Annotated in this window: 36 protein-coding genes and 1 pseudogene (2 of these 37 only partly in view); 35 read left to right on the top strand and 2 right to left on the bottom strand. The window is 49.2% G+C overall.

The features are described from left to right. From thiE to OCY70_RS36410, 8 genes are all read left to right on the top strand, one after another. On the top strand, positions 1-328 hold the 3' portion of the coding sequence (gene thiE, locus OCY70_RS30740; protein ID WP_213429420.1) for a thiamine phosphate synthase. It extends 323 nt beyond the left edge of the window; the window shows 328 of its 651 coding nt (coding positions 324-651); its start codon lies beyond the left edge, outside the window; its stop codon occupies positions 326-328. A gap of 109 nt (positions 329-437) precedes the next feature. Continuing rightward, positions 438-905, top strand: a complete 468-nt coding sequence (locus tag OCY70_RS30745; RefSeq protein ID WP_213429421.1) for a nucleoside 2-deoxyribosyltransferase — start codon at positions 438-440, stop codon at positions 903-905. An 18-nt stretch (positions 906-923) separates the two neighbouring features. Further along, entirely contained in the window at positions 924-2000 is a 1077-nt protein-coding gene (locus OCY70_RS30750) for a thymidylate synthase (RefSeq protein WP_261945302.1), read from the top strand. Next, complete coding sequence (locus tag OCY70_RS30755; RefSeq protein ID WP_261945301.1) at positions 1948-2709, top strand: class I SAM-dependent methyltransferase; 762 nt, start codon at positions 1948-1950, stop codon at positions 2707-2709. The genes OCY70_RS30750 and OCY70_RS30755 overlap by 53 nt, the downstream gene beginning before the upstream one ends. A 17-nt stretch (positions 2710-2726) precedes the next feature. Then, entirely contained in the window at positions 2727-3968 is a 1242-nt protein-coding gene (locus OCY70_RS30760; RefSeq protein ID WP_213429423.1) for an HAD-IIA family hydrolase, read from the top strand. Positions 3969-4036: 68 nt separating this feature from the next. Then, positions 4037-5266 (top strand): thiamine pyridinylase, encoded by a 1230-nt coding sequence (gene bcmE / locus OCY70_RS30765; protein WP_213429424.1) that lies wholly within the window; start codon positions 4037-4039, stop codon positions 5264-5266. A gap of 170 nt (positions 5267-5436) precedes the next feature. Further along, complete coding sequence (locus OCY70_RS30770; protein WP_213429425.1) at positions 5437-6204, top strand: HAD family hydrolase; 768 nt, start codon at positions 5437-5439, stop codon at positions 6202-6204. 56 nt (positions 6205-6260) lie between these two features. Then, entirely contained in the window at positions 6261-6317 is a 57-nt protein-coding gene (locus tag OCY70_RS36410; RefSeq protein WP_373871491.1) for a putative holin-like toxin, read from the top strand. A gap of 367 nt (positions 6318-6684) precedes the next feature. Here OCY70_RS36410 and OCY70_RS30775 read toward each other — a convergent pair whose 3' ends face one another. Next, entirely contained in the window at positions 6685-8313 is a 1629-nt protein-coding gene (locus OCY70_RS30775) for a nitrite/sulfite reductase (protein ID WP_213429426.1), read from the bottom strand. 322 nt (positions 8314-8635) lie between these two features. On the opposite strand from OCY70_RS30775, the gene OCY70_RS30780 reads away from it, so the two are divergent. The 5 genes from OCY70_RS30780 to galU all read left to right on the top strand — a co-directional run bounded on the left by OCY70_RS30780 (position 8636) and on the right by galU (position 16837). Then, complete coding sequence (locus OCY70_RS30780; RefSeq protein ID WP_213429427.1) at positions 8636-8839, top strand: hypothetical protein; 204 nt, start codon at positions 8636-8638, stop codon at positions 8837-8839. Positions 8840-9001: 162 nt separating this feature from the next. Continuing rightward, positions 9002-10111: a S1C family serine protease gene (locus OCY70_RS30785; protein ID WP_261945300.1), complete on the top strand. Its 1110-nt coding sequence runs from the start codon at positions 9002-9004 to the stop codon at positions 10109-10111. A 125-nt stretch (positions 10112-10236) separates the two neighbouring features. Next, complete coding sequence (locus OCY70_RS30790) at positions 10237-12246, top strand: stalk domain-containing protein (protein ID WP_213429429.1); 2010 nt, start codon at positions 10237-10239, stop codon at positions 12244-12246. A 990-nt stretch (positions 12247-13236) separates the two neighbouring features. Continuing rightward, a complete protein-coding gene (locus OCY70_RS30795; RefSeq protein WP_261945318.1) occupies positions 13237-15756 on the top strand; it encodes a U32 family peptidase in 2520 nt (839 codons plus the stop codon). 184 nt (positions 15757-15940) lie between these two features. After that, entirely contained in the window at positions 15941-16837 is an 897-nt protein-coding gene (gene galU / locus OCY70_RS30800) for a UTP--glucose-1-phosphate uridylyltransferase GalU (protein ID WP_213429430.1), read from the top strand. A 32-nt stretch (positions 16838-16869) separates the two neighbouring features. On the opposite strand, the gene OCY70_RS30805 is transcribed toward galU, so the two are convergent. Further along, positions 16870-19329: an O-antigen ligase family protein gene (locus OCY70_RS30805; protein WP_213429431.1), complete on the bottom strand. Its 2460-nt coding sequence runs from the start codon at positions 19327-19329 to the stop codon at positions 16870-16872. A gap of 138 nt (positions 19330-19467) precedes the next feature. On the opposite strand from OCY70_RS30805, the gene OCY70_RS30810 reads away from it, so the two are divergent. From OCY70_RS30810 to ligA, 22 genes and pseudogenes are all read left to right on the top strand, one after another. Then, entirely contained in the window at positions 19468-20409 is a 942-nt protein-coding gene (locus OCY70_RS30810; RefSeq protein ID WP_213429432.1) for an NAD-dependent epimerase/dehydratase family protein, read from the top strand. Continuing rightward, a complete protein-coding gene (locus tag OCY70_RS30815; protein WP_213429433.1) occupies positions 20388-21188 on the top strand; it encodes an ABC transporter permease in 801 nt (266 codons plus the stop codon). Before OCY70_RS30810 ends, OCY70_RS30815 begins: the two co-directional genes overlap by 22 nt. An 18-nt stretch (positions 21189-21206) precedes the next feature. After that, the gene (locus OCY70_RS30820) at positions 21207-22481 is read left to right on the top strand and encodes an ABC transporter ATP-binding protein (RefSeq protein ID WP_213429434.1); all 1275 of its coding nucleotides are present in this window, start codon (positions 21207-21209) and stop codon (positions 22479-22481) included. Between the two features lie 13 nt (positions 22482-22494). Beyond that, entirely contained in the window at positions 22495-23781 is a 1287-nt protein-coding gene (locus tag OCY70_RS30825; protein ID WP_213429435.1) for a class I SAM-dependent methyltransferase, read from the top strand. Between the two features lie 15 nt (positions 23782-23796). After that, entirely contained in the window at positions 23797-26085 is a 2289-nt protein-coding gene (locus tag OCY70_RS30830; protein WP_213429436.1) for an HAD-IA family hydrolase, read from the top strand. Between the two features lie 10 nt (positions 26086-26095). After that, a complete protein-coding gene (locus tag OCY70_RS30835; protein ID WP_213429437.1) occupies positions 26096-27319 on the top strand; it encodes a glycosyltransferase in 1224 nt (407 codons plus the stop codon). A 734-nt stretch (positions 27320-28053) separates the two neighbouring features. Next, a complete protein-coding gene (locus tag OCY70_RS30840) occupies positions 28054-29277 on the top strand; it encodes an IS256 family transposase (RefSeq protein WP_261945299.1) in 1224 nt (407 codons plus the stop codon). Positions 29278-29476: 199 nt separating this feature from the next. Then, positions 29477-30947: pseudogene (locus tag OCY70_RS30845) on the top strand (IS5 family transposase). A 706-nt stretch (positions 30948-31653) separates the two neighbouring features. Beyond that, entirely contained in the window at positions 31654-33447 is a 1794-nt protein-coding gene (gene ltrA / locus OCY70_RS30850) for a group II intron reverse transcriptase/maturase (RefSeq protein ID WP_213431462.1), read from the top strand. A gap of 191 nt (positions 33448-33638) precedes the next feature. Then, positions 33639-34382 (top strand): sugar phosphate nucleotidyltransferase, encoded by a 744-nt coding sequence (locus OCY70_RS30855; protein WP_213430355.1) that lies wholly within the window; start codon positions 33639-33641, stop codon positions 34380-34382. A 13-nt stretch (positions 34383-34395) separates the two neighbouring features. Next, on the top strand, positions 34396-34944 hold the full coding sequence (gene rfbC / locus OCY70_RS30860; protein WP_213430354.1) for a dTDP-4-dehydrorhamnose 3,5-epimerase: 549 nt from the start codon (positions 34396-34398) through the stop codon (positions 34942-34944). An 11-nt stretch (positions 34945-34955) separates the two neighbouring features. Beyond that, the gene (rfbB, locus tag OCY70_RS30865) at positions 34956-35972 is read left to right on the top strand and encodes a dTDP-glucose 4,6-dehydratase (protein ID WP_213430353.1); all 1017 of its coding nucleotides are present in this window, start codon (positions 34956-34958) and stop codon (positions 35970-35972) included. Between the two features lie 3 nt (positions 35973-35975). Beyond that, on the top strand, positions 35976-36815 hold the full coding sequence (gene rfbD / locus OCY70_RS30870) for a dTDP-4-dehydrorhamnose reductase (RefSeq protein WP_213430352.1): 840 nt from the start codon (positions 35976-35978) through the stop codon (positions 36813-36815). A 17-nt stretch (positions 36816-36832) separates the two neighbouring features. Continuing rightward, positions 36833-37777, top strand: coding sequence for a glycosyltransferase family 2 protein (locus OCY70_RS30875; protein ID WP_213430351.1), 945 nt, complete (start codon positions 36833-36835; stop codon positions 37775-37777). Beyond that, the gene (locus OCY70_RS30880) at positions 37774-38697 is read left to right on the top strand and encodes a glycosyltransferase family 2 protein (protein WP_261945298.1); all 924 of its coding nucleotides are present in this window, start codon (positions 37774-37776) and stop codon (positions 38695-38697) included. The genes OCY70_RS30875 and OCY70_RS30880 overlap by 4 nt, the downstream gene beginning before the upstream one ends. 56 nt (positions 38698-38753) lie before the next feature. Next, the gene (locus OCY70_RS30885; RefSeq protein ID WP_213430349.1) at positions 38754-40160 is read left to right on the top strand and encodes an undecaprenyl-phosphate glucose phosphotransferase; all 1407 of its coding nucleotides are present in this window, start codon (positions 38754-38756) and stop codon (positions 40158-40160) included. 96 nt (positions 40161-40256) lie between these two features. Beyond that, on the top strand, positions 40257-40670 hold the full coding sequence (locus tag OCY70_RS30890) for a UPF0158 family protein (protein WP_261945297.1): 414 nt from the start codon (positions 40257-40259) through the stop codon (positions 40668-40670). 72 nt (positions 40671-40742) lie between these two features. Continuing rightward, positions 40743-44087: a DEAD/DEAH box helicase gene (locus OCY70_RS30895; protein ID WP_213430347.1), complete on the top strand. Its 3345-nt coding sequence runs from the start codon at positions 40743-40745 to the stop codon at positions 44085-44087. 134 nt (positions 44088-44221) lie between these two features. Continuing rightward, complete coding sequence (locus OCY70_RS30900) at positions 44222-44353, top strand: hypothetical protein (RefSeq protein WP_261945296.1); 132 nt, start codon at positions 44222-44224, stop codon at positions 44351-44353. 272 nt (positions 44354-44625) lie between these two features. Next, positions 44626-45330, top strand: coding sequence for a heptaprenylglyceryl phosphate synthase (locus OCY70_RS30905; protein ID WP_249725516.1), 705 nt, complete (start codon positions 44626-44628; stop codon positions 45328-45330). Between the two features lie 157 nt (positions 45331-45487). Further along, on the top strand, positions 45488-47854 hold the full coding sequence (pcrA, locus tag OCY70_RS30910) for a DNA helicase PcrA (RefSeq protein WP_213430345.1): 2367 nt from the start codon (positions 45488-45490) through the stop codon (positions 47852-47854). 103 nt (positions 47855-47957) lie between these two features. Continuing rightward, positions 47958-49657 carry the 5' portion of an NAD-dependent DNA ligase LigA gene (ligA, locus tag OCY70_RS30915; protein ID WP_213430357.1) on the top strand. 313 nt of this gene lie beyond the right edge of the window, so 1700 of the gene's 2013 nt are visible here — the first part of the coding sequence; the start codon lies at positions 47958-47960; the stop codon falls past the right edge of the window.

A 49657-nucleotide genomic window follows, 5' to 3' on the forward strand; every position in this document is an offset into this window, starting at 1 on the left:
TATTGGCGGCCTCATGCTCGGCGTATCGGCGCACACGGTCGAGGAGGCGCGGCTGGCGGTAGAGCAGGGGGCGGATTATTTGGGCGTCGGCCCCATTCATCCGACCCAATCGAAGGAAGATGCCTTGGAAGCGCAGGGTCCCTCTATCATCGGAGATATCCGGGCGGCGGGCATCGATGTGCCGCTCGTCGGCATCGGCGGGATAACGCTTACGAACGCCGGAGCGGTCCTGGAAGCGGGCGCGGATGGCATTGCTGTCATCTCGGCGCTGACCGGCGCGGATGATATTCGGGGGACGGCGGCCAACTTCCGCCGATTGGGGCCGTAAGCGGACCAGGGCAAGCGAGCCGCCGGGCCGCGGCAAGCATAGCGCAGGGGTAGAGCGGGAGCGTCTTGACATTGACTCGTTTTATTTTTTGGGGAAGGTGGAAGCCAAGATGAGTGTCGTGAAGGAAGCGGGTACGAAAAAGCTGTTTTTGGCAGGGCCATTCAAGAGCTTGGTAGACGCGAAAACAGGCTGCATGCAGGAGAATGAAAAACGCAGGCTGATTCAGCTCATCTCTTTTTTTGAAACGAGAAATTATGATGTTCACAATGCCCATAAACGCGAGGGCTGGGGAAAAGATTTCATGACGCCCGATCAGTGCACGGCCATCGATTTCGAAGAAATACGCGCCTGCGATCTGTTCGTCGCCTTTCCCGGCTGCCCGGCTTCTCCGGGAACGCACATCGAGATTGGCTGGGCCTCCGCTTTTGGCAAGCCGATCATTTTGCTGCTGGAGGAGGGGAAGGAATACGCCTTCCTTATTCGGGGGTTAGGCCAGGTGGCGGACGTAACGTACCTCTATTACCGGGAGGAACAAGACTATCTATCGGAATTGGAGCGGATGTTCGTCATTTCATAGTAGAAAGGGGAGAAGCAAGTGCGATTCGACCGATTCCACGATGCTTATCTGGCTGCGCTGGACGCCGTCCGCAGCCAGCCGCAGTTCCGCAATGCGCCGCGCGGCCATCAGAGCCGCGAGCGGCTGAATTATCAATTCGCCCTTGCGAATCCCGTAGAGCGCGTTTGTTATTTGGCGAGCCGCCGCACGAATATCGTATTTAATTTTGCCGAGGCGCTGTGGTACTTGTCTGCCAGGGACGATCTGGACTTTATCGGTTACTACAATCGAAAAATGAGCGAGTACTCGATGAACGGCCAGACGCTTACCGGAACGGCATACGGGCCTAAAATATTCCGCTTCGCAACCGGCCAGGTGAATCAATGGCAGCGAATCGCGCACTTGCTGGGCCGGGATGATCCCGATTCCAAGCGGGCGTTTATTCAAATTTTCGACGCTAACGAGGTGATTGGAGCCGCCAATATCGATGTTTCCTGCACGTTGGGGCTGCAATTTTTCGTGCGGGAGCAGAAGCTGTATGCGATCGCCTATATGCGCGCGAACGATGCGTTCCGGGTGATGGTCAGCGACGTGTTCTCGTTCACGTTCATGCAGGAGCTGCTCGCGAGAGAATTGGGGTTGGAACTGGGCGACTATTACCATGTTGTCGGTTCGGTACATATCTATCAGCCGGATGACGAGGCGGTGGAGAGAGTCCTGGCTGAAGCCGCATCCGGCACGAAGGGGCCGTGGGACGAATTTCCGGTCATGCCTTCCGGCAATCCTTGGCCTTATCTGGAGACGGTTCTGGAATATGAATCGCTATTGAGAGAAGACCGCATAGCCTTGTCAGGTCCAGACATCGAGGCGCTGGATCTGCCTGCTTACTGGCAGCAGGTCCTGCTGCTGTTCAGCTTCTACCAGTCTATCGCTTATCGGAGACCGGCGGATGCTTCCGTGCTCCGTGCGTTGTGTCCGCTCTATCAGCGGCTGCTGCATTACAAATGGCCGCATCAGGCGGCGCGGCCGCTTTTCGAGCATCAACGAAATAGGAGGGAGTCCGATGCAGACTTCGTGGAAGGAAGAGGATGTGGCGAAGCAGTTCGAGGCGTATAACGACATTTTGGAGCAGACGTTGGGGTTCCGCTTCGTGTTCGATCTATTGAAGACCGTTCCCGCGGGCAAGCGGGTGCTGGATTATGGCTGCGGTCCCGGCAAAGTGGCGTATCGCCTGGCGGAAACGGCCGACGTGCAGGTGGTCGCTGTGGATGAATCGAGGCATATGCTCGATATCGCCATGCAAAAACGCTCTCACCCCCGGGTCGACTACCGTCACATCGAGCTGGATCGGTTAACGTTCCTGGAAGACAACTCGGTGGATGGAGCCATGACCTGCTATGTCTTCATCAATACGAGCAGCCGAGAGCGAATCGCGCGCATTATCGGTGAGATTCACCGGGTCCTGGCTCCGGGCGCATCCTACGTCATTTTGGATACGCATCCGGATTCGACGGGGATTGATTTCTCGACGTTCCGCAACGGGGTTCCGGGGAAAGCCTACGAGCATGGCGAAGCCCGGCAAGAATGGCTGCATCTTCCGAACGGCGAGGATATGATTCTCGATGATTTCCATTGGCCCAAGGAGATGTACCGCGAGCTTTTGGAGGATGCCGGCTTCGGGCATATCGAATGTATAGAGCCCACGTTACGCGATATTCCGCCGGATGAGTTAAGAAGAATCGAGCAGGAGAGCCGCTTCGACCAATGGAAAATGGAGCGGGATTATCCGCCCTTCCTTATTTACCGGGCAGTCAAAGAGGCGTGAATGTAAGGAGGAACGACGTGTTATTCGATGCATTTGACGTATTTTTGTTTGATTTGGACGGTGTCATCTATGTCGGGCCGAAGGCTCTGCCCGGCGCGGTCGAAGCGCTGGAACGGCTGCGCTCCGGAGGGAAGACGACCCGGTTCCTGACCAATAATCCCTGCATGACGCGGGAGCAGACGGCAGCCAGGCTGAACCGCCTTGGCATTGAAGCCGCGAAGGATGATGTTATCTCCTCGGGCTGGGCAACGGCAAGCTGCCTGCGGGAACGCCAGGCAGGCTCTGTCTATGTGCTCGGGGATGAGCATCTCGAGCGGGAATGCCGGGAGGCCGGCCTCGACATTGTGGACGTCAATGACGCCGAGGCCGTCGTGGTCGGCTGGAGCGATGATCTGACGCTGCGGGATATCCAAAGCGCGGTGACGCGCATCGCGAATGGCGCCCAGTTCGTCGCCACGAACGCCGATTGGAGCTTCCCGGGACCCGATGGCCCGATGATGGCGGTCGGGACGGTCGTGGAAGCGATCAAGATGGCTTCGGGCAAAACGCCCTATATCGTAGGCAAGCCCTATCCTTATATGTTCCAGAAGGCGCTGCATCAGGCGGAGGACTGGTCCCGGGCCGTCATGTTCGGGGATACGCCCGAGACGGATATCGTGGGCGCTCACCGGATGGGTATCTCGGCCGTTCTTATCTCGAGCGGGCCGTATACCGGGTATTCGTCTGCCCGGGATTACCGCAAGCCCGATGCGATTCTTCCTGATCTTCGCAGCCTGTGGGATGAAGGACTGCGTCTGGAGCGTTGGGTCCCGCCGGCTTTTCCTTGGCCGGATGAAATCAAGCCTGGAGTGGCGGGCATTGTCATGGACGAGCGGGGCAGGGTCCTCCTGATGAAGCGGGCCGATAACGGCTGCTGGGGAATCCCGTCGGGCCATGTGGAGCGGGGAGAAAGCGTAGAGGAGGCCATCGTGCGGGAAATCCGCGAAGAGACCGGATTGCAGGTGGAAGTCAAGCGGTTGGTCGGCCTATACTCCGATCCTGAGTCGCAAGTATTCACCTATCCGGATGGAGCGGCCACTCAGTTCGTGACGGCCTGCTTTCGCTGCGAAACGGTGGGAGGAGCGCTTGTCAGAACGGGGGACGAGACGTTGGATGTGAACTATTTCGAGGCGGACCGGCTGCCGGAACCTATGCTCGCGATGCACCCCCGGTGGATCGCGGATGCCTTGGCGGAGGAATCGCTTTGCATTTTCCGTTAGAACGAATCTATTAAGTGAGGGTGGCGCGTTCCATACGTTCCATATTAATAGAAGCGGGTGAGAAGGAAATGTCAAAGGTAAAAGGCTTCATTTATAAACCATTGATGGTTATGCTGGCGTTGCTGCTCATCGTTGTCAGTCCGGCCGGAGCCGGGGCGGCCCATTCCGATGCGTCTTCGGATATTACGCTCAAGGTGGCGGTCTATCCGTACGTGCCGGATCCTGCCCGTTTCCAAGCGGCCGTTCTTAATCAGTGGCAGCGGCAGGAGCCTGGCGTCAAGCTGGAGTTTACGGACTGGGATTCCTACTCTTCGGATCCGCCGGAAGATTTGGATGTATTCGTGCTGGATTCGATTTTTTTAAGCGATTTTGTCGATGCGGGGTATCTTCTGCCCTTCGGCAGCCAAGATATCGACCAGGCGGGGGATGTGATCCCTTTTGCTCTGCAAGGGGCGAAGCGCAATGGCAAGGTGTACGGCCTCCCGCAAATTTTATGCACGAACCTGCTTTTTTACCGGAATGGCGATTTGAAGCTAGGGCAAGTCGACAACATTTATGAGCTGTACAAAAAAATAGGAGCCAACCCCACCGAGCAGATTCCGCCTCCCAAGCATAAGGGCTTGCTAATTAATATGGCTGGCGGGACCACAAAAGCAAGCATGTATTTGGAGGCGCTTATCGATGTGACTGGCCAGTATACGGAATATGACATTCTTCCGCGGCTGGATCCGCTGAATGACAAGGTCATTCGCGGCTTGCGGCTGCTGATTGATATGGCGGGCGAGAAGCCGTCGCAGTATGTGCCGGAGGACGGCGACGCCTATGTAAGGGCATCATGGTTCGAGCAAGGAAGCGGCAGAGCCTTCGTCGGCTACAGCGAGTCGATGATGCGCATGGGCGACTATACGGAACAAGTCCGGTTCAAGCCGATTTCCTCGTCGGCCGGGCAGGACATTCCTCTGTTCTACAGCGATGTCGTGAGCGTGAACTCGAGGACGGCCCATCCGGAGCTGGCCCAAAAACTGGCGAATGTCATGGCTTCCGCGGATACGGTAGAGCAAGCTCTGCGCCCGCAGGCCGACGGCCAATATCCGCAGTATCTGTTGCCAGCCCGGCATCAGGTATATAAAGCGTTGATGCAGGATTATCCGATTTATTCCGAATTGGCCCGTATCGTGAACAACCCGTCGAATCGAGTATTCAGGCTCGGACCTGAAGTTCGTACGTGGCTAAAAGACGCCAAGCGAGTACTTCCCGAAGCGCTCGGCTTGACGGACGTGTCGAGCTTGGCGAGCTAAAGCTTCCGCATCCCCCTCCAACCGTCGTGTACGGGAGAGGGGGATTTTTGTTGTGCGTTATTCGGGAGAGGAGATGCTACTGAATAAGCCGGCAAAAGCGGCCCTTGAAAAGAGGAAAAAAGGACCCGGCGCCGAATGTAGTTGTCAATACAGAGGAGAGGTTGATGCAGATGGTTCAGTTGAGGGCCGGAGATCGCAACGCCCAGGTTCGCGGCATTCTGTTCGACAAGGACGGCACGCTGCTGCAATTTATGAGCTTGTGGGGCTGGTGGGCCGAGAAGGTGCTTCACGACCTGGAGCAAGAGTTGAAAAAAGAGGGCGGCTCCCTGCCGGAGCAGCCTGGATATATATTAGGAGTTATCATCGAAGAGAATGGTTCGATTCGGAGGCATGACCGTCAGGGAGCGCTCGCGATGGGCTCCCCGTCGCAAATGATCGGCATCGCGACGTATTTGCTGCATCGGACGGGAGTGCCGTGGAATGAAGCGTTGCCGCGCGTTACCGCCGTCTTCGAGAACGCGAACGAGCAGGTGCTCGAGCAAGCCAACATCGTGCCGATTGCCGGCACCGTCGCTTTTCTGGAGCGCTGCAAGGCGTTGGGGCTGACGTTGGCCGTCGTCACGGCCGATGACCAGGGACCGTCGGAGCAGCATCTGGAGAAGATGGGGATTCGCCATTATTTCGATGCGGTCATCGGTGACGATTGCGTGGAGCGGGGCAAGCCATTCCCGGACATGGTCGAGCTGGCCTGCCGCGAGATCGGGTTGAAGCCCGAGGAAGTCGCCGTCATTGGCGATTCGGTCGGCGACATGGAGATGGGACGCAGCGCCGGCGTGGCGTTGAACATCTTCATCGATGAAGAGCGCGCCTTCGCCGATGCGCCGGCCGCCGCCGATGCGATGATTCGCGCCTATGATGAGATCGGGCTGGAATCATAGCACAAATACCCCCTCATTCCGGGAGCGCGGAAGAGGGGGATTGTTGTGTAATGTAGATGATTACATTCGGATTGTTCGTGATTGCGCTGCTGTCCTTCTCTAACAAGAAGTAGACCTCCCTGAGCTTGTCGGCCTGGAGGTCTACTGTCTGAATCATGCGCGCGCGCATAGAAGATGTTCAAAAAGTCCGCTTTTGATCACGACGTAATTGAGGATGTCGCTCGGCATCGAATCTAGCGTTCACTCTCGAAGTCCGCTGCTCCTTCTTCGAGTTCAAGCAACCTTCTCGGTGCTGAAAACCGTTCTTTTTGAACGTGCATTAGATGGCAATCTATTGCAAGACCGTAGATGTTCCCGCATCTGCGGTCTTTTTTAGTGTATTCATGGTCTGTTCCAAATAAACATGTCGCTACAAAACCATAGATAAACATAAATAGGAAGATAGACTTCAGCGATTGCTGGCCTTCCCCGGGTTAGCCCCTACGACGTGAGCGCGTGGGAAGCAAGCACTTCGGTCAGCTTCTGCTGGAAGGCTTCCGCGCCGACGCGGAGGAAGAAGGCGTGGAACGATTCCTGTCCGTTCCGCTCCTGCTTGTAGAAGCGGAGGAGCTGCTCCAGGACGTAAGGCACGTCGTCGCCCCGGACCCGGCCCTTGAGCGTCGTATTGAAGCGGGCGCCCGGACCGAGGATGCCGCCGACCGCGATATCGAAGGCGTCGACCATGCCCTGTTCGGTCTTGATGAGCGAGCCTTGCAGGCCGATGTCGGCGACATGCTTCTGGCCGCAGGAGTTCGGGCAGCCGATGAAATGAATCCGCACCTTTTCGTTCAAATCGCCGACATGGTCGTCCAAGTATTGGGCTACGCGCCGCGCCCGTTCCTTCGTCTCGACGATGGCGAGGTTGCAGAACTCGTTGCCCGTGCAGGAGACGGTGCGGCTCATGAACGGCCGCGGATACGGAGTCAGACGCTCGAGCACCGGCAGCGCCAGCACCGTGTCCAGCGCTTGCTCCGGAATGCCGGTCAGGATGATATTCTGCGACATCGTCGTGCGCAGCGTGCCGTCGCCATACCGTTCCGCCGCGTCCGCGAGCTGCTCAAGCTCTTCCGCGTCAAGCCGGCCTACGGGAACGTTCAGGCCGATATAGTAAAGACCCGGCTGTTTCTGCGGATGGACGCCATCGAAATAAGCGGCCCGCCAGCCGGCAATCCGGTCTTCGCCCCGGGAAGGCAGCTTACCGATCAGCTCCTCCAGATGAGCCTGGAATTTCTCGATTCCCCAAGCGGCGATCAGGAACTTCAGGCGGGCATGATGCCGCTTCTCGCGGAACCCGTAATCCCGGAACAAGGTCGTGACGCCGACGGCGACCTTGAGCACCTCTTCCGGGCGGACGAACAGGTCGAGCTGCTGCGCCAGATACGGCTTCGCCGACAAACCGCCGCCGGCCCAGGCGTGGAAACCGATCACTTCCTGACCGTCGATTTGCTTAGTGGCCGGGGTGAAAGCGAGGTCGTTGATCTCCGCATGCGCGTTATTATAGATGTTGGATGAAATGGACATTTTGTATTTCCGCGGCAGGTTCGAGAAATCCCGGTTCAGCAGGAAGAAATCATTCACCTCATTAACTAATTCGGTCGTGTCCATGAGCTCATCCGGGTCAATGCCTGCGAGCGGGTTGCCGACGATCGTGCGCGGGCAGTCGCCGCAAGCTTCATAGGAGTACAAGCCGACGGCTTCCAGCCGCTTGAAAATATCCGGCAGATGCTCGACGCGCAGCCAATGGTACTGTACGGCCTGGCGCGTCGTCACATCAATCAGCCCCCTTCCGTACAGTCTGGCGATCTCCGCCAAAGCCCGGGCTTGGGCCGTCTGCAATATGCCCGAATTGATGCGGATGCGCATCATGAAATGGCCGTCCTTCGGCTTTTGCTCGTAGACGCCGGCCCATTTGAACCGGTTTTTGTCGTCCTCCGGTATGGACTCATAGCCCTGTACCGAGTAGGTCTCAATGATGTCGCGGATGACGTCCAGCCCGTCCTTTTCCATCTTAATCAATTCAAACTTGTTCAGCTTCGAAGGGTCCTTCATCCATACCGGTTCGTACGCCATTATGATATCCCCCGCTCTCTAAAAAATAATAATTCCGATGTAATTAGTATGATTTATTGGTGACATCGTACCATATTTTCTCCGAAGCGACAATAAAAACAGGAATCATTTTTTCTAATGAATCCCATTTGAATCGGTTATAAAGTGCGGGCGGGAGGCTCGGGCTATGATATGGTTCATCTGTAAATGGCGCCTGCCCCAAAAAACTTGAAAATTTCGTGACAATCTTGTTAAATTTAGAGGAGAAGTATTGCAACTCTTGCTGGGTAAATATAACATAGGGAAAGATAGGTAAAATGCGCGTGTAGAGGGAGGTCGCACCATGTTTCTGGCCGAAGGAACTGAACAGACCGAAAGTCTGTTTCAATTTTTTGACGTCTTTATGATCGTGTTTACGTTAATCTTGATTTGGGCCGTAATCCGTCAGATCAAGCAGCATCCGCGCAATAAATTCGCGATTGGGTTTGCGCTTGTCAGCTTGATTGTCTTTTTGATTGCAGACGTGAAGATGATTTCAGGTTGGTAAAACACAGGTACATAATAACGTTGACGGTTTCAATGGGGGTCCCGAGCACCGTACACAAATGAACAGCCGATAGACAGGCTCTTTGATGGAGATCATCAAAGGGCTTTTTTTCCCGTTTTGGCGGGAGGATGAGGTCTTTTGGCAAAAAAGGGAGAGAAGAGTATGAGAGCAGATCATGTCACGATGAAGAGGCTGTGCTGCGGCGTGCTGGCCCTGGCGGTCCTGTGGGGGGCGGCGCCGCCGGCGGCGCATGCTGCCGATGCGGTAACGATGAAGGCCATCAGCGTCGACGGCAAGGTATATGTTCAGGCAGAGGCGATGCAGGACAGGTTCGGCGGCGAGGGGAAGTACAATCCGAAGACGCAAACGTACAGCTACACGCCGAACGATCTTGCCGCTGTCATTCAAAAGGTCAGTCCGTCGGTCGTCTCAATTATAAGCACGAAAAAGAGGGAGGACGGAGAGGTATGGGGGCATGGGACCGGCGTCATTGTGCGCAAGGATGGCTGGATTGTCACAAATGCGCATGTTCTTGAAGGAGCCTTGGACCCGCATGTGGTTACCTCGGATGGAACGGTGTATTCGGTTAAAAAATGGTATGCCGACGAGGCGATCGATCTGGCGATACTGCAGATCAAGGCCAGCGGACTGAAGCCGCTCGCGTTCGTGAAGGAGGCGCCGCAGGTCGGTGCCCCGGTCCTTGTTATGGGAACGCCGGAATCGATGCTGCTGCGCAATTCCGTGACGGCAGGTATCGTGAGCGGCATCGAACGGGCGGGAGTCATTCTCGACTATGGCTATAAGCTGATTCAGACGGATGCGGCGATCAATCAGGGCAACAGCGGGGGGCCGCTTATTAATATGAAAGGGGAAGTCATCGGTATCAACACGTTTACATTGGCGAAGGTTGACATCGAAAACATAGGGTTCGCCATTCCGGCGGATACGGTGGAGATGGCGATTCGTCATTTCATGAACTATGGCAAGATTAAGCGCGCGGATCTCGGCCTCGAGCTGGAGGAGCACGGGGCTGCCTCTAATGGGCGGCCGGGAGCGGAACCGCTTCAGGTGATGGCGGTGCGAAGCGCGGCGGCTAAGAAGGCCGGAATTCACGAAGGTGATATCCTGTATGCCGTCAACGGGCGGCAGGTGATGACGATGACGGATGTGAATGAAGCGCTCAAGCTGCGGCTGCCCGGACAACGGGTATCGCTTACGATGCAGTCGGACGGGGAGCTCGTGGAAAGGCCGATCACGCTGGCAGAAGGGTAAGGTTCGCCGTTCCTTTCCCCGTCGGGCAGGGATGCTGATGATATGGACGACAGGAACGTATAAAGAGGGGAGACTGTAGGATGAAACGGAGCAAGACAGGGAAGATGCTAGGGAGGATCGCATGCATGGGAGTAGTTGCCGCGCTGCTGGCGGGAGGACAGGCGATGGGGGCCGCTTCGGCGGCGGGAAGCGGTACGCTGCAGGCGGCGGCGCTTTCTCCTGTGGCCGAACAGGCACAGACCCGGGCGGGAACGGTGATGGAGGAGCTGCTGCTGAAGGCGGGCAGCGGGAAGGCAATGCTGAACGGGGAAGAATGGACCATAGGCAAGCCTTATGTGAAGCAAGGGGCAACGATGGTTCCGCTGAGCGTATTTACGAAGGCCTTCGGGGCCGAGCTGAACTGGAGCACGGGAGATGTCGTCACGTTAGGGAACGGCAAGACGACGGTGCGGATGCGCCTTGGGCAGAAGCAGGCGATGTTGAACGGAAAGGCGGTGACGCTGCCCGCCGCTCCGGAAATGGTCAGCGGCACGGTCATGGCGCCGCTGGGGCCGTTGGCGAAAGCGTTTGGAGCCGCTTCTACGGTGGCGAAGGATAAGAGCGTCGTGCTGACCTGGAATCGTGCCGATGTGCTGGCGGAGGCGGCGATTGATGTGAGCGCGAAGGCGGTGCGTATCGGCGACCATGTGCACCGCTGGTCAATGGTGCTGCCGAAAGGTTGGAGCTACAGCTTCCTGACGCCGGAGGAAAATGCCGTCGTGATGGAGAGCCCGTCCGGTCAAGCCCAAGCGATGATTTTTATCAATTCGTGGCAGTCCATCGATCTGGCCCATCTGGCGGATCAGTTCGCGGGTCAAGCCACAGGCAAGCAGATGCTTGAGCATATGAAGACCGAGATGTTTGCTGAAGATACGCTCATGTCGTCCCGTATAGGAACGATTGACGGTAAGGCTTATGCGCAGGCTGTTGTCAATGACGAAGTAATGACGCTCACCCGTGTCTTCAGTGCCGGCGGCAAACGTTACACGCTGTACGTGTATGATGAAGCCGCTTCGTCGCCGCGGCAGTTGCTTCAATATGAACCGCTGCTGAATACGTTCCGCCCGAATGATGTCCCGGCTGGCGGAGCGGGGGTGAAGGATATCAGCACGGAGAAGGACGGCTTCCGTTCGATGGCGCTGTGGGGAGACGGACTCATTGTTGATATTCCGGTGACGTGGGAGCGGGATCCGAATAGGAACAAGCTCTCTGCGCCAGCCGATGAGGGACTGCTTCAACTGGAGTATTATAGCTTGCGGGCGGATGAAGGGGCTACGCTGGATTCGCTTGTTCGCCAGGAAGAGGAATTCATGAAGAAGCAGTTCCGTCCGGAGCATCGTCAGACGGTGGGCGTCCAGGATGTGACGTTGAAGAGCGGACAGCAAGCGAAGCTGTTGACGGCAAAGCATCGGTATAATGAGACGGACTGGCGCTTCTCCAAGACACTGATCGTTCTCGATGAAGGCGTTCAGTTTTTCCTGCAATATTCCGGACCAGACTGTGCCGATGCCGTTCAGCTTGGCGAACGCATTGTGGACTCGGTTCGCGTCGACGGGAGGTTCAAGGAGCAGCTTGACGACCCGGAGGCCTGGGGCGACGGAAGCGAGCTGTGGGTTCCGTGGACGAAGACCGTGGAGCGCACATCGGAAACCTGGGGACTCCAGATGAAGGTTCCGGAATGGTGGCTCGGCTACCGGGGCAGCGGAGTGTTGGAAGAGTTGGAGGCAGAGTTCGAAGAAGGGGACATCGCGACCTATAGCTTGCCGAGCAGTTATTTCAGGCTGACTGTGAATCATGTGGATACGGTAGAGGAGGCGTTGGCCTATTGGAAAGAGTCCCTCCTGTCCGAGAGTGATCCGTCGATCCGGTTCGTGAAGGAGGAGAAGAAGACCTGGCGGGGCCAACCGGCGATGCGCGTCCGGTTCATCGGCTTGACGGCCGGCGTGAACAGCACGTATACGACGGATATGCTGCTGCTTGCCAAGGACGGGTACGTATATACGCTGTACTACACGATGTACGACGTATCCCGCACGCCAGAAATGGTGGCTCACTTCGAAAAGGTCCTGGACTCGTTCCGGTTCGCCGCGCCTTAACACATCTTAACACCACGCCTTAATAGAGGAAGCGATGACGCTGTGCCGTATGGCATGGCGTCTCTTTTGTATGTGGGGACAGGGATTGTCTTGGGGTAGCGTTGTCGCGGGGTAACGGCCACGATACTGCGGAGGAGTGTTGCCTGGTACGGGAGAGCCGATGGAATCGGGATAGGTATGGGCCGAGGGGAGTGAAGGGCTGGAGCGGGTTGAGGGGGGGCGAGCTATAGGTGCTTGCTGTTGGGATGTTGGGGGATTGCTGTGATCTTAGCATCAATATCCCATCGGTTCAGGGGGCAGTGGGGAATAAGTGCTTTTGCGTTACAGGCTTCGGGGATGGACAGGTGCAGCGCTTAAGGCAGAAATGGAGTGCAGCGGCAGTTTTCCAGGCAGGGCAGAGGAGGTTGGCTGCTTTATTTTCTGGATATAGGGGGAGGATGGGGAGGATGTATAGGTGTTGAGTCCTTTGAGTCAATCTCCCAGTCGCTCAGGGAAAAAATCCTTGGGCTTTTTTGCTTGTCTATTGGTAGGGGGTGGAAAGAGAAGCGTCTTCCTATTGACTATATACGGAGGCAGGGTCGAAGACCTCGGATGATATTGAAACAGTCCGGATTCCGGGAGCTGTTATGAGGGAGACGCGCCGCTTGTCTGAATTCTGCTAATAAGGGGGTATGCAAGAGAAAAGTGGTGCCCTAGAGGGAGCAAGGGGGAGAGTGACAAGAGGGAGATGGCAGATAACAGATAGCAGATAGAGCTTGCTGAGAGCCGTTCCTGCGCATGGTGTCACCGCAGGGGAGGAAGATATCGCCGCTACTGGAGTTTTGGCCGAAAGACCGCTATACTATGTAAGGCATCTTCGATGTCTGGCCTTGTTGGGTAGCAGGCAGAATTGAAGAATTCAGGTTGGGGGTCAACGTGATGACGACAATCAAGCAACATAACGATAGACAAGCCGTAGATGTCGTGAAGGCTGCGATGCAGGAAGCGGGCATGGCGCCCCGGAATCTGCGGCGTGAAGATATTGAACTGCTGGCGCCTGCGGGCGACTGGGATTGCATGCGGGCGGCGGTGGCGAATGGGGCGGACGCTATCTTTTTCGGCGTGGAGAAGTTCAATGCGCGGGCGCGCGCGAACAATTTCCAGATGGACGAGCTGCCGGAGATTATGTCGTTTTTGCATAGCTATGGCGTGAAGGGGTTTTTGACGTTCAATATTCTTGTATTTGAAAATGAGCTGGCGGATGCGAAGGAGCTGATTGATGCTTGCATTGCGGCCGGGGTCGACGCGGTCATCGTGCAGGATCTCGGCTTGGTGAAGCTGATTCGCGAGATTTCGCCGGATTTCCCGATTCACGGCTCGACGCAGATGACGATTACGTCGCCGGAGGCGGCTTCGTTCACGAAGCCGTACGGGCTGGAGCGGGTCGTGCTTGGGCGCGAGAACAACCTCAAGCAGATCCGGAAGATCGGGGCCGAGGCGCAGCTTCCGATGGAGGTGTTCGTGCACGGCGCTTTGTGCGTGTCCTATTCGGGACAATGCCTTACCTCGGAAATGTGGGGCGGGCGCTCCGCCAACCGCGGGGAATGCGCGCAGGCGTGCCGTCTGCCGTATGACATGATGGTCGACGGCGAGCATCAGCCGATGGGCGATGTGACGTATTTGCTCTCGCCGAAGGATCTGGCGGCGCTGGATCTCGTGCCGGAGCTGATTGAAGCGGGCGTGACATCGTTCAAAATCGAGGGCCGCATGAAGCAGCCGGAATATGTGGCGAATGTGGTCGGCAAGTACCGGAAGGCGATCGATGATTATTTCGATGGCCGCTGGACGGGACCGACGAAGGAAGAGGTGCGCGAGCTGCAGCAGAGCTTCTCGCGCGGCTTCACGCACGGCTTCCTGAAGGGGACGAACAACAAGCAGCTCGTGGACGGCACGTTCCCGAAGAGCCGCGGCGTCTATCTCGGCCGCGTCGAGCAGGTGCTGCGCGACGGGGTCGTGTGCAAGCTGGAGGCGCCGCTGAAGCGCGGCGACGGGATTGGCTTTGACGCGGGCGACCCGACGAAGAAGGAGGAGGGCGGCCGCGTGTACGACCTGCGCCGCAAAGGCGTCAAGTTGGACGGCGAGGCGCAGGAGGGCTGGCAGGTCGACATCGTGCCGGGACGCCACGATGTCGACCTGCGGCGGGTGAAGGTCGGCGACCGGATTTGGAAGACGAGCGACCCGGCCTTGGACAAGCGCATGCGGGCCACGTTCGAGACGGAGAAGCCGTATCGCGTGTTCCCCGTGCATGTGCGCGTGGAAGGCCGCGCCGGCGAGCCGCTCCGCACCTGGTGGACCGACGTGCCGAAGGGCACGACGGTCCAGGTAGATTCGGAGCTGGCGCTGGAAGCGGCCCGGAAGCGCCCGATGGATCAGGCGCTTCTGGAGGAGCAGTTCGGCCGCCTTGGCGGAACGGTGTATCAGCTCGAGCGGCTGGACGCCGCCCTGGAAGGCGACGTTATCGTGCCGATGCGAGAGCTAAATTCGGTCCGCCGCCGGGCGGTGGAACTGCTCGCGGGCGAGCGGCCGAAGCCGCCGGTATACGAGCACCGCGACGTAGACGTCTACGGCGGCGCGGTGCGGGAGCACACGGCGGTGCAGCCGGGCACGGCGCGGCTGACGGCGCTGTGCCGCTCGCTCGCGCAAGTGGAGGCGGCCGTGAACACGGAGGCGGAACTCATCTACGCCGATTTCGAGTTCATCAAGCAGTTCCCGGCCGCCATCGAGGCGTGCCGCGCTGCCGGCAAGCCGATCGCGCTCGTCACGCCGCGCATCCATATGCCCGGCGAAAATGGCTACCACCGGAACATCCTAAAGCTGAAGCCGGACGCGGTGCTTGTCCGCAATACCGGCGCGCTGCAGTTCTACATGCAGGCGAAGGCAGAAGCCTCCGAGCGGGGCGAAGCCTTCCCACGGCTTATCGGCGACTTCTCGCTGAACGTCGCTAACCACAAAACGGTGGAATTGTTCGCCGCCTCGGGTCTGGATTGCATTACGCCGTCCTATGACCTGAACATTCAGCAAATGATCGATATGCTTCGGCATACGGACACCTCTTTGCTCGAAATCGTAATTCATCAGCATTTGCCGATGTTCCATACCGAACACTGCGTTTATTGTACCTTCCTTAGCGAAGGAACGGATTACACGAACTGCGGCCGCCCGTGCGAGGAGCACCGCGTCTCCCTGCGCGACCGCATCGGCATGTCCCACCCGGTCCGCGTGGACGAAGGCTGCCGCAACACGGTCTACAACGCCATTGAGCAGTCCGGAGCCGAGTACATTACCCACTTCCTGGACTTGGGCGTAGGCAGCTACCGCGTCGAATTCCTGGAAGAGACGCCGGAACAGGTTCATCAAGTTATCGACCTGTACGGCCGCGCTCTCCGTTCGGAGATCAGCGGTACCGAAGTATGGCGCACGTTGAAGGCGACGAACCAGCTCGGCGTGACGCGCGGGCAGTTGGTGAAGTAAAATAAATGCTTAGAGCAGGAACCTTTGCATTACGTGGGTTCCTGCTTTTTTGTTAAGAAGGAAGGTTTTACTCTCCACCTATAGCTGCTTATGAAGCGAGTCTACCGTTTTTGCGATATAATAGGCGTAGCCAATATAAGAAACCGGTGTTTCGAATAGAAATGAAGTAGAGAGGGGAAATTTCGTGAAGGTCAGAAAAGCGATTATTCCGGCTGCGGGACTTGGAACCCGATTCCTCCCGGCGACGAAAGCAATGCCGAAAGAAATGCTTCCTATCGTAGACAAACCAACCATTCAATATATCGTCGAAGAAGCAGTCGCATCGGGAATTGAGGATATTATTATCGTTACGGGAAAAGGCAAGCGTGCGATCGAGGATCATTTTGATAGCATTTTCGAATTGGAGTATATGCTTCGTGAACGAGACAAACTTGCCCTTCTGGAAGAAGTTCAAAAACCGTCCGAACTGGCAGATATCCATTACATAAGACAAAGGGAGCCACGCGGCTTGGGCCATGCCATTTGGTGCGCCCGCAAATTCATAGGCAATGAACCGTTCGCCGTGTTGCTGGGGGATGATATCGTCGAAGCCAATACGCCGTGTCTGAGGCAAATGCTTGACGTGTACGATGCACATGAAGCGCCCATAGTCGGTGTCCAGCCTGTTCCGTGGGAAGAGGTATCCCGCTATGGCGTCGTAGCAGGCGATCAAATAAACGAACGGCTGCTTCGTGCCAAACAACTCGTCGAAAAACCTGCTCGCCAACAAGCCCCTTCGAACTGGGCCATCATGGGACGTTATATCCTAACACCGCGTATCTTTGAACTGCTGGAGCAGCAGAAAGAGGGAGTAAACGGCGAAATACAACTTACCGACGCCATAGCCGAGCTAAGCCAGGAGAAGGAAGTGCTGGCTTATCACTTTGAAGGGGAGCGGCATGATGTCGGAGAGAAGCTGGGCTTTATTAAAACAACCCTTCACTATGCCCTACAACGGCCTGAATTGCGAGATGAGCTTATGAATTATTTAACGGATATTATAGAGGAGCCAAGCCACTATACTTGTCAGCAATCAAAGTAGAAAACGGCCCATTACGGGCCGTTTTCTATTTATTACTGTTTTAAAAATCGCATTTCAGCAACTTGTTCAATTCGCTCTTTTTCTTCTGGATCCACACTGAGCAACTTATCATACCATACCTGATCAACTTGGCCATTCTGGATAGTCGCTCCGACATACCAGCGGGCTAGCTCCCGATTAGTCGCATTTGACAGGTCCTCATTTAGATAAGGCTTCATTGCTTCCGCCCCCTGCCCAGGTTCGCCTTTCATAATGTAGGCCCGGCCAGCATTCATGGCCATCGTGCTCGTTACCCTGAACTCTCGCCCCTGAAGCTGTCCTTCCGGTAAAGTTTTGAGATGTTCCACACCTTGTTCGACATGGCGCAATGCTGAAATAATCTCATCCATGTATTCATTTTTCTTTTCTGGGGATTCGTTATAAACGATCATCCCTTGGCGCAAGGTAGCATCCATGTACTTGTCGTACCATTCCATATCCCACGGGAAGCGCTCAGCATTTTCAGAGTAGACTTTATAGAGTTCCGAATCCATTCCTTTTTGCTTATAAAGCTCTATCAATCGTAACAGCAATAATCGGTTTCCTGGTTGTTTTTCCAGCGCCTGTCGTAACGTATGCTCGGCTTCAGCAAAAAAGTCTTCGTCTCCTTGCTGTGCGTATACTTGTTGGAACAAGGCAGCTTTAAACTCAGCATATTCAGGCACGGTTCCCCTTATTTTTAGAGCCTTACTTAATGAATCCATTGTTTGATTAAAATTACTCGTTTCATTCAGGACCGCTCTCGCTTTCGCATAAGAGCTGGAAGCTTGAATAAATAATAGAGAAGTGATGAACATTATCACTCCAGCGACTCCGAGAATACTTGCCGCAGCCGCTTTGAATGTACTTGGCTTTATTTTCTTAAGTGGCTCCGTTGAAATTGATGCCGCCATCCCTCCCAAGCTAATAAAGACGATAATCCCGATATAAACATAGCTCATGTTAAAATCCATCACGCTATGTACCAAAATGCTTGTCGCTAAAATGAAATACATGAAATAGCTATTCCGCTTCGTCTCTTCCGCGTTCCGGAACGATTGTACGTACTTCCAGTAAACGATTCCGAGAAAGGCAATTAATATAATGAAGCCGAGAAATCCGGTCTCAACAAGATACTGCATGTAGTAGCTGTGAGCTTGGGCTGATTCATACGGGTTGTTTTGGTACTTTTCATACAACGCGCTCCAAGCGCCGCCGCCCGCACCGAAGACAGGATAGTCTGCCGCCAGCTTCATCGAGTCTATGTAGAACGTAATCCGCTCAAGCACGCTGTGCTGCTGGAAGTTGATTGAACTGAGACGTGAAGAGATGCTTTCCGGCAGCAAATTTTTGAGTCCGGTTCCTAGCAAAAAGAACAACAGCGCTCCAGCAATGATGGTTCCCCCTACAGGGAGGAGAGCATTGGCCCACTTCTTCATTGAGAAGTTTTCCAGTTTATTTTCCAACCATGGCGCAAGGAATCGTTGTACAATCCAACATAAGAAGGCGGATACAGCCGACGCTCCAAAAATATAAAGCCATCCCTTGAAGGAGGAACTGCCTGTTCCGTTCTGATGTACTTGAATGCCGATATCGGTTACGGTATTCAAAATAACAAATGTCGCCGCACCGCTGATTGCCAGATGGACAATCCATAGAATCTGCCGTGCCGGCTTCACAAATAATAGAACTACCACAAACACAACTGGCAATAACACCAGACCGCTACGAGAGAGGGTTAATAAAATTGATAGAATAATTGGTACCAACATAAAACCGTGTACCGCATGACTAACGGCCTTACGGCTTGTCGTTAAGTAAAACACGGCTACAAACAAGAATGCCATCAAATAAGCAGCATACGTGTTCGGGTACTGGAACACCGAGGCAAGACGCGGTCCATTCGCATCTACCCAAATTGCTTGTTGGTATAATCCGTCCGGATTGAGCCTAGAAAACCACCCGATCAATGCCGCAGCGAGTTTTCCATTTCCTAGCCAGTTCATCAACCCAAACCAGACGATGATATAGGCGGAACCTGTTAACGTAGTCTGGATGATGCGATTGATCTTCTCTTCGCCTGTTGTTAGTTTAGTAAAAGCGAAGAAAACGGCATAGGTTAACATAATAAAAATCGCATTAACCGCCAAATAACTGGAAGCTGCGAAAAATGCCGAAACTCCGTAGGTTAAAGGCAGTAGAAATACAAAGAGAGTAAGCACGTCAGACTGGTCATAATTTCTTTTTTTCAATTGAAGCAGGATTCCTATTGTCAAAAATGCTAGAATAGAAGATATGAGAATAGACCAGTAAATTGGATTTTCAAAGTATGTGTCTTGTGCGTTGAATAGTCCGAATTGGAATGGGGACCAGATTAGGAATAAAGTCATCGTACTCAATAATAGCCAGACATAAATCGAAGTGTTATTATTTCTTTTAGACGGCTTATGAGTATTGTAGCCATATTTAGACAAAGTTTACTTTCTCCTTTTCTTATAAATTCGATAATAATTTTACCATAGTCAGAATGCCACATCCAATTGTTTACGCACAACAGAAGTAATATACTCATCAATTTTCGAATAACTGTATGAACTACGGAGGATAAAAAAATGAAAATTTTTGTTACAGGCGGTGCAGGGTTTATTGGCTCGAATATTGTAGATTTATTGATTGAACACAACCATGAAGTATATATAATAGATAATCTTTCAACCGGAAAACGTGAAAATCTTCACCCTGATGCAGTTTTTTACCATATGGACTTGGATTCTATTCAAGTAGAAGAAGTTTTCAAAAGAATTAAACCTGATATTGTTATCCATCATGCAGCACAAATAGATGTACAAAATTCAATAAAGTCTCCCTCGCTTGATGCTGAAATTAATATTATCTCAACGATAAAAACATTAGATTTATGTGTAAAGTATAGGGTCAAAAAAATAATATATGCTTCTTCAGCTGCTGTATACGGCACACCACAAAATTCAATTGTTGATGAGAAACATAACATATCTCCGGTTTCTTTCTATGGGATTTCCAAACTGACACCAGAGTATTATCTTAATGTGTATTCGAGCTTATACAATTTAAAATATACCATACTACGGTACTCGAATGTATACGGAATTAGACAGGATCCTAAAGGGGAAGGTGGAGTAGTTTCGATCTTCTTGAATAAACTGATTAATCAACAGCCACTAGTAATATATGGTGATGGAGAACAAACGAGAGATTTTGTTTATGTGAAGGATGTTGCATTTGCAAATCTGGCTGCTTTATCTCAAGGTGATAATGAGACTTTCAATATCAGCACTAATACCTCAGTAACTATTAATCAACTATTTAACATGATGGCAAGGGAATTCTCAGGAGTCGAAACCCCTTTACATGAAAGAGAAAGGGCTGGTGACATAAGACACAGTTGTTTAGATAATAGTAAAGCAAAGGATGGACTCGGATGGCATCCTCTATATAGCTTAGAGCAAGGGCTAAATGAAACGATTCATTTTTATACAAGAGGAGATAAAACATGTTTGTTAGCGCAAAATTAAAGAAATACAGGGATGAGTTCAAGTTAATCTATGAGTTATCTAAAAACGACTTTAAAGTAAGGTATGCGGGCTCTTCCCTTGGGATTTTGTGGGGGTTTATTCAACCGCTTATGACAATATTAGTATACTGGTTTGTCTTTGAGGTCGGGTTTAGATCTGGGCAAAGACCAGATGGAACACCCTTTATTCTTTGGTTAACCTGTGGAATAATTCCGTGGTTTTTCTTTGCCGAGAGTTGGGTTACGTCTTCAAACAGTTTTCTAGAGTACAGCTATCTTGTTAAGAAAGTTTCATTCCGAATTGGCATATTACCATTAGTAAAGATACTCTCTGCTTTTTATATACATTTATTTTTTATATGTTTTCTAGTAATTGTTCTTTACGTATATGGTTTTTATCCGGCATTATCGTACTTACAAGTTTTTTATTATCTATTTTGTACAAGCTACTTATTATTAGGCTTAGGGTTGGTCTTTTCATCGTTAGTTGTATTTTTAAAGGACTTTATGCAAATATTAGGAATCGCTGTCCAAATAGGTTTCTGGTTAATTCCGATAGTATGGTCACCAGAAATATTACCTGATAAGTTTGCAAAGATTTTTAAACTAAATCCGCTCTATTATATTGTTGAGGGGTACCGGGATACATTTATTAATCATGTGTGGTTTTGGCATCGGTATAATCAAACATTTTATTTTTGGATCTTGTCTTCCATCATTCTAATTATTGGAATTGCTTTGTTTAGAAAACTAAAACCTCACTTTGCGGATGTGTTGTAAAATTATCAGGAGGATAATATGGAGAATTATGTGATATATTTGAAAAATATTTTTAAAAAATATAAATTATACCACAACCCAGTCGATAGATTAAAGGAATCAATGAGTATTACCGGAAAGTTATATCATAAGGAGTTTTATGCACTCAAAGATGTTTCGTTGTCAGTGAACAAAGGTGAAACGTTGGGCATTATAGGTAAAAACGGGTCAGGGAAATCTACTTTGTTGAAAATAATAACAGGTGTCCTTACTCAGACATCGGGGGAAAGGACGGTACATGGCCAAATTTCTGCATTATTAGAGCTAGGTACAGGGTTTAACCCGGAATATACAGGCATGGAGAATATTTATTTGAATGGAACAATGCGTGGGTTGTCAAGAGAAGTCATGCAAACAAAAATTGCTGATATAATTGAGTTTGCTGATATTGGGGATTTTATACATCAACCTGTCAAAACTTATTCTAGTGGTATGTTTGCAAGATTGGCGTTTTCCGTAATGATTAATTTTAAACCTGAAATATTAATTGTAGATGAAGCTCTATCCGTGGGAGATGTATTTTTTCAACAGAAATGTAATAGGTTTATGAAAGAAGAAATGAGGGATGTCACCAAGCTACTGGTAACTCACGATTTGAGCTCCATTGCAAATATGGCGGATCGGGTAATTGTCCTCTCAGAGGGTGAAGTGGTCTTTGAAGGAGAACCATTAAAAGGCATAGAGTACTATACCAAAATACTGCATACTGAAACTTTCTCAAGCAAAAAGAAAGTTGAACAGAAGGAAGAACGTTCAAAAACGGATATGTTACTTTCTGGTGAATGGGTAAGAACAGATGAAGAGTCCTTAGGTGGCGCACAAGAAATAATAATAGAAGCCGTACAATTTAAAATAGATGATGAAGAGTATAAAGGATTTGTTACTAAAGGAAACAAACTACAAGTCGAACTTTTAATTTCTTCTCGGAAATCGACAGATGAAATGATAGTAGGTTATTTAGTTAATGATAAATTTGGAAATTCGATTTTCGGTGAAAACTCGTATAGTTCTAACCTTTCTGTACCAATTGTAGAAGAGAACAAGTCGTATGTAGTTGCAATTGAGATTCCTTGGCCAGAAATTCAGGAAAACGATTATTTTATAACCTTTGGAATTGGAGAAGGTTTTCATGAAATGCAGCATGTTATTCAATGTTGGGCCCATAACGTCATACAAGTCAAAAATATTACTTTAGGGTCTGTTCACGCATTATTCAATAATAAAATTGAAAAAATAAGTATGAAAGAAGTCTAAGGAGAGGTTGTCCTTGAATCAATGGGTAATAAGTGAACCGAAATTTGAATCTGATGTGATAAATGCAAAATTGAGGGTTGCTCCTTGGGAAGGACATCGGAGATTTGCCTACGATTTCATGCGTTATTTGAATCCAGGGAGTGTAGTGGAACTCGGTACTCACTATGGATGTTCCTTCTTTACTTTCTGTCAAGCTGTGAAAGACTTCGATTTAACAACCAAATTATATGCCATCGACACCTGGGAAGGGGACGAACAGGCAGGTTTTTACGGCGAGGACGTATATGTTACGGTCACTTCTACTGTAGAAAATATCTTTCCAAATATAGATATAACCTTGTTGCGTAAAACATTCGATGAGGCGTTAAATGACTTCGAAGATAACTCTATAGAAGTAATTCATATTGATGGATTGCATACATTTGAGGCAGTGTCTCATGATTTTGAGACATGGTTACCCAAGTTGAAAGAGGATGGAGTAATCATGTTTCATGACGTATTTAGCCCTCTTGGTTACGGATCTAATCAATTCTGGAACGATATAAAAAATAATTATCCTTCGTATGAGTTCAAACATAGTTGGGGACTTGGGCTTTTATTTCCGAAAGGGGCTAAAGTGCATGAAGGGTTATTGGACGAAAATATAAATGACAAGATTTTATATTATACGTACAGATCATTATATGAATTTGAAGTGATAAAAACACAAGACCTTCAAACAATGGTATTTGAACGAGATAAAGCTATTGCAAGTAATGAAAAACTAATAAAAGAAAAAGATGAAATTATTAGACAGAATGATATCCTGATTCAGGAACGAGATAAGGCTATTGCAAGTAATGAGAAACTAATAAAAGAAAAAGATGAAATTATAAGACAGAATGATGTCATGATTCAGGAACGAGATAAGGCTGTTGCAAGTAATGAGAAACTAATAAAAGAAAAAGATGAAATTATAAGACAGAATGATATTATGATTCAGGAACGGGATATTGCATTGGCATCATCTAAAGAAATGATAGAATCAAGAGACGAAGCATTATTAACATCAAAAATGATGATTGATGATAGAGATAGCGCGTTGGAAGCAACTGAAAAAATGATTCAAGAACGTGATACAATAATTACAACATTGGAAAAACAACTAGCCACTGCAAAAAATAATATATCCATACTAGAGAAAAAGGTAAAAGAACAAAATGATGGTTTAATAGCAACAAAGAATGAACTAATTCAAAAACAAGAGTTAATCGACTACTACCAGAGCAAAAAAATTATCTTAAATTTCAGAAAAAAATAATTTGAGGAGAACTTAATGAAGGATTTACTTCAATATATTCAGGAGCAGAAAAAGAAAATCGTTCTTTTTGATATATTTGACACGATTTTATTAAGAAGTGTAGAGCCGGAGTATACGAAGAAAATATGGGCGAAACGTTTTAGTATACAACTCGGAGATCACATACCATATGATCGTTTATATATGATCCGAAATGAAATAGAGATGGAGATATGTCAAATTAATGCTGATAATGGGGATGATCAAGAGTTTCATTTTGATGATTTTATAAAGGTTCTTTACCAGAAATTATTAGACAATAATTTAATTACTAGTAATTATGAATACTCAACTTTTGCAAGAGAATGTAAAGAAACGGAATTAGAAGTTGAAAAGGCGGTTCAGTTTGTCGATAAAGAATGGATTGAGGTTGTATCTGAATTGAAAAGGAAAGGGATACGCGTCGTGTGTGTATCCGATTTTTATTTAAGTAAAAGCATGTTGAGGGATTTGTTTGATTACCATAATATTAGTTCCTATGTGGACGATATATTTGTATCAAGTGAATTTAAACGTACTAAAAGAACGGGTAGATTATTTGACGTTGTAATAAATGAATTAAAGCTAGTTAAAACAGATATTATTATGGTTGGCGATAATAAACACTCTGATTTTAATATGCCCAAACATAAGGGGATCGATGCGTATTTATTAGATAGAGAGGAACAAAGGCATTTTTATGAGAAGTTTAAACGGACTTATGAGAATGATATATCATACTTTCAAGGGATCCGTTCTATAGCGGAAAGTATGAGAAAAACCCAAAAACAGTGCTTTCACGAGATAACCTTCTCATTATACTTATATATTGAACTCCTGCATAAACAACTTATAATGCAGAAGGCTAAAAATGTATTTTTCTTAGCCAGAGAAGGAGAGTTTCTTTTAAAACTATTTAATGAATATCAAAAGAAACAAGGCTATATTGATATACAACATATCCGTCCCCATTATATAAAAGTATCCCGTAAATCAACTTTTTTGCCTTCGTTAAAAAAAATTGATGAAGAAAAGTTTGATATATTGTTTCGTCAATATCGGAATATATCAATTAGAGACTTTTTAGCTAGTATTAACTTTGATCAAGAAGAGATAGAAAGAATAACGTTGAGACTAAACATAGATTCAGATCATAAAGAAAGAGATTTGCCTACTAGTGAGGCATTTAATATGCTACTGTGCGACTCTGAGTTCAGAAATGTCTATGAAGACAAGCGCTCTAAACAAAAAGACCTATTCCTGAAGTACTTAATGCAATACGGTGTTAAGTTCGAAAATGAAGGTGTTCATCTTGTTGATGTGGGGTGGAAAGGTACAATTCAAGATAACATTTATCGGATTTTAGGCGAGAAAGTTCTAGTTGCTGGATACTATTTGGGATTGATTAGCACTGGAGACATGAAAGATAACAACAAAAAGCAAGGGATTTTGTTCTCATCCATTCCATATAAATCACCATTTTATGATGTTCATAATGAAAACAGAGCATTGTATGAAGTGATTTTAGGCGCTTCACATGGAAGTGCAAATCAATATATCGAAAAAAATGGAGTAGTGGATGTGGAAACGATTCAGACAGATAAAGAAAAGCAATTATTCGAACAAATAATATCACCACTTCAAGATGACATTTATCAATATTTCTGTAAGCTTTGCGAGTTGTTTTGCAAAAAAAGCATTAAAGTCGAAAAGTTTGCGTCGGATTTTGCAAAGATACATGCAAGGATGGTTTTTTTTCCGACGAACAAGGAAATCAACTTCTTTAATGGACTCTACCACTACGAGAATTTCGGGGTTTTTGAATATAGTACATTTAAAATCCAAAATAAATTTAATTTAGGTAGAACACTTCGCAATTCACTAGCTATGTTGAGGAACCCTCGAGCGATCCTTAATAAAGGTTTCTGGGCCCCAATAACGTTAAAAAATGAAGGATTGGGTTATCTTGTGAAATTGTATGGTTGGTACAAGTATAACCGTTCTTTTTCTAAGAAATATCAAAGCCATAAGGATGCTATGACATCAAGAAATTCATCTATTCAAGTAGAGCAACTCAATCAATTAAAGGTAACCATACAAGAACAAAAAGATGCTATCCAGAAAATGACCCGAATGATTGATGATCGTGATGAAGCGATAAAAAGTATGACAAAAATGATTGATGACCGTGATGAGGCAATAAAGAGTATGACAAAAATGATTGATGACCGTGATGAAGTTATTCGCCAACTATCGCTCCAATTAGAGTCGAATAAAAATAAATGAGATCTGAGGTATGAGAATGAAATGGGCAATGCTATTGGGTTCCCCTGATATTAGCGGGGGAACTTACGTTATTTTTGAACATGCAATCCGTGCAAAACGAAGAGGCATAGATGTAACACTTGTGACAGAAGAACCTGTAGATATGGAGAGGCTTCACTGGCATCCCGAAGCTACAGAATTAAGCTGGAGGACATATAGTGAAGCAAGTGAAGATTTGTTTGATATTTGTATCGCAACTTGGTGGAGAACAGTATATGAGCTGCATCGGGTACAAGCAAAAACGTATGCATATTTTGTGCAATCAATCGAATCCAGATTTTATAGCGAATCAGAAAAGCCACTAAGACAACTTGTAGAGTCTACGTATGCCTTACCCTTACACATTATAACAGAAGCAAAGTGGATTAAAGATTATTTAAAAGAACATTTTAATAAGGAAGCTTATCTCGTGTTGAACGGCATCAGGAAGGATATTTATTTCGAAGATGGAGAAAAACACGCTGATCGGAAAAAAGATAAGCTGCGAGTGTTAGTTGAGGGGCCAATTGATGTAGATTTTAAAAATGTTCCCAAAACCATTGAATTATGTAAACAGTCAAATGCTGATGAGATTTGGTTGTTGACATCTAGTCCCATAACTTCCTACCCTGGGGTAGATAGAGTATTCTCAAGAGTACCAATATTTAAGACGCCGGAAATATACAGATCATGTGACGTGATTATTAAATTAAGTTATGTTGAGGGGATGTTCGGCCCGCCGTTAGAGATGTTTCATTGTGGAGGGACATCTATTACATATGACGTAACCGGTCATGATGAATATATCGTTGATGGGCAGAATGGCATTGTCATAGCTTGTGATAATGATACAGAAGTAGTAAAGAGTATCAATGAATTAAAAGAAGATAGAATTTACTTAAATCAGTTGCTAACGAATGCGAAGAAAACTGCATCAGAGTGGCCGAGTTGGGAAGAATCGTCGAGTCAATTCCAAACAGCCATAATAAACATTATAAATAATGATAGGCATATCAGCAATATTGAAGTGAAAAATTATAGTAATTTTATGTTTGGGTGGTATATAATAGCAGAAAATTATAAAAATGATAAAAGCAGAAGAGTATCATCAACTATGCTCCCTAAAATAAAGTCCATTCTTAAAAGAAGAAGTCCAAGATTATTTGATTTATTGAGAAAAACTAAGTTTTATCTTATTACTAAAAAACATAAATAACTTATAGGGGTATTGTAGAAATGAACTACAAAAAGTATGCAGGATATATTTTTGTTACTTATTAACTTTATTTATCGCTCATCATTTTTTCCCTAATATCGAAAGAAACCGCTTAATTGGATTTGTTTTATACTGTTGTTCGGAACTTTATTTGGTCTGTTAGTAATAAGAATATAATCAAACTTAGTTACAATAATAGCGAGCACGCTAAAAAATACAAAATAGTGTGCATCATTTAGTACAATATTTGTTTTGATGTTACCATATAATAATTCACAATTTGTAACACTTAGTATTAATTCACTAACTGATGAAAACAGCCAGTCCAATGGAGTTGAAGCATGGATAAAAGAGTTGGCGGTTGATGGTAAAGTCATTGATTTAAAAACGTTACAATATGAAGGTCAATAGGAAGTTATCCATGGAAGTACTGTGAGCCATGATGGAAGCAAAGCAGTAGCCACATGGGAAGGATTAGTGAAAAGAGCTTTGAAATCAAGTTAGGGAATCATCCGTACTCCGGGTTAGCTGAAGTCAAGATAAATGACAATATAGAGAGGGTAGATTTATATTCACCCGAAGACAAAATAAAAACAATTACACACCATAATCAAAGAGTTGAGTCCGTATAATTGTGTAAAATAGCTTCTTCCAATAAATGAAGAGAGCCATGTTCAAACCCCTCAAGTAGAATGTAGTTGCTGGCACAACAAACTAATGAGGTGGATTTGAAAATGGCTCAATATCAGATTAACGTAGATTCGAATATTTTGCAGCAATTATTTATTAGAGATCGTAAAGATGCGGGTGTAGCCAAGCTGCTGGAATCCGTATTGAATCAAGTCTTACAAGCGCAGGTGACCGAACAGTTGGATGCAGAACGTTATGAGCGAGCAGAGGAGCGCAAGGGATATCGGAATGGGACATACCCGCTTAAGCTCACAACACGTGTAGGCACGCTTACGCTTCATATTCCACGTATCCGGGATGGCAAGTTCTCTACGAATTTATTTGCCCGATACCAACGAAGCGAGCAAGCTTTTGTATTAGCCTTAATGGAGATGGTTGTCAATGGTGTCTCTACTCGCAAGGTGTCGCAGATTACCGAGGAACTGTGTGGCGCCGAATTCTCAAAGTCTACGGTGAGCGAGTTATGTAAGAAGCTTGATCCCATCGTACAAGCTTGGAGCCATCGTCCACTTGGTGACAGCCCATTTCCATTTGTGCTAGTAGACGCCATGTACTTGAAGGTACGTGAAGACGGTCGTGTACGCTCTCGTGGACTGTTGATCGCAACAGGAGTCAATACCGACGGAACACGAGAAGTGCTTGGGCACATGCTCGGCGATTCGGAATCGGAAGAGACGTGGGGGGCCTTCTTCCAGGAACTGAAGCAGCGTGGGTTACGGGGCGTGGATTACATCGTTTCTGACCAGCATGGCGGGCTTGTGCGTGCGATCCGTCAGCATTTTCAGGGGGTTACATGGCAGCGATGCCAGACGCACTTTATTCGTAATGTGCTGGACGCAACACCGAAAAGTCTCAAGGAAGATGTGCACCGTGCCATCCGAGGCATTTTAGATGCTCCGGACTTGGAGACAGCTCGGCTATTGCTGGATAAAACGTTAGAGACATACAGTGAGAAAGCGGAGCGAGCGATGCGTATACTGGAGCAAGGTTTCGACGATGCTACGGCGGTAATGTCGATTCCAGAGAAGTACCGAAAACGTCTGCGTACGACAAACAGCCAAGAGCGTTTAAACGAGGAAGAACGGCGTCGTGAGCGTGTGATTCGTATCTTTCCAAACCGCGATTCTGCATACCGATTACTTGGTGCTTTGCTAATGGAGATAGATGAAAAGTGGAGCAATGGCCGAAAGTATCTGGATATGACGGATTATTTGGAATGGCGCAAAACACATGCTAAGACTTCTTCCAAGGTTGTACGGTTAAGCTAGAGCAACGAATTTTGCTTGAGGGAATTTACACATAATTTTGGACTTGACCGGTATTAAAAATAGAAGATCGAAATAATTAGGGCTTGCTGAACAATCATTTTTCTAAGGTTTTACAAGGATTTCTGGACTCTAACTCGAAATAAAATGCAAGGAAAATGCGAATTTCTTGCAAAAAATCGTACACGTGGAGTGAACCAACATGTATCGTAGAACCGAAAGCCAGCTTCAGTTGTTCGAAGATTTCTACTTGCCGTTTGGCGGTAAATTAAATAAGGAGAACCGTTGGGTTCAACTGGCCGCTATCATCCCGTGGTGGCGGGCAGAAGAACTCTACGCGAAGTCGTTCAAGAAATCAATGCGCGGCCAGATCCCCTTGTCTGTTCGTATGGCTTTGGGAGCGCTGTACATTCAGGAACGTATGCAGCTCGATGATCGAGAGACGGTCCAGCAGATCACCGAAAATCCGTACTACCAGTACTTCCTTGGGCTGCCGGCGTTCCAAGATAAGCCTCCGTTTCATCACTCGCTGTTGACCCATTTCCGCAAGCGATTGGGTGCGGATGTCATTGAACGAATCAACGATTGGATTTTGGAAGAGGACGCAGAGCGAAAGAAGCAGGAACAAAACAAGAGCGATCCTCAAGATCCTCCAGGCAGCGGCCATGGCTCTGATGGAACATCCGTTAATGAAGACGGCAAAAGCAAAGAGAAACCATGCAACAAAGGCACCTTGATGCTCGACGCGACCTGCGCACCGGCCGACATCTCGTATCCGACCGATTTGAAATTATTGAACGAGGCGCGGGAAAAACTCGAAGCGATCATCGATGTTCTGCACGAGCCTTTCGTCGGGAAGGCCAAGAAACCGAGAACGTATCGTCAAACCGCCCGCAAACGCTACCTCGAGATCGCCAAGAAACGGCGAACGGGTGCCAAATCCATCCGGAAAGCGGTTGGCAAACAGCTTCGTTATGTTTCGCGTAATCTTCGCATCATCGAAATGCTGGCAGCGAAAAGCAGCTTGAATCAACTGGGTTCGCAGCAGTATCGGCAAGTGCGAGCTGTATCGTCAACAGCAAGAGATGTACGACAAACGGACACACTCGGTGGAAGATCGAATCGTCAGTCTTTCCCAACCGCATGTACGGCCGATTGTCCGCGGGAAAGTGAATGCTCCCGTCGAGTTTGGAGCAAAGCTGGCGATCAGTCTGGTGGATGGTTACGCTCGGATGGAGAAGCTGTCCTGGGATAACTTCAACGAAAGCATGACACTGAAAGCTTCCGTGGAGTCGTTCGTCCAGCGATATGGGTGTTATCCGGAAGCCATTCTAGCCGACCAAATCTACCGAAACCGGGAGAACCTTCGCTATTGTAAGGAGCACGGCATCCGTCTGAGTGGTCCAAACTTAGGACGTCCGAAGAAAGAAGCGGAACCCGATCGGAACCAGGCCAGACAGGATGCTTCAATGCGTAACGCAATCGAAGGAAAATTCGGAGAAGGCAAACGCTCCTACGGACTGGGGCGTATTCGAGCACGCCTTCGAGAGACAAGCGAAACGGTCATTGCCCTGCAACTGCTTGTTATGAATCTCGAACGCAAGCTGCGCGTTCTCTTTTTGCCGATTTTCAGACTGCTGCTGAATCTGTGCCGTCAGCCTCTGTGGGCCTAAAGGCAATATGTGTGCGACTTGTTTTGCTATAACTGAATAACTTCAGGAAAAGCAAGGACTTTATAAAGAAAAGTCTAACTTTCTATCCGAGAACAGGAATGAGGAATCCATGTTTTCCAAAACTGTTCCGTTGAGACTCCTACATGCGTCTTGTTCGGCAGGGCATGAGGTATGAAGCTAGGTGAAGTCGGCAGAAGGAAGCTGGAGCCACCAATCAAGGAAGGTATGCTTACTGATATGCCGGACGGCTGAAAAATTGCCTATGGTGAGAATGTTCAAAGGGGAACTGACGAAACTCCGAATGTAAGAATCTAAATGCCTACCTCATGGAAACATGTTGACCAATGAATGTTGGGGCAAGTGGCGTAAAGTACAATTACATGTTAGGAAATACGCTATACCGAACAATGGCGGTATCAAGCTTGCAGGTTCAAAGGAGTCACCTAAGGGCAGTATGCATAGCTAGGATAGAAGGAACAAGGAAAGCAAGGGACGTTGCAACAATGGACTGCCGTCCAAGACGGTTGCTATAAGGTTACACCGAAATGCATTTACCCTTGTGAGAGTAGGGGCACGACCAATGAAACTTCCGTAATAGAAGTGGAGGAACAGCCCTGAGTCTTGTTACTTGACAACAACTTTCCAAAAGTGAACTGTATCGGTCGGGTATGAATGTGGGGACAATCTCTGCAAGGGGGTTGCCACAATACAGGCTCTGCGTTATTGGGATTACTATAATCTAACAGATACCTTTACAGACTTACACGAGCAGGCCAAGCAAGGAAAAACATTCAAACGTCTCTATGAACTAATCACATCAAGAGAAAATATCCTTCTTGCTTACCGTACAATCAAGTCAAATAAGGGATCTAAAACAGCAGGAACAGATGGCAAAACAATCGAGAATCTTAAAACAATGACAGACAGCGATCTTGTGAACCTTGTTAAAACAAAACTTAAGAATTACCAACCTAAAAAGGTTAGACGGGTCTTTATTCCAAAACCTAATGGGAGAAAGAGACCACTGGGAATTCCATGCATTCTAGATCGGCTAATACAGCAGTGCTTTAAGCAAGTACTTGAACCAATCGCCGAGGCGCACTTTTATAAACATAGTTATGGGTTCAGACCATTGCGCTCCACCCATAATGCATTGGCTAGAGTTCAATTTTTGATTAATAACGGGGGACTTCACTTTATCGTAGACATCGATATCAAAGGATTCTTCGATAACATTAATCATTCAACCTTGCTAAAGCAGATATGGAATCTTGGAATACACGATCGTAAGGTTTTACGGATTATCAGTCGAATGCTAAAAGCTGTAATAGAAGGTGAAGGTACTCCTGTAAAAGGAACCCCACAAGGAGGAATTTTATCCCCTTTACTTTCTAACATTGCACTGCACGATCTTGATACTTGGGTAGCTGGACAATGGGAGAATTTCCAAACAAAACATGCATATACGAAGAGGAATAAATATAATGCTCTTAAGAAGTCAAAGCTTAAAGAAGGATTCATCGTCAGATACGCCGATGACTTCAAAATCCTCTGTCGTGATTGGAAAACGGCCCAAAAATGGTTCCATGCCGTAAAACTTTATTTGAAAGATCGCCTTAAGTTGGACATTTCCCCTGAGAAATCAAAAATTCTGAATTTGAGGAAACAGAAATCTGAATTTCTCGGCTTTACAATTAAAGCTACAATGAAGGGGAAAAAGGCAGTTGCACATACCGGTGTGATTGAGAAGAAAAAACAACAGATTAAGATACAATATAAGAAACTTATTCAACATATTCAACAATCACCCTCAGCCGGTAATGTGCACAAATTCAATAGTTTTGTTCTCGGGATTCACAATTACTTTAGGAAAGCAACGCATGTGTTCATTGAGTTCTCACGACTTGCCTATGACCTGAAAAAGTTCACTTATAATCGTTTGAAACGGGCTGGTAAATACGAACATCCTGATAATCCACCTCCGACATATAGGAAGTTTTACTCAACCAGTTATCGCACGTTCAAGGTGGATGGAGTCTACTTATACCCGATAGTAGATGTAACTACCTCTAACAATCTGAACTTCAGTCAAGAGATAACTCCATTTACTGTCGAGGGGCGGAAGAGGATTACTAGAAAACTGGTTGGATTTGTACAATCAGAAATCATTATATTAATGAAATCAGACAATCCTCAACGCAGTGCAGAATACTTGGATAATCGGATTAGTAGGTACAGTATGGTCATGGGAAAATGCGAGATCACAGGTATATTCCTTTATGCAGACGATGTGCACTGTCATCATTATCTTCCAACTTACCTTGGTGGAGATGACAGCTACAATAACCTGAGGATCCTTCATCAAGATGTCCATACACTTATTCATGCCACAAACCAGGAAACGATTATGAAACTCATAAACATGCTTGGCCTAACAGGCAGCATGATTAAAAAGGTAAACCAATACCGCAAAATGAGTAACTTGGGCACTGTTGTTTAATTCAAGTAGCAAGATGGAACGCCGTGTGCGGTGAAAGTCGCATGCACGGTGTGGAGGTGGGGAAAAGGTGGCGAGCTATTCAAAGCCTTACCTATACCTATTCAGCAAGCCCTAATTATGAAAGCCTGAGCAAATATATTCTAAAAGATATAATAAGTCAATTTAGTGATAAATAAGGGGTTGGAATTGGGATGAAAGGTATAATTTTAGCAGGTGGGACTGGTTCCCGCCTGTTTCCTTTAACCACAGTGACTAATAAGCATTTATTGCCGGTAGGGAAATACCCAATGATTTTTCATTCCATAAGTAAGCTTAAACAAGCTGAAATTGCTGATATCCTTATAGTTACAGGTAAGGAACATATGGGAGAGGTAGTTAACCTCCTTGGTAGTGGCAGTGAAATGGGGGTTTCCTTTACTTATAAAGTTCAAGACCAAGCAGGCGGAATTGCGCAAGCACTTGGTTTGGCTGACCAATTTGTAGGTAATGATCAAATGGTAGTTATATTAGGTGATAATGTATTCGAAGACGACATTTCCATTTATGTAAAAAAATTTCTAAAACAAAAGCAAGGAGCCAAAATTCTTATTCAACAGGTACATGATCCAAATCGTTATGGTGTGGCAGAACTCCAAGGAGAACATATTGTTTCTATTGAGGAAAAGCCACAAAAACCAAAGAGCAACTATGCAGTAACTGGAATTTATATGTTTGACCATACTGTCTTTGATATTATCAAAACTTTAAAGCCGTCCGGTCGCGGAGAACTTGAAATTACAGACGTGAATAATGCGTATATAAAACGAAAAGAGTTAACATTTGATATCCTTCAAGGCTGGTGGACAGATGCAGGCACGCATGCGTCGCTTGCAAGAGCGAATGAACTTGCCAAAGACATTACGCTTGGCGAAGAGTTTGGTAAACTGAGGCTGTGAGGAGTGATATGATTTGAAAGTGGAAGCTTTGTCACTTAAGGATGTATATATTATCGAACCGGTGCTCCATGGAGATCACCGGGGTTTTTTTATGGAAAGTTATAATGAAGATAGGCTTAAGGAACAAGGGATATCTTATAATTTCATTCAGGACAACCATTCCCTATCTGCTGAAGCTGGAGTAATAAGAGGGCTTCACTACCAACTTCATCCTAAGGCTCAATCAAAGCTTGTGAGAGTAATTTCCGGAGCAATTTATGATGTCATTCTCGATATTCGCAAAAATTCCCCCACATTTGGGCAGTGGGTAGGGGTAATTTTAAGTGAATATAATCACCGCCAGCTTTTGGTACCTAAAGGGTTTGCCCATGGTTTTTGCACGTTGGTCCCTAATACTCAAGTATTTTATAAAGTGGATGAGTATTACTCTCCAGAGCATGATCGAGGTATTCTGTGGAATGATCCGGACCTGAGGATTGATTGGCCAACATCACATCCCATTCTTTCTGACAAGGATAAGGTGCACCCTGTCCTCAAAGAGGCAGAATTCAATTTTGAATAGGAGAAAGTCTCATGAAACTGCTAGTAACTGGTGGTGCGGGATTCATCGGAAGTAATTTTGTCATATACATGTTGAAACAGCACCCGGAATACAAAATTATTAATGTAGACGATTTAACCTACGCTGGTAATCTTGAAAACTTGATTGATATACAAGATAACCCCAATTATCGCTTTGTTAAAGCAGATATTGCTGATGCCCAAGCGATGGAGCAATTATTCAGTGAAGACATTGACGTAGTTGTCAACTTTGCGGCAGAATCTCATGTGGATCGAAGTATTTTAGAACCTGAAATCTTTGTGAAGACAAATGTATTAGGAACACAAGTACTTCTTGATGCAGCCAAAAAACACGGTGTCACCAAGTTCGTTCAAGTATCGACGGATGAAGTTTACGGTTCCCTTGGGGAAACGGGGTTGTTTTCTGAAGCGACTCCACTGACACCTAATAGTCCGTATTCGGCTAGTAAGGCCGGAGGAGATCTGCTGGTACGAGCTTATCATGAGACTTTTGGTCTCCCTGTGAATATCACGCGTTGTTCGAATAACTATGGGCCCTATCAATTCCCTGAGAAACTTATCCCGTTAATGATTGCCAATGCTCTGAATGATAAACAGCTCCCAATTTACGGAGATGGACTTAATGTCCGAGATTGGCTATATGTCGAGGATCATTGCAGCGCCATTGATTTGGTTATTCATAAAGGCCGCGATGGTGAAGTGTATAATGTAGGCGGGAATAATGAGCGGACGAACATTCACATTGTTAGAACAATTCTTGAGCAGCTTGGAAAGTCGGAATCGTTAATTAAATTTGTGGAAGACCGACTCGGTCATGACCGTCGATATGGAATTGACGCGACCAAGATTAAGACTGAACTTGGCTGGAAGCCTAAGCATATCTTTGAGACAGGAATTAAAGCAACTATTGAATGGTATTTGAACAACCGAACATGGTGGGAGAGAATACAGTCCGGAGCATACCAAACCTATTATGAAAAACAATACGGGGTACGGCTGGGGGAGTAAGGGATGAAAGTACTCGTAACAGGCGCTAATGGGCAGTTAGGGGCGGACGTAGTCCGCCTTTTTGCTGAAAAAGGACATCGTGTAATACGTATGGGAAGATCGGAATTAGATATTACGGACGAGAAGCGATGCCGAGACATTATTACTGAATTGCAGCCAGAGGCGATCATTCATTGTGCGGCGTATACCGCGGTCGACCATGCAGAAACGGATCAAGATAATGCCTATCTGGTGAACGCCATCGGAACAAGAAATATTGCTGCAGCAGCAGAGCATGTGAAAGCCAAAGTTTGTTATATTAGCACAGACTACGTATTTGACGGCAATAGCTCAAGCCCCTATTATGAATATGACAATACTAACCCATTAACCGTGTACGGAAAATCGAAGCGAGCGGGGGAACAATTGGTTCAGTCTCTAAGTTCCCGTTGGTTTATTGTAAGAACGTCCTGGGTGTATGGAGCTTCAGGCAGTAATTTTGTCAAAACGATGTTAAAGCTTGGTGCTGAACGCGATTCCTTACAAGTCGTCAATGACCAATGGGGCTCGCCGACATACACGTGTGATTTGTCGTTCTTTTTGGAAGAACTGATTGCGACTGAAAAGTACGGCATCTATCATGCATCGAATACGGGAATATGCACCTGGTATGAATTTGCCAAAGCTATTTTTGAAGAAGCCAAGATGGCAGTCCAGGTTGACCCATGTACGACAGAGCAATTTCCGCGCCCGGCTCCTCGGCCTCGTTATTCAGCTTTGGAGCCAATGGCCATTCGAGTGAATGGCTTTACGCCGATTCGGCACTGGCGGGAAGCGCTGCGTGATTTTTTACATCAACATTGAGATGGAAGTGAATGAGTATGGGAGAGCAGCGGGGCAAAGTTCAGATTCTTGTTTCTACTTATAACGGGGAAAAGTATTTGGCGGAGCAGCTCGATAGTCTATTGAAGCAGACTCACTCCCATTTCTTCATTACCATACGTGATGACGGTTCATCTGACCGTACAACCGCAATTATTCGCGAATATGTCTCTCACTATCCTCATAAAATAGAGGCGTTTTATGAAAAAAACGTAGGAGTCATTGTTAGTTTTTTTGACCTTCTTACCAATCATGTTCATAAGGATACAGACTATGTATGCTTCTGCGATCAGGATGATGTATGGATGACGGATAAGCTGGAAAGTGGGATACATTCATTAAGTAGCCATCCCGGAGGTATACCCATGATGTATTTAACTCCTACACTCATGGTGGATCATACGTTGCAGCCGCTCAACTGTTGGCCCCCGGTCCCGCAGAAAGGACCATCTTTTTTTAATGCATTGGTTGAAAATATTGCAGTGGGTGCCACGATCATGATCAACCGCCCGGCAATTGATTTGATGCAGCGTAAGATGCCGTCTCCCCAAAATATCGTTATGCATGATTGGTGGGCGTATTTGGTTGTATCTGCCTTTGGCAAAGTCATTTATGATAAGAAACCAAGCATTTACTATCGCCAGCATCAATATAATGTTGTAGGCGGGCAGCAAGGTTTTCTTGATAAATGGACAAAAAAATGGAACAGTTATAAAAAGCATCGGGCTCAAAAAATATTATGGACTCAAGCGAAAGAGTTTCAACGTTGCTGGGGAGATTTGTTACCGGGAGAATTGCGAGAGGGGTTGCAGCACTTTCTCCTGTCAGGCCGGACCCTGACGCGGCGAACTCATTATGCTTTAACGACACCGCTCTACCGGCAATCCAAGTTGGACAATCTCGTTTTTCGCCTTATGATGATTAGAGGGGACATTCTAAAATGATTGATTTATCCATCATCATCGTCAACTATAACACCAAACAGCTCACGCTGAACTGCATAGAGTCCGTCTACCGATCGGTAACGGACTTTCAGTATGAAGTCATCCTGATCGACAACGCTTCCCGCGACGATTCGGTACAAGTCTTCCGTCAGCAATGTCCGCAAGTCGAGCTTATCGCGAACGAACAAAACCTTGGCTTCTCCAAGGCTAACAATCAAGGGATGCAAATAGCCAAAGGCCGGTATGTTCTGCTTCTTAATTCCGATACGGTGATCCAACCGGATACGCTCGATGTGATGATTCGGTTCATGGATGAACATCCAGAAGTCGGAGCATCGGGCTGCAAAGTCGTGCTGCCGGACGGGTCGCTGGATAAGGCATGCCGCAGGGGGTTCCCTACGCCGGCGGCCACGTTCTTCTATGTGTCCCGCTTATCGAAGCTGTTCCCAAAGAATCCGAGAATCAATGCGTATCATCGCGAAGATTTGAACCCCGATGAGGCTTATCCAATCGATTGTTTGATCGGGGCTTTTATGATGGTAAGGCGCGAAGCGATCGATCAGGTCGGCATGTTGGACGAGCAGTTTTTTATGTATGGGGAAGATGTCGACTGGTGCTATCGGATCAAGCAGGCGGGATGGGTGAATTATTACTACCCGAAGACCCAGATCATTCACTACAAACGGGCCAGCAGCCGGAATAAACCGTATAAGATTACGTATGAATTTCATAGGGCGATTTACGTGCTTTACAATAAGCATTTTAAGAAAAAATATCCGTTCTGGGTGACTGCGCTCATGTATGCCGGGATAGGGGCAAAGCTGGGGCTCGCGATGCTCATGAATGTATTGTCCCGGGCAGGAGCGTCTCTACGTCCGTCGAAGCCAGCCTATTCCAACAAAAAGGATATATCGTCTTAACCTTATTGCCGAATCCTAGTATAATGGGGCTAGGTCTAGGAAAAAGAGGGTTGCATATGCTCCGCAAAAATCAAAGTTTTCTGTCGAAGTTGTATATGATATTCGACGTCCTGATCATCGCGTTAGCGTTTGGGATGGCATGGTGGATAAAGTTTATAAGCGGATGGCTGGAAAACGACAGCGCGCTTCCTTATTCTACATATGTCACTTGGGGCGGGATCTATGCGGTGATCGTGCTTTTGGTCGGCGCGATGTCTTCTTTGTATCATTTTCATCGGAAAAAGCGGTTCGCTGATCAGCTTCTCAGGATTTTCCAAACGCATGCTATCAGTTTATTTATCTTGCTTGGGCTGTTGTTCTTTTTCAAGCAGGTTCACATCTCCCGTGAATTTTTGGCCATCTTTATTACAGCGGCCACAATAGGAACCGTTATATATCGGTATACGGTCAAGGTGATGCTGCGTTCCTTGCGGCAGAAGGGATACAACAAGCAATTTATCGTTATTTTGGGAGCGGGTTCTTTAGGCAAGCGGTTTTATGAAAATTTGCGAAATCATCCGGATATGGGATATGAGGTTATCGGCTTCCTGGACGATCAGGCAGAGTGGGATGCCCTGGAGAAAAAGCGCTATAAGCCCATCCTCGGCACCCTCAACGACCTGGATCAGTTGCTCAACGACAAGCTGGTCGACGAAGTCATTATCGCGCTTCCGTTGGATGCGCATCACAAGTTCCCGGACATTATCGCGGCTTGTGAAAAGGCGGGGGTACGGACGCTCATCATACCGGACTTCTTCGATTATCTGCCGGCGCGGCCATACTTCGACAACTTTGCCGGGATGCCGATGATCAATGTTCGCGATATTCCGCTTGATGTGCTTCGCAACCGGGTGTTCAAGCGCGGCTTCGATATCGTGTTCTCGCTGGTCGCGATTCTCATTACTTCGCCGGTCATGCTGCTTATCGCCTTGGGCATCAAGGTGACTTCGCCGGGGCCGATTCTGTTTAAGCAGGAGCGGGTGGGGCTGAACCGCCGCACCTTCCACATGTACAAGTTCCGCTCGATGAAGGTGAGCGCGGACGTCGTATCCGATACGGTATGGACGACGGAGAATGATCCGCGAAAGACGAAGTTCGGCAGCTTCCTGCGCAAGACGAGTCTCGATGAGCTGCCGCAATTTTTCAATGTGCTGCTAGGCCATATGAGCGTCGTCGGCCCGCGACCGGAACGGCCCTTCTTCGTGGAGCAATTCAAGGAAGAGATTCCGAAGTATATGGTCAAGCATCATGTCCGGCCCGGCATTACCGGCTGGGCGCAAAGCAACGGCCTGCGCGGCGACACGTCGATCGAGGAACGCATCCGCTATGATATTTTCTATATTGAGAACTGGTCTTTATTATTCGATATTAAAATCATTTGGAAGACCATTTGGAACGGATTCGTTAACAAAAATGCATACTGAACCATATCTCCAAAATAAGGGGAGTGATGTGGGTATGCAAGCATAGTAAACTGGGTAGAAAAGGTCTTTTTATCTGACGATAGAAGGACCATTTTTGTGGGTCGGGTAACGATTGGGAGATCAATGAATGTGGTCATGCAGCATAGGGTAGAAGAGACAGGCGAAATCGCGATGTTACCGGATGATGATCCCGGGGAGGAAGACGAGGAGCTTAGGCACGAAATTGATGAAGGGTTCAATGAGATTTATATTCGCGTTCCGCATCTCGACTTGGACGAAAGGCATGAACTCATGTGCGAATTCGCCTTATCGGTATCGAGCAGGAAGCTTCGGGCGAAGCTAGAACGCGCCCTGAGGGCAGAGCGCAAAGTCTTCCGCAGGTTCAAAAACGCATTGGCCGAGGATAAAGCCGAGCTGAAACGATACCATGCTTTCATGGAAGCGTCCAACCGGGAGCGGGTGCGGGAATGGCTTGAATCTATCGGAGTGAGGGCGATTGTCGTTCCTTGATATTGGATATGGATATGATGATGGCCGAATTGATGTTGATGGAAGGGCAAGATAGAACGGGGGGAGAACGCAATGCCGGCATTTACGTTAGCAGATGTGAGATCATTATGCGGGGCCGCTTCCTATAAGCGCGGACATGATTATTACCGCTTGGGCAAGGTGTCCCATTTAAAAAAGTCTGCGGATGGATGCAGCTATACTGCGCGCGTGAAGGGAAGCAATATCTACTCGATTGAGGTTGAGATATGGCCCGATGGGGAGATCAGCACCTATTGCGATTGTCCCGCCTTCTATTCCTATGATAATGATTGCAAGCATATTGCAGCCGTGCTTATCGCGATCCATGATCTGGAGAGCGGAAGAGAAAGTCTTGACGTTGAAGGAAGCCAAAGCACGGCGCCGGGCTGGCTCAACACGCACCGCCCCGCTCACAACCGAGCTATGATGATGACGATGGCGGAGAAAGAAGCAGCCAAGTATCGCCCGGCTGGCGATCTCATTACTCATTACAAGATGAGCCAGGCTAACGGTCTGGGAGAGAGCGTGCTCTACAGCGCCAATACAGGACTGTACACAGAGCGGTTAAAGTTCGAATACACGTTCCGCATCGTAACCAACCGATTTTACAAAAATCCCAGTGTGATGATCGAATTGCGGACTGGCGTCAAGCGGTTGTATGTTGTTCAGAAGGTGAAGTCTTTCCTGAGCAGTGTAGAGCTGGCCAAGCCGCATTCGTTCACAGCGCGGTTCACTTATGATCCGATGCGGCACGAGATTGGAGAGCAGGATCGGGCGATGCTGGATCTGCTCATTCAGATGATGCATAATGATGAAGCCTATCGCGAGTATTACTCCGATCTGGCGAGGTATTTGCCTGTGACGGATCGGAAAGACATGTTCGTTGATCCGAGACTATGGGCGGATATGCTGCGGCTGCTGCCGTATGTCGACGTAAGGCTGGAAGGATTGGGAGCGCCGGGAATCAAGGTGGAACTTGGAGGGGACAAGCTTCCTCTACAGTTCCATATTTCCCCGAAGACGGGGGAGAACTATCAGTTAGACGTAGGGGATTTGGCGAAGGTAACGGTATTGCCGTCTTATGGATGCGCGATGATGAACGGCATCTTGTATCCGCTCGAACGGCAAGAGCTCCACAAGCTTAACGAGCTGATGAACCATATGTCTGTAGCTCATTCGAATGGCAAGCTGGACATTTCAGAGGAACAGTTGAACGGCTTCGTACAGCATGTGCTGCCGCCGCTGCGCGAACTGGGCCGGGTCAACATCGCCAAGCCGATGTGTGAACGGATCCGGGAACCGGAACTGCAGATTCAACTGTATGTGGATTATGCCGATGGCATCTTCACCGCCCGGGCGCGGTTCAAGTACGGGGATATCGAGATTCAGCCGCTTGAGGAGGGACAGGATGGGCCGTCCGGAGTAGACTGCATTCTGATTCGTGACGCCGCCCGCGAAGCGAAGTTCCTCCACCGGCTGGACGCAGCGGGGCTGCGGCATGACGGGCAGCGGTGGCTATGCGAGACGGAGGATGAACAGTATGAATTGCTGTATCATCTGTTGCCGGAAATGGAAGAGCAAGAGGGAGCCGAGATCTATCTGTCGCAGACGCTGCAATATCTCGTTCTCCATCGCAAGCGTCAGCCGAAGGTGCGCGCCGATCTGACAGGGGATATGAATTGGCTGGAAATATCGTTCGAGCTGGAACAAATCGAGGAACGCGAACTGCTGCGCATTATGCGGAGCATCGTCGAGAAGAAGAAATATTACCGTTTGCGCGATGGCTCCTTCTTGTCGCTGGAAGAGGAAGAGTATCAAGGCTTCGGCGCAATGATGGATAGTCTTGGCATGGATGCGGATGACCTTCGCGGCAGCCGTATTCAGCTCCCGGCGGTACGAGCGCTCCAACTGCCAGAGCGACCGGCCGCGTCCGGAAATATTCGCTTTGGCCGGGATTTGCGTCAGTTCGTAGGGCGGTTCAACGACTTGGATGAACTCGATTATGGGCTGCCGGACGGGCTGCGGGCGCAGCTGCGCGACTATCAGGCACAGGGCTATCAATGGCTCAAAATGCTCGCATCTTATCGGTTCGGCGGCATCCTGGCCGACGATATGGGCCTTGGCAAAACGGTGCAAAGCATCGCTTATATTTTGTCGGAACGGCAACAGGAACAGGCAGAAGAGAAACAGCCCGTGCTCATCGTGTCGCCCTCTTCGTTAACCTACAATTGGGCCCATGAATGCGCCCGGTTCGCTCCTCAGCTGCGCGTGCTCGTGGTCGCGGGGCAGAAGCAAGAACGTGCCGCGCTCTGGACGGAGATGAAGGAGGCGGATGTCGTCGTGACTTCCTATCCGCTGCTCCGCAGGGATATTGAGATCTACGCGCAGCAGCCGTTCCACACCCTGGTTCTCGATGAGGCGCAAGCGATCAAGAATGCTTCGTCCCAGACGGCGCAGGCGGTATCCGGGATTAACGCTCCGCGCCGCTTCGCGCTTACGGGCACGCCGATCGAGAATTCACTGGACGAGCTATGGTCGATTTTCCACGCGGTCTTCCCCGGCCTGTTCACGAACCAGAAGGCGTTCCGCGAGCTGCCGGCGGAGCGGATCGCTCGTATCGTCCGTCCGTTTATTTTGCGGCGGTTGAAGAAGGATGTCTTGACCGAACTGCCCGACAAGATTGAATCGGTGCAGTACCCGGAGCTGGCATCGGAGCAGAAGAAGCTGTATGCGGCCTATCTGGCCAAGCTGCAGCACACGACAGAGCAAGATCTGAAGACGGAAGGCTTCCAGAAGAGCAGAATGAAAATTTTAGCCGGCATTACCCGTCTGCGCCAACTGTGCTGTCATCCTGCACTATTTGTGGAAGGATACAGCGGCCCTTCGGGCAAGCTGCAGCATCTGCTGGAGCAAGTCGAGGAATTGACCGCTTCCGGCCGGAGAGTGCTTATCTTTTCCCAGTATGCCAGTATGCTTCAATTGATTCGGGAACAGCTGGAGTCCGCCGGAAGGACGCTCTTCTACCTGGACGGGCAGACACCGCCCCAAGAGCGCGTGGACATGTGCCAGCGGTATAATGCGGGGGAAGCGGAGATGTTCCTGATCTCGCTGAAGGCGGGAGGTTCCGGGTTGAACTTGACGGGCGCGGACACGGTCATCCTGTATGACCTATGGTGGAATCCGGCCGTGGAGGAACAAGCGATCGGACGAGCCCACCGCATGGGGCAGAAGCGAGTCGTTCAAGTAATCCGTCTCGTGGCCGAAGGGACGATTGAAGAGAAAATATTGGAGCTGCAGCAGCGCAAGCGCGATCTGATTGACGAAGTGATCGATGCGGAAGGAAGCGCCTCGTCCGCCTTGACGGAAGAGGATATTCGCGAACTGCTGAGCGTCACGTGACAAGCCTCATGAACAAATTATTTAGCCTCCTGTCGGCGCCGTCGGCAGGGGGCAAGTTTTTGTTATCCGTGTATATCTTCTGGCAAGTTCCGCCCACAATGAGGATATACGTAAGTTATGGAGGAGTGGGCGAAATGAACCATCGGGACAAAAGCAACGACACCGACCATCTGGCAACCGGCCGCGGCTGGGTAATCGCGGTGCTGTTGGGCGTGGCGTTGTGGATAATCATCATTAGCATTGTATACGAAGTGTGGTTTGGCTAAGTCTTACTACATACACGATAAATTCCCTTATCCAACAGCTATACATACACCTCCTTCTCCATCCTCTTCCCCCTCATATGCCCACGCCTGCTGCCAGACATGACCTCCAACTTCCCCGTGACTTCCCTCATCATTTTGATTACAATAGAACAATAAGAACATACATTCTACTGACCCGCATCTCTACTCATTGCCGCCTCCGGACTGCCATTCGTAGACCGAATTTGATACACTAGGAAGAGCAGTTTATTCGAAGCTTGGAGGACAACATCGTGCATACCCCTGTCATTTCAATCGAAGCGTGGCGACACGTGTTCAAATTAGACCCCGACAAAGATATCAGCGACGATGATCTGGACCGCATCTGCCTGTCCGGAACGGACGCGATCGTGGTGGGCGGATCGAGCGGCGTAACGTTCGAGAATACGGTGGAGCTGATGTCGCGCATTCGGCGATATGAGCTCCCAGCTGCGCTGGAGGTATCGAATCTGGACTCCGTCGTGCCCGGGTTCGATGCGTATTTGATCCCGATGGTGCTGAACACGCCGAATCCGGACTGGATTGTCGGCCAGCATCAGCGTGCGATTCAGCAGTACGGCTACATGATTCCGTGGGAGCTGCTCATCCCGGAAGGCTACATTATACTGAATCCCGAGGCGACCGCGGCCAAGCTGACGGAAGCGGAGACCGGGCTGACAGCGGCGGAAGCGGGAGCGTATGCGCAGGTGGCGGACAAGCTGATGCGGCTGCCGGTCGTCTATGTGGAGTACAGCGGCACGTATGGCGATATGGAATTGGTTCATCATGTTCGAAAAGGCCTAAGCCACGCCCAACTATTCTACGGGGGCGGCATTCGCACGGAGGAGCAGGCCTGGGAGGCTGCGGAGGCGGCAGATACGGTCGTGGTCGGCAACATCGTGTACGACGACGTGGAAGCCGCGCTGCGGACGGTCGAGGCCGTCCGGATTGTCCCATAAGGCGAGCTGCCTTCCTCTAACCCGCATTACGATGACATCATGTAATGATATGACAGCATACACAGCCGGTGCTTAGTTAGGGGCACCGACATCCGGCCGCTAACGCTGGCAACCCCAGCAGGCGGTTAGACAGTAAGGATGAAAGGAGCACTTCCTCATGTTTGAATTTCTAGAATCGTCCCGCCCCGGAGTGGATCTCCATGAATCGATAGCGAGACTGAATCCGGAGCAGCGCCGCGCCGTCGAAACGATGGAGGGGCCGCTGCTCATTATGGCCGGCGCCGGCTCCGGCAAGACGCGCGTGCTGACGCACCGCATCGCCTATCTCATCTCGCAGCGCAAGGCGCCGCCTTGGGCCATTCTTGCGATTACGTTCACGAACAAGGCGGCCCGCGAGATGCAGGAGCGGGTCGCGAAGCTCGTCGGCGCGGAAGGCCGCGACATCTGGGTGTCGACGTTCCACTCCATGTGCGTGCGCATTCTGCGCCGGGACATCGAGCGGATCGGCTTCTCGTCGAACTTCACCATCCTGGACTCGACTGACCAGCTCTCGGTCATCCGGGGCTGCATGAAGGACTTGAACCTCGACACCAAAAAATTCGAGCCCCGCGCCATCCAGGCGGCCATCAGCAGCGCGAAGAACGAGCTCCTTACACCGAAGCGGTTCGAGCAGAACATCGGCGACTATTTCCAGGGCGTGGTGGCGAAGGTCTATACGAAGTACCAGCAGCGGCTCAAGAGCAACAACGCGCTTGATTTCGACGATCTTATTATGACGACGATCGAGCTGTTCAAGGAAGAGCCGGAGGTGCTCGATTTTTATCAGAATAAATTCAAATATATCCATGTCGACGAGTATCAGGATACGAACCGCGCGCAATACATGCTGTGCCGCATGCTGGCGGACAAGCATCATAATATTTGCGTCGTGGGGGACAGCGACCAGTCGATTTACCGTTGGCGCGGCGCCGACATTGCGAATATTTTGAACTTCGAGGAGGACTATCCGGAAGCGACGGTCATCTACCTCGAGCAAAATTACCGTTCGACGGCGAATATTTTGAATGCCGCGAACAATGTCATCAACCAGAATACCGGCCGCAAGCCGAAAAAGCTGTGGACCGATCAAGGGGAAGGGCAACTTATCAAGGTCTACCAGGCCGACTCGGAGCATGACGAAGGCTACTTCGTCACCGGTGAGATCAATAAGAACAAAGCGAACGGGAAATCCTATAGCAAACATGCCATTTTATACCGTACCAATGCGCAGTCCCGGGTAATCGAGGAAATTCTGATTAAATCCGATATTCCGTATCAGATCGTAGGCGGCATCAAGTTCTACGATCGCAAAGAGATTAAAGACATTCTCGGCTACCTGCGCCTTATCTCGAACCCGGACGACGATATCAGCCTGGAGCGCGTTATTAACGTGCCGAAGCGGGGCATCGGCGCGACGACGATGGCCAAGCTGGCGGAAGCGGCGGCCGAGCGGGGAACATCGATGATGAAGGTGCTCAACGATATGGACGGGCTCGATATCGCGGCGAAGACGAAGGGCGCGCTACGCGAGTTCTATGCGATGATCTACAGCCTGAACCGGATGGTGGATTATTTGTCAGTGACGGAACTGACCGAGAAGATGCTGGAGCTGTCCCAATACCGGCTTGAATTGCAGCGGGAAAATACATTGGAATCCAAAGCCCGTCTCGAGAACATCGACGAGTTCTTGTCGGTCACCCAGGAGTTCGAGCAGCGGAATGAAGACAAGTCGCTCGTCGCCTTCTTGACCGACCTGGCGCTGATTGCGGATATCGACTCGATGAACGACGCGCCGGAGGAGCAGGACGATGCGGTCATACTGATGACGATGCACAGCGCCAAAGGGCTGGAGTTCCCGTATGTCTTCATCATCGGGATGGAGGAAGGCGTCTTCCCGCACAGCCGGGCCTTCAGCGACAACGAGGAGCTTGAAGAGGAGCGGCGTTTGGCATATGTCGGCATTACGCGGGCCGAGGAGCAGCTTTACTTGACCTGCGCCCGGTCGCGCACGCTGTTCGGCCGGACGAATGCGAATCCGCCGTCCCGGTTCCTGCGGGAGATTCCGGACGAGCTGAAGGAGGATGTGTCGCCGGCGGGCGCGCGCTACGAGCGTTTCGACCGCTACGGCCGCAGCAATTCCGCGGCTTCCTACGGCGGACGCGGACTCGGCTACAGCGGCGGGGCCAACGGAGGCGCATCCACAGGCGGCTTCGGCAGCCGTACAGGCGCTGCGGCCAGTCAGCGCACGTCAGCGGCTTTCTCCAAGCCGGGCGGGGTGACCGTGACCTCTGCATTCGACAAGGCGAAGCAGAATGGCGGTTCCTCCTACCAGGCCGGGGATAAGGTCGCGCACGCGAAGTGGGGCACCGGCGTCATCGTATCCGTCAAAGGAACGGGCACGGATATGGAACTGCAGATTGCCTTCCCGGCTCCGGTCGGCGTCAAGCGCCTGCTGGCCGCATTCGCTCCGGTAACCAAAGTATAATGTGACAGCGGACGCTTGCCCGGCTCGAACCTGTTTTCATAACCACCTCATATATGAATAGGAGATAGAAAGGAGTACCTCCGTGACGAACGCACAATCTCGAATGGAACAACTCGTGGCGGAATTGAACCGGTACAATTATCATTACTATACGCTCGACAATCCGGTGATTAGCGACAAGGAATATGATGCCCTGTATGACGAATTGGCCGCCCTGGAAAAAGAAACAGGGTTCATCCACCCCGATTCGCCGACCCAGCGCGTGGGCGGGGAGCTGCTGAAGGGCTTCGCGCCGCACCGCCATCTGGCGCGGCTGTGGAGTCTGGACAAGGCCCAGTCGGCAGACGATCTGTACACCTGGCATCAGCGGGTGCTGCGCCTGATTCAGGATTACAATGCCAAAAATCCGGATCGGGAGCCGCTGCCGGATCCAACTTATGTCGTCGAGTTGAAATACGACGGGTTGACGCTCAACCTGACGTATACGGACGGCAAGCTGGTTCAGGCGGCGACGCGGGGCAACGGCACCGTCGGCGAGTCAATTCTGCCGCAAGTAAAGACAATCCGTTCCATTCCGTTGACCATTCCGTACAAGGAAGGGACGATAGAGGTACAGGGCGAGGGGCTTATGAACCTGTCCGTGCTGGAGGCGTACAACAAGACCGCCGCCGAGCCGCTCAAAAATGCGCGCAACGCCGCGGCCGGCGCGCTTCGCAACCTGAATCCGCAAGTCACGGCGCAGCGGAAGCTGAACGCTTTCTTTTACAATATCGGTTACGCGGATCAATTGGCCTTCCAGACTCATCAAGAGATGATGGCGTTCTTGAAGGACAACCATTTCAAGGTCAATCCGTATATCTCCTACTTCGATTCGATTGAAGCGGTGCATGCCGAGCTGGAGCAGATCCAGGAACGGCGCACAACCCTCGATTACCTGATCGACGGGGCGGTCGTCAAGATTACCGATATGCGTACCCGGGAGGTCTTGGGCTATACCGACAAGTTCCCGCGGTGGGCGATCGCCTTCAAATTCGAGGCGGAGGAGACAACGACCGTCCTGGAAGAGGTCAACTGGGAAGTCGGCCGCACCGGGAAAATCACTCCCGTGGCTCGCGTCGAGCCGGTCGAACTTGCTGGCGTGACCGTCCAAAACTGCACCTTGAACAATATCGGGGACATCGAGCGCAAAAACTTGAAATACGCCCTCGGCTCGCGCGTATTTATCCGGCGTTCCAACGATGTGATCCCGGAGATTCTCGGCAAGGTGACGGAGGAGCAGGATGGAGAAGAGATCGTGTCCCCGGCGCACTGTCCGTCCTGCGGATCGGAGCTGGAGATGCGCGGGGCTCATCTGTTCTGCAACAACAAGCTGAACTGCAAGCCGCAGATTGTCGGGCGGATCGTGCACTTCGCGTCCCGGGACGCGATGGACATCGAGACGTTCAGCATTATGACGGCCGAGCAGATTTACAATGAGCTGGACGTCCATGATCCGTCGGATCTGTACACGCTGACGTTCGATCAGCTCGTCGGCCTGAACCGGTTCGGAGAGAAGAAAGCGAACAATTTGCTCCAGGCGATCGAAGCGAGCAAGACCCGCGATCTGTCCGCGTTTCTGTTCGCCCTTGGTATCCCGAATACCGGGAAGACGACGACCCGAGCGCTTGCGGAGCATTTCGGCACGCTGGAGGGCGTTATGAACGCGACGCGGGAGGAGCTTATCGCCGTTCCGGATGTCGGAGATATCGTCGCGGACAGCATCGTCTCGTTCTTCGAGGATGAAGTGAACAAGATGAGCGTCCA

Origin of the sequence: Paenibacillus melissococcoides (assembly GCA_944800085.1) — a bacterium.
Lineage (GTDB): Bacteria > Bacillota > Bacilli > Paenibacillales > Paenibacillaceae > Paenibacillus_B > Paenibacillus_B melissococcoides.

Excerpts from the sequence above, each read along its gene's own strand:
- OCY70_RS30745 (WP_213429421.1), top strand. The coding sequence starts at position 438 with ATGAGTGTCGTGAAGGAAGCGGGTACGAAAAAGCTGTTTTTGGCAGGG.
- OCY70_RS30755 (WP_261945301.1), top strand. The coding sequence starts at position 1,948 with ATGCAGACTTCGTGGAAGGAAGAGGATGTGGCGAAGCAGTTCGAGGCG.
- bcmE (WP_213429424.1), top strand. The coding sequence starts at position 4,037 with ATGTCAAAGGTAAAAGGCTTCATTTATAAACCATTGATGGTTATGCTG.
- OCY70_RS30770 (WP_213429425.1), top strand. The coding sequence starts at position 5,437 with ATGGTTCAGTTGAGGGCCGGAGATCGCAACGCCCAGGTTCGCGGCATT.
- OCY70_RS30775 (WP_213429426.1), bottom strand. The coding sequence starts at position 8,313 with ATGGCGTACGAACCGGTATGGATGAAGGACCCTTCGAAGCTGAACAAG.
- OCY70_RS30780 (WP_213429427.1), top strand. The coding sequence starts at position 8,636 with ATGTTTCTGGCCGAAGGAACTGAACAGACCGAAAGTCTGTTTCAATTT.
- OCY70_RS30785 (WP_261945300.1), top strand. The coding sequence starts at position 9,002 with ATGAGAGCAGATCATGTCACGATGAAGAGGCTGTGCTGCGGCGTGCTG.
- OCY70_RS30790 (WP_213429429.1), top strand. The coding sequence starts at position 10,237 with ATGGGAGTAGTTGCCGCGCTGCTGGCGGGAGGACAGGCGATGGGGGCC.
- OCY70_RS30795 (WP_261945318.1), top strand. The coding sequence starts at position 13,237 with ATGGCGCCCCGGAATCTGCGGCGTGAAGATATTGAACTGCTGGCGCCT.
- OCY70_RS30810 (WP_213429432.1), top strand. The coding sequence starts at position 19,468 with ATGAAAATTTTTGTTACAGGCGGTGCAGGGTTTATTGGCTCGAATATT.
- OCY70_RS30815 (WP_213429433.1), top strand. The coding sequence starts at position 20,388 with ATGTTTGTTAGCGCAAAATTAAAGAAATACAGGGATGAGTTCAAGTTA.
- OCY70_RS30820 (WP_213429434.1), top strand. The coding sequence starts at position 21,207 with ATGGAGAATTATGTGATATATTTGAAAAATATTTTTAAAAAATATAAA.
- OCY70_RS30830 (WP_213429436.1), top strand. The coding sequence starts at position 23,797 with ATGAAGGATTTACTTCAATATATTCAGGAGCAGAAAAAGAAAATCGTT.
- OCY70_RS30835 (WP_213429437.1), top strand. The coding sequence starts at position 26,096 with ATGAGAATGAAATGGGCAATGCTATTGGGTTCCCCTGATATTAGCGGG.
- OCY70_RS30840 (WP_261945299.1), top strand. The coding sequence starts at position 28,054 with ATGGCTCAATATCAGATTAACGTAGATTCGAATATTTTGCAGCAATTA.
- OCY70_RS30855 (WP_213430355.1), top strand. The coding sequence starts at position 33,639 with ATGAAAGGTATAATTTTAGCAGGTGGGACTGGTTCCCGCCTGTTTCCT.
- rfbB (WP_213430353.1), top strand. The coding sequence starts at position 34,956 with ATGAAACTGCTAGTAACTGGTGGTGCGGGATTCATCGGAAGTAATTTT.
- rfbD (WP_213430352.1), top strand. The coding sequence starts at position 35,976 with ATGAAAGTACTCGTAACAGGCGCTAATGGGCAGTTAGGGGCGGACGTA.
- OCY70_RS30875 (WP_213430351.1), top strand. The coding sequence starts at position 36,833 with ATGGGAGAGCAGCGGGGCAAAGTTCAGATTCTTGTTTCTACTTATAAC.
- OCY70_RS30880 (WP_261945298.1), top strand. The coding sequence starts at position 37,774 with ATGATTGATTTATCCATCATCATCGTCAACTATAACACCAAACAGCTC.
- OCY70_RS30885 (WP_213430349.1), top strand. The coding sequence starts at position 38,754 with ATGCTCCGCAAAAATCAAAGTTTTCTGTCGAAGTTGTATATGATATTC.
- OCY70_RS30895 (WP_213430347.1), top strand. The coding sequence starts at position 40,743 with ATGCCGGCATTTACGTTAGCAGATGTGAGATCATTATGCGGGGCCGCT.
- OCY70_RS30900 (WP_261945296.1), top strand. The coding sequence starts at position 44,222 with ATGAACCATCGGGACAAAAGCAACGACACCGACCATCTGGCAACCGGC.
- pcrA (WP_213430345.1), top strand. The coding sequence starts at position 45,488 with ATGTTTGAATTTCTAGAATCGTCCCGCCCCGGAGTGGATCTCCATGAA.